Origin of the sequence: Exiguobacterium sp. s141 (assembly GCF_018618085.1) — a bacterium.
GTDB lineage: Bacteria > Bacillota > Bacilli > Exiguobacteriales > Exiguobacteriaceae > Exiguobacterium > Exiguobacterium mexicanum_A.
Map to the genome: position 1 here is coordinate 1 of NZ_JACSLJ010000009.1, position 53,655 is coordinate 53,655.

At 49.0% G+C, this 53,655-nt stretch carries 68 protein-coding genes, 1 rRNA gene and 2 other annotated features; all 69 genes read left to right on the forward strand.

The genetic code is table 11. The features are described 5' to 3' along the window. Positions 1 to 89 (forward strand): 5S ribosomal RNA (gene rrf / locus KNP74_RS13680); the annotation flags it as partial. 149 nt (positions 90 to 238) lie between these two features. Further along, complete coding sequence (locus tag KNP74_RS13685) at positions 239 to 706, forward strand: CtsR family transcriptional regulator (RefSeq protein WP_114166644.1); 468 nt, start codon at positions 239 to 241, stop codon at positions 704 to 706. Between the two features lie 19 nt (positions 707 to 725). Continuing rightward, on the forward strand, positions 726 to 1,160 hold the full coding sequence (locus KNP74_RS13690) for a UvrB/UvrC motif-containing protein (protein WP_034781746.1): 435 nt from the start codon (positions 726 to 728) through the stop codon (positions 1,158 to 1,160). Beyond that, entirely contained in the window at positions 1,160 to 2,203 is a 1,044-nt protein-coding gene (locus tag KNP74_RS13695; protein ID WP_205729346.1) for a protein arginine kinase, read from the forward strand. The genes KNP74_RS13690 and KNP74_RS13695 overlap by 1 nt, the downstream gene beginning before the upstream one ends. A 24-nt stretch (positions 2,204 to 2,227) precedes the next feature. Continuing rightward, on the forward strand, positions 2,228 to 4,663 hold the full coding sequence (gene clpC / locus KNP74_RS13700) for an ATP-dependent Clp protease ATP-binding subunit (RefSeq protein WP_214764617.1): 2,436 nt from the start codon (positions 2,228 to 2,230) through the stop codon (positions 4,661 to 4,663). A gap of 54 nt (positions 4,664 to 4,717) precedes the next feature. Next, positions 4,718 to 6,094: a DNA repair protein RadA gene (gene radA / locus KNP74_RS13705; protein ID WP_034781742.1), complete on the forward strand. Its 1,377-nt coding sequence runs from the start codon at positions 4,718 to 4,720 to the stop codon at positions 6,092 to 6,094. Positions 6,095 to 6,209: 115 nt separating this feature from the next. Then, a complete protein-coding gene (locus KNP74_RS13710; protein ID WP_034781740.1) occupies positions 6,210 to 7,274 on the forward strand; it encodes a PIN/TRAM domain-containing protein in 1,065 nt (354 codons plus the stop codon). Between the two features lie 59 nt (positions 7,275 to 7,333). Then, entirely contained in the window at positions 7,334 to 8,011 is a 678-nt protein-coding gene (gene ispD / locus KNP74_RS13715) for a 2-C-methyl-D-erythritol 4-phosphate cytidylyltransferase (protein WP_138858554.1), read from the forward strand. Beyond that, complete coding sequence (ispF, locus tag KNP74_RS13720; RefSeq protein ID WP_021066582.1) at positions 8,008 to 8,481, forward strand: 2-C-methyl-D-erythritol 2,4-cyclodiphosphate synthase; 474 nt, start codon at positions 8,008 to 8,010, stop codon at positions 8,479 to 8,481. Before ispD ends, ispF begins: the two co-directional genes overlap by 4 nt. A gap of 45 nt (positions 8,482 to 8,526) precedes the next feature. Then, positions 8,527 to 9,984 carry a glutamate--tRNA ligase gene (gltX, locus tag KNP74_RS13725; protein WP_214712664.1) on the forward strand — a complete coding sequence of 486 codons (1,458 nt, stop codon included), beginning with the start codon at positions 8,527 to 8,529 and terminating at the stop codon, positions 9,982 to 9,984. Further along, positions 9,981 to 10,184 (forward strand) — a binding site (T-box leader). (Overlaps the previous gene by 4 nt.) A 49-nt stretch (positions 10,185 to 10,233) precedes the next feature. Continuing rightward, a complete protein-coding gene (cysE, locus tag KNP74_RS13730; RefSeq protein WP_138858556.1) occupies positions 10,234 to 10,923 on the forward strand; it encodes a serine O-acetyltransferase in 690 nt (229 codons plus the stop codon). Then, positions 10,892 to 12,289, forward strand: a complete 1,398-nt coding sequence (gene cysS / locus KNP74_RS13735) for a cysteine--tRNA ligase (RefSeq protein WP_138858557.1) — start codon at positions 10,892 to 10,894, stop codon at positions 12,287 to 12,289. Before cysE ends, cysS begins: the two co-directional genes overlap by 32 nt. Then, entirely contained in the window at positions 12,286 to 12,693 is a 408-nt protein-coding gene (locus KNP74_RS13740; protein ID WP_138858558.1) for a Mini-ribonuclease 3, read from the forward strand. Before cysS ends, KNP74_RS13740 begins: the two co-directional genes overlap by 4 nt. A 106-nt stretch (positions 12,694 to 12,799) precedes the next feature. Then, positions 12,800 to 13,552 (forward strand): 23S rRNA (guanosine(2251)-2'-O)-methyltransferase RlmB, encoded by a 753-nt coding sequence (gene rlmB / locus KNP74_RS13745; protein ID WP_034781752.1) that lies wholly within the window; start codon positions 12,800 to 12,802, stop codon positions 13,550 to 13,552. Continuing rightward, complete coding sequence (locus KNP74_RS13750; RefSeq protein ID WP_034781731.1) at positions 13,549 to 14,076, forward strand: YacP-like NYN domain-containing protein; 528 nt, start codon at positions 13,549 to 13,551, stop codon at positions 14,074 to 14,076. The genes rlmB and KNP74_RS13750 overlap by 4 nt, the downstream gene beginning before the upstream one ends. Positions 14,077 to 14,297: 221 nt before the next feature. Then, entirely contained in the window at positions 14,298 to 14,939 is a 642-nt protein-coding gene (gene sigH / locus KNP74_RS13755; RefSeq protein WP_034781729.1) for an RNA polymerase sporulation sigma factor SigH, read from the forward strand. Positions 14,940 to 15,066: 127 nt separating this feature from the next. Beyond that, positions 15,067 to 15,213 (forward strand): 50S ribosomal protein L33, encoded by a 147-nt coding sequence (gene rpmG, locus KNP74_RS13760; RefSeq protein WP_034781727.1) that lies wholly within the window; start codon positions 15,067 to 15,069, stop codon positions 15,211 to 15,213. Between the two features lie 34 nt (positions 15,214 to 15,247). Then, the gene (secE, locus tag KNP74_RS13765) at positions 15,248 to 15,418 is read left to right on the forward strand and encodes a preprotein translocase subunit SecE (protein WP_012727692.1); all 171 of its coding nucleotides are present in this window, start codon (positions 15,248 to 15,250) and stop codon (positions 15,416 to 15,418) included. Between the two features lie 17 nt (positions 15,419 to 15,435). Continuing rightward, positions 15,436 to 15,987, forward strand: a complete 552-nt coding sequence (nusG, locus tag KNP74_RS13770) for a transcription termination/antitermination protein NusG (RefSeq protein ID WP_034781725.1) — start codon at positions 15,436 to 15,438, stop codon at positions 15,985 to 15,987. Positions 15,988 to 16,135: 148 nt separating this feature from the next. Continuing rightward, positions 16,136 to 16,561, forward strand: coding sequence for a 50S ribosomal protein L11 (rplK, locus tag KNP74_RS13775; RefSeq protein ID WP_021066593.1), 426 nt, complete (start codon positions 16,136 to 16,138; stop codon positions 16,559 to 16,561). Between the two features lie 98 nt (positions 16,562 to 16,659). Then, on the forward strand, positions 16,660 to 17,346 hold the full coding sequence (gene rplA / locus KNP74_RS13780) for a 50S ribosomal protein L1 (protein ID WP_034781720.1): 687 nt from the start codon (positions 16,660 to 16,662) through the stop codon (positions 17,344 to 17,346). 59 nt (positions 17,347 to 17,405) lie between these two features. Beyond that, positions 17,406 to 17,559, forward strand: a sequence feature (ribosomal protein L10 leader region). A 45-nt stretch (positions 17,560 to 17,604) separates the two neighbouring features. Continuing rightward, positions 17,605 to 18,111, forward strand: a complete 507-nt coding sequence (gene rplJ, locus KNP74_RS13785; RefSeq protein ID WP_138858561.1) for a 50S ribosomal protein L10 — start codon at positions 17,605 to 17,607, stop codon at positions 18,109 to 18,111. A gap of 59 nt (positions 18,112 to 18,170) precedes the next feature. Continuing rightward, the gene (gene rplL, locus KNP74_RS13790) at positions 18,171 to 18,536 is read left to right on the forward strand and encodes a 50S ribosomal protein L7/L12 (protein ID WP_024372175.1); all 366 of its coding nucleotides are present in this window, start codon (positions 18,171 to 18,173) and stop codon (positions 18,534 to 18,536) included. A gap of 85 nt (positions 18,537 to 18,621) precedes the next feature. Next, the gene (locus KNP74_RS13795; protein WP_034781715.1) at positions 18,622 to 19,218 is read left to right on the forward strand and encodes a class I SAM-dependent methyltransferase; all 597 of its coding nucleotides are present in this window, start codon (positions 18,622 to 18,624) and stop codon (positions 19,216 to 19,218) included. Between the two features lie 193 nt (positions 19,219 to 19,411). Beyond that, a complete protein-coding gene (rpoB, locus tag KNP74_RS13800; RefSeq protein ID WP_034781750.1) occupies positions 19,412 to 22,960 on the forward strand; it encodes a DNA-directed RNA polymerase subunit beta in 3,549 nt (1,182 codons plus the stop codon). Positions 22,961 to 22,982: 22 nt separating this feature from the next. Next, positions 22,983 to 26,582: a DNA-directed RNA polymerase subunit beta' gene (rpoC, locus tag KNP74_RS13805; RefSeq protein WP_138858562.1), complete on the forward strand. Its 3,600-nt coding sequence runs from the start codon at positions 22,983 to 22,985 to the stop codon at positions 26,580 to 26,582. Between the two features lie 288 nt (positions 26,583 to 26,870). Further along, positions 26,871 to 27,293: a 30S ribosomal protein S12 gene (gene rpsL / locus KNP74_RS13810; protein ID WP_012727683.1), complete on the forward strand. Its 423-nt coding sequence runs from the start codon at positions 26,871 to 26,873 to the stop codon at positions 27,291 to 27,293. A 47-nt stretch (positions 27,294 to 27,340) separates the two neighbouring features. Beyond that, positions 27,341 to 27,808 carry a 30S ribosomal protein S7 gene (gene rpsG, locus KNP74_RS13815; protein ID WP_021066600.1) on the forward strand — a complete coding sequence of 156 codons (468 nt, stop codon included), beginning with the start codon at positions 27,341 to 27,343 and terminating at the stop codon, positions 27,806 to 27,808. A 116-nt stretch (positions 27,809 to 27,924) separates the two neighbouring features. Then, a complete protein-coding gene (fusA, locus tag KNP74_RS13820) occupies positions 27,925 to 30,003 on the forward strand; it encodes an elongation factor G (RefSeq protein WP_214709845.1) in 2,079 nt (692 codons plus the stop codon). 115 nt (positions 30,004 to 30,118) lie between these two features. Then, positions 30,119 to 31,306 (forward strand): elongation factor Tu, encoded by a 1,188-nt coding sequence (gene tuf, locus KNP74_RS13825; RefSeq protein WP_131437953.1) that lies wholly within the window; start codon positions 30,119 to 30,121, stop codon positions 31,304 to 31,306. A 110-nt stretch (positions 31,307 to 31,416) separates the two neighbouring features. Then, complete coding sequence (locus tag KNP74_RS13830) at positions 31,417 to 31,926, forward strand: nucleotidyltransferase family protein (RefSeq protein ID WP_214712652.1); 510 nt, start codon at positions 31,417 to 31,419, stop codon at positions 31,924 to 31,926. Positions 31,927 to 32,304: 378 nt separating this feature from the next. Continuing rightward, positions 32,305 to 32,613 (forward strand): 30S ribosomal protein S10, encoded by a 309-nt coding sequence (gene rpsJ, locus KNP74_RS13835; protein WP_012727678.1) that lies wholly within the window; start codon positions 32,305 to 32,307, stop codon positions 32,611 to 32,613. Positions 32,614 to 32,674: 61 nt separating this feature from the next. After that, positions 32,675 to 33,301 carry a 50S ribosomal protein L3 gene (gene rplC / locus KNP74_RS13840; RefSeq protein WP_034781707.1) on the forward strand — a complete coding sequence of 209 codons (627 nt, stop codon included), beginning with the start codon at positions 32,675 to 32,677 and terminating at the stop codon, positions 33,299 to 33,301. A 28-nt stretch (positions 33,302 to 33,329) separates the two neighbouring features. Then, a complete protein-coding gene (gene rplD / locus KNP74_RS13845; protein WP_034781706.1) occupies positions 33,330 to 33,953 on the forward strand; it encodes a 50S ribosomal protein L4 in 624 nt (207 codons plus the stop codon). After that, complete coding sequence (gene rplW, locus KNP74_RS13850; protein ID WP_034781704.1) at positions 33,953 to 34,234, forward strand: 50S ribosomal protein L23; 282 nt, start codon at positions 33,953 to 33,955, stop codon at positions 34,232 to 34,234. The genes rplD and rplW overlap by 1 nt, the downstream gene beginning before the upstream one ends. A 34-nt stretch (positions 34,235 to 34,268) precedes the next feature. Beyond that, the gene (gene rplB, locus KNP74_RS13855; protein WP_034781701.1) at positions 34,269 to 35,099 is read left to right on the forward strand and encodes a 50S ribosomal protein L2; all 831 of its coding nucleotides are present in this window, start codon (positions 34,269 to 34,271) and stop codon (positions 35,097 to 35,099) included. A 66-nt stretch (positions 35,100 to 35,165) separates the two neighbouring features. Next, positions 35,166 to 35,441, forward strand: a complete 276-nt coding sequence (rpsS, locus tag KNP74_RS13860; RefSeq protein WP_012727673.1) for a 30S ribosomal protein S19 — start codon at positions 35,166 to 35,168, stop codon at positions 35,439 to 35,441. 20 nt (positions 35,442 to 35,461) lie between these two features. Next, complete coding sequence (gene rplV / locus KNP74_RS13865) at positions 35,462 to 35,794, forward strand: 50S ribosomal protein L22 (RefSeq protein ID WP_034781699.1); 333 nt, start codon at positions 35,462 to 35,464, stop codon at positions 35,792 to 35,794. Between the two features lie 13 nt (positions 35,795 to 35,807). After that, on the forward strand, positions 35,808 to 36,467 hold the full coding sequence (gene rpsC, locus KNP74_RS13870; RefSeq protein ID WP_128124031.1) for a 30S ribosomal protein S3: 660 nt from the start codon (positions 35,808 to 35,810) through the stop codon (positions 36,465 to 36,467). 32 nt (positions 36,468 to 36,499) lie between these two features. Further along, on the forward strand, positions 36,500 to 36,937 hold the full coding sequence (gene rplP, locus KNP74_RS13875; RefSeq protein WP_016508922.1) for a 50S ribosomal protein L16: 438 nt from the start codon (positions 36,500 to 36,502) through the stop codon (positions 36,935 to 36,937). Further along, positions 36,924 to 37,127 carry a 50S ribosomal protein L29 gene (rpmC, locus tag KNP74_RS13880; RefSeq protein ID WP_012727669.1) on the forward strand — a complete coding sequence of 68 codons (204 nt, stop codon included), beginning with the start codon at positions 36,924 to 36,926 and terminating at the stop codon, positions 37,125 to 37,127. Before rplP ends, rpmC begins: the two co-directional genes overlap by 14 nt. Positions 37,128 to 37,160: 33 nt before the next feature. Next, entirely contained in the window at positions 37,161 to 37,421 is a 261-nt protein-coding gene (gene rpsQ, locus KNP74_RS13885) for a 30S ribosomal protein S17 (protein ID WP_021066611.1), read from the forward strand. A 43-nt stretch (positions 37,422 to 37,464) separates the two neighbouring features. Next, a complete protein-coding gene (rplN, locus tag KNP74_RS13890) occupies positions 37,465 to 37,833 on the forward strand; it encodes a 50S ribosomal protein L14 (protein WP_012727667.1) in 369 nt (122 codons plus the stop codon). Between the two features lie 37 nt (positions 37,834 to 37,870). Next, positions 37,871 to 38,179 carry a 50S ribosomal protein L24 gene (rplX, locus tag KNP74_RS13895; RefSeq protein ID WP_021066612.1) on the forward strand — a complete coding sequence of 103 codons (309 nt, stop codon included), beginning with the start codon at positions 37,871 to 37,873 and terminating at the stop codon, positions 38,177 to 38,179. A 32-nt stretch (positions 38,180 to 38,211) separates the two neighbouring features. Then, positions 38,212 to 38,751: a 50S ribosomal protein L5 gene (gene rplE, locus KNP74_RS13900; protein WP_016508927.1), complete on the forward strand. Its 540-nt coding sequence runs from the start codon at positions 38,212 to 38,214 to the stop codon at positions 38,749 to 38,751. Positions 38,752 to 38,771: 20 nt separating this feature from the next. Further along, complete coding sequence (gene rpsN, locus KNP74_RS13905; protein WP_021066613.1) at positions 38,772 to 39,041, forward strand: 30S ribosomal protein S14; 270 nt, start codon at positions 38,772 to 38,774, stop codon at positions 39,039 to 39,041. Positions 39,042 to 39,072: 31 nt separating this feature from the next. After that, positions 39,073 to 39,471, forward strand: a complete 399-nt coding sequence (gene rpsH, locus KNP74_RS13910) for a 30S ribosomal protein S8 (protein ID WP_021066614.1) — start codon at positions 39,073 to 39,075, stop codon at positions 39,469 to 39,471. A 33-nt stretch (positions 39,472 to 39,504) separates the two neighbouring features. After that, positions 39,505 to 40,044, forward strand: a complete 540-nt coding sequence (gene rplF / locus KNP74_RS13915; protein WP_034781691.1) for a 50S ribosomal protein L6 — start codon at positions 39,505 to 39,507, stop codon at positions 40,042 to 40,044. A gap of 34 nt (positions 40,045 to 40,078) precedes the next feature. Then, on the forward strand, positions 40,079 to 40,441 hold the full coding sequence (gene rplR / locus KNP74_RS13920) for a 50S ribosomal protein L18 (RefSeq protein WP_138858564.1): 363 nt from the start codon (positions 40,079 to 40,081) through the stop codon (positions 40,439 to 40,441). A 20-nt stretch (positions 40,442 to 40,461) separates the two neighbouring features. Then, complete coding sequence (gene rpsE, locus KNP74_RS13925) at positions 40,462 to 40,962, forward strand: 30S ribosomal protein S5 (protein ID WP_034817136.1); 501 nt, start codon at positions 40,462 to 40,464, stop codon at positions 40,960 to 40,962. A gap of 15 nt (positions 40,963 to 40,977) precedes the next feature. Beyond that, positions 40,978 to 41,163, forward strand: a complete 186-nt coding sequence (rpmD, locus tag KNP74_RS13930) for a 50S ribosomal protein L30 (RefSeq protein ID WP_214709841.1) — start codon at positions 40,978 to 40,980, stop codon at positions 41,161 to 41,163. Between the two features lie 31 nt (positions 41,164 to 41,194). After that, complete coding sequence (rplO, locus tag KNP74_RS13935; RefSeq protein ID WP_021066618.1) at positions 41,195 to 41,635, forward strand: 50S ribosomal protein L15; 441 nt, start codon at positions 41,195 to 41,197, stop codon at positions 41,633 to 41,635. Beyond that, positions 41,635 to 42,924: a preprotein translocase subunit SecY gene (gene secY, locus KNP74_RS13940; RefSeq protein ID WP_138858565.1), complete on the forward strand. Its 1,290-nt coding sequence runs from the start codon at positions 41,635 to 41,637 to the stop codon at positions 42,922 to 42,924. The genes rplO and secY overlap by 1 nt, the downstream gene beginning before the upstream one ends. A 78-nt stretch (positions 42,925 to 43,002) precedes the next feature. Next, a complete protein-coding gene (locus KNP74_RS13945) occupies positions 43,003 to 43,653 on the forward strand; it encodes an adenylate kinase (protein WP_029594431.1) in 651 nt (216 codons plus the stop codon). Then, a complete protein-coding gene (gene map / locus KNP74_RS13950; protein ID WP_034781687.1) occupies positions 43,650 to 44,408 on the forward strand; it encodes a type I methionyl aminopeptidase in 759 nt (252 codons plus the stop codon). Before KNP74_RS13945 ends, map begins: the two co-directional genes overlap by 4 nt. A 105-nt stretch (positions 44,409 to 44,513) precedes the next feature. After that, complete coding sequence (gene infA, locus KNP74_RS13955) at positions 44,514 to 44,732, forward strand: translation initiation factor IF-1 (RefSeq protein ID WP_021066622.1); 219 nt, start codon at positions 44,514 to 44,516, stop codon at positions 44,730 to 44,732. A gap of 30 nt (positions 44,733 to 44,762) precedes the next feature. Continuing rightward, a complete protein-coding gene (gene rpmJ, locus KNP74_RS13960; RefSeq protein WP_003156543.1) occupies positions 44,763 to 44,876 on the forward strand; it encodes a 50S ribosomal protein L36 in 114 nt (37 codons plus the stop codon). Between the two features lie 19 nt (positions 44,877 to 44,895). Beyond that, positions 44,896 to 45,261 carry a 30S ribosomal protein S13 gene (rpsM, locus tag KNP74_RS13965; RefSeq protein ID WP_024372197.1) on the forward strand — a complete coding sequence of 122 codons (366 nt, stop codon included), beginning with the start codon at positions 44,896 to 44,898 and terminating at the stop codon, positions 45,259 to 45,261. A 16-nt stretch (positions 45,262 to 45,277) separates the two neighbouring features. Beyond that, positions 45,278 to 45,673 carry a 30S ribosomal protein S11 gene (rpsK, locus tag KNP74_RS13970; protein WP_114166700.1) on the forward strand — a complete coding sequence of 132 codons (396 nt, stop codon included), beginning with the start codon at positions 45,278 to 45,280 and terminating at the stop codon, positions 45,671 to 45,673. 92 nt (positions 45,674 to 45,765) lie between these two features. Next, complete coding sequence (locus KNP74_RS13975) at positions 45,766 to 46,710, forward strand: DNA-directed RNA polymerase subunit alpha (RefSeq protein ID WP_021066625.1); 945 nt, start codon at positions 45,766 to 45,768, stop codon at positions 46,708 to 46,710. Positions 46,711 to 46,734: 24 nt separating this feature from the next. After that, the gene (gene rplQ, locus KNP74_RS13980; RefSeq protein ID WP_012727650.1) at positions 46,735 to 47,088 is read left to right on the forward strand and encodes a 50S ribosomal protein L17; all 354 of its coding nucleotides are present in this window, start codon (positions 46,735 to 46,737) and stop codon (positions 47,086 to 47,088) included. A 69-nt stretch (positions 47,089 to 47,157) separates the two neighbouring features. Further along, positions 47,158 to 47,994, forward strand: a complete 837-nt coding sequence (locus tag KNP74_RS13985) for an energy-coupling factor transporter ATPase (protein ID WP_021066626.1) — start codon at positions 47,158 to 47,160, stop codon at positions 47,992 to 47,994. Then, the gene (locus tag KNP74_RS13990) at positions 47,970 to 48,848 is read left to right on the forward strand and encodes an energy-coupling factor transporter ATPase (RefSeq protein ID WP_214764618.1); all 879 of its coding nucleotides are present in this window, start codon (positions 47,970 to 47,972) and stop codon (positions 48,846 to 48,848) included. Before KNP74_RS13985 ends, KNP74_RS13990 begins: the two co-directional genes overlap by 25 nt. Then, positions 48,845 to 49,636 (forward strand): energy-coupling factor transporter transmembrane component T family protein, encoded by a 792-nt coding sequence (locus tag KNP74_RS13995; RefSeq protein WP_034781681.1) that lies wholly within the window; start codon positions 48,845 to 48,847, stop codon positions 49,634 to 49,636. Before KNP74_RS13990 ends, KNP74_RS13995 begins: the two co-directional genes overlap by 4 nt. Continuing rightward, positions 49,633 to 50,373: a tRNA pseudouridine(38-40) synthase TruA gene (gene truA, locus KNP74_RS14000; RefSeq protein WP_214764619.1), complete on the forward strand. Its 741-nt coding sequence runs from the start codon at positions 49,633 to 49,635 to the stop codon at positions 50,371 to 50,373. Before KNP74_RS13995 ends, truA begins: the two co-directional genes overlap by 4 nt. A 154-nt stretch (positions 50,374 to 50,527) precedes the next feature. Next, entirely contained in the window at positions 50,528 to 50,965 is a 438-nt protein-coding gene (rplM, locus tag KNP74_RS14005; RefSeq protein ID WP_034781675.1) for a 50S ribosomal protein L13, read from the forward strand. 25 nt (positions 50,966 to 50,990) lie between these two features. Then, the gene (rpsI, locus tag KNP74_RS14010) at positions 50,991 to 51,383 is read left to right on the forward strand and encodes a 30S ribosomal protein S9 (protein ID WP_021066631.1); all 393 of its coding nucleotides are present in this window, start codon (positions 50,991 to 50,993) and stop codon (positions 51,381 to 51,383) included. Between the two features lie 142 nt (positions 51,384 to 51,525). Beyond that, complete coding sequence (locus KNP74_RS14015) at positions 51,526 to 52,557, forward strand: Mrp/NBP35 family ATP-binding protein (RefSeq protein WP_021066632.1); 1,032 nt, start codon at positions 51,526 to 51,528, stop codon at positions 52,555 to 52,557. 10 nt (positions 52,558 to 52,567) lie between these two features. Next, positions 52,568 to 53,218: a KinB-signaling pathway activation protein gene (locus tag KNP74_RS14020; protein ID WP_138858568.1), complete on the forward strand. Its 651-nt coding sequence runs from the start codon at positions 52,568 to 52,570 to the stop codon at positions 53,216 to 53,218. Positions 53,219 to 53,655: the final 437 nt, after the last annotated feature.

Genomic DNA, 53,655 nt, shown 5'->3' on the forward strand with positions numbered 1-53,655 from the left:
CCCGTTCCCATGCCGAACACGGAAGTTAAGCGCTTCAGCGCCGAAAGTAGTTGGGGGTCTCCCCCTGTGAGGATAGGACGTTGCCAGGCCAACGCGAAGGACGATCAAGCATCCGCTTGGTCGTTCTTTTTTTGTATATCTAGCGATGTCGCAACTGCGACATCGCTTTTCGTTTGCCTTTTTTTGAATCAATGATAGAATATAGTCAAAAGTCAAAGATGGTCAGAGGGTGGTGGAGATGAGAAACATATCGGATGTAATCGAACAGTATTTAAAACAAGTGCTGAAGGAGAGCCAGGCCGAAGCGATTGAAATTAAACGGCAAGATATCGCTAAGCGTTTCGAGTGTGTTCCGTCTCAAATCAACTACGTCATCAACACGCGTTTTACGGTCGAAAAGGGATATTTGGTCGAAAGTAAGCGTGGAGGCGGAGGATATATTCGCATTCGTCGTGTGATTTTGCATGAAAAACAAGACGTGTTGGCTAGTTTGATGGATATTTTACACGATCATCCTCGTCTTTCTGAACAACTTGTCGAGAATATATTGATTCGCTTGTTTGAAGAAGGAATGTTAAGTGAACGAGAAGTTCGTTTGCTGTACCACTTGTTGTCAGATGAAGCGCTCGGCTTGAACGCTGAAGATCGACACTTGATTCGAAGACAACAGTTACTCGCATTAATGAAATTACTTAGTTACCATTGACTGACGGAGGCATACATCTATGCTATGTGAACGATGCAAACGGCGACCTGCCGTCAATGAAATTCAAGTAGTGGAGAATGGAATTCCTGTAACGCGTAAACTATGTCGTAATTGTACAGTAGAAATCATGTCAGGTTATGTACCGGTCGTGAAACGCTGTCCCACGTGTCAACTAACACAAAACGAGCTGGCTCATTTACGAAAAGCTGGATGCGCTACTTGTTATACGGTATTTCGTGATGAACTGATTAAAATCACTCGGCAGTACCAGCAAGGCCATGATGTTCACGTCGGTTCGATGCCTGATGCCTTGCGCACACCCGACGAGCGAATCGAAGAGCGACTCCAAAAGTTAGCAGGGGAGTTACAACGAGCCGTCGAACAAGAAGATTATGAACGTGCAGCGCGAATTAAAAAAGAAATAATTCAGCTGAAAGGACAAGGTGAGGCATGATGGAACCATTTCTCAAGCATCCACTCGGTCCGAAGATGAAAGAGCGAGCGAAACTTGATGACTTAGTCATCTCTACTCGTATCCGTCTAGCGCGTAACTTAAAAGATACAGTCTTTTCTCCGGTTTTATCTAAAGAAAGTCAACATCAGCTTTGTCAACGTGTTGAAACGTCACTTGGCGGATTGCAAGGCTTCGAATATTTGCACATGGGCACTTACGATGTAGTGACACGACAAGCACTCGTTGAAAAACATTTGATTAGCCCAACGATTGCTGGAAAAGAAGAAAGTGCCGTCTTGTTAAGTGAAGATGAAACGATCAGTGTGCTTATTAATGAGGAAGATCACTTACGAATTCAAACGTTACTCCCGGGTTATCAAGTGGAAGAAGCGTTTGAACTCGCGAAACGAGTCGATGTTCTCTGTGGCGAATCTCTCCCATACGCATATGACGAACAGCTCGGATATTTAACGACTTGTCCAAGTAATATCGGTACAGGACTTCGAGCGTCAGTGATGCTCCATCTTCCAGGGCTAACGTTGACAGGGCGAATTACTCCTATATTGAAAGAGCTTCGCAAGCTCGGATATACGATTCGGGGACGGTATGGAGAAGGTAGCGACGCGGCGGGACGATTGTTTCAATTATCGAATCAACGCACACTCGGCAGTCATGAATCACAGTTGTTGACAGATTTTATGGAAGTTACGGAGCAAGTCATTCAGGCGGAACGACAAGCACGGGAAGAGCTACTGGCCCGTAACCAAGACGAGTTAGAGGACCAGTTTTATCGCTCATACGGAATTTTACGTTATGCGAAACTGTTATCATCGACAGAAGCGATTGAACGTCTGTCGGATTTGCATTTGGCGAGTGACCTTGGTATTTTGTCCGACTGGAGTCCACCTCAGTTTCACGAATTAATTGTAAAGCTTCAATCAGGTTTCCTACAAAAACATTTCGGGAAAACATTATCTACGAAAGAACGAAATCGCGAACGAGCGACTCTCGTTCGTCGAACGTTAGATCATGGCTTAGTTTGATCCAACTTTAAGGAGGTTTTGTCAATGATGTTTGGTCGATTTACAGAACGAGCTCAGCGCGTATTAGCTTTAGCACAAGAGGAAGCGGTACGACTTGGCCATCATAATATTGGTACAGAACATATTTTACTCGGACTCGTCCGTGAAGGGGAAGGGATTGCTGCTAAAGCACTGTTCGCCCTCGGACTCACGTCTGAAAAAATTCAACAAGAAGTAGAGGCACTCATTGGCCGTGGATCAGAAAACGGCTCAACGATTCACTATACACCGCGTGCAAAAAAAGTAATCGAACTCTCGATGGACGAGGCTCGAAAACTTGGACATTCTTACGTTGGCACCGAGCACATTTTACTCGGCGTGATTCGTGAAGGTGAAGGTGTGGCGGCTCGTGTCTTGAATAACCTTGGTGTCAGTTTGACGAAGGCACGTCAGCAAGTACTTCAACTCTTAGGAAACACGGAGTCATCTTCTAATGCGTCACAACCTGGAACGAGTGCCGCGACACCAACGCTAGACGGCTTGGCCCGTGACTTGACCCAACAGGCGCGTGAGTCGCGTCTTGACCCAGTCATCGGCCGCGCTGGCGAGATTCAACGCGTCATCGAAGTGTTGTCTCGCCGGACAAAAAATAACCCGGTCCTCATTGGGGAACCAGGGGTCGGGAAAACGGCAGTCGTCGAAGGTCTCGCTCAACAGATCATTAATAACGAAGTTCCAGAAACTCTTCGTAATAAACGTGTCATGGTACTTGATATGGGAACACTCGTCGCTGGAACGAAATACCGCGGTGAATTTGAGGACCGATTGAAAAAGGTAATGGATGAGATTCGCCAAGCTGGGAACGTCATTCTTTTCATCGACGAATTGCACACATTGATTGGAGCTGGCGGCGCTGAAGGCGCAATCGACGCGTCGAACATTTTGAAACCGTCACTCGCACGTGGTGAACTCCAATGTATCGGAGCGACGACACTTGATGAGTACCGGAAGTATATCGAGAAAGATGCGGCACTCGAACGCCGGTTCCAACCGATCCAAGTCAATGAACCGACAACGGATGAGGCAGAACAAATCCTCTTCGGGTTACGTGACCGTTACGAGGCGCACCATCGCGTCACGATCACAGATGAAGCGATTCATGAAGCCGTCGTTCTCTCGGACCGCTACATCTCGGACCGTTTCCTTCCGGATAAAGCGATCGACCTCGTCGATGAGGCTGCTTCGAAAGTAAGACTTCGTTCGTTCACGGCACCGCCGAATTTGAAAGAACTCGAGGCTCGTCTTGAGTCGATTCGCAAAGAGAAAGATTCGGCTGTACAGAGTCAAGAGTTCGAGAAGGCTGCCTCGTTACGTGATACCGAGCAGAAACTTCGGGATGAGCTCGAACAGCTCAAGTCGGAATGGCAGAATAAGCAAGGGAATGAAAAACTCGAAGTAACGAAAGAAGATATCGCGCAAGTCGTCGCCAACTGGACAGGTGTCCCGGTGACGAAGATTGCCGAAGAAGAGACAGATCGTCTCCTCAAACTCGAATCGATTCTCCACGGGCGGGTCATCGGTCAAGATGAGGCCGTCAAATCGATTTCGCGGGCGATTCGCCGGGCTCGTGCCGGATTGAAAGATCCGAAACGTCCGATCGGTTCGTTCGTATTCCTCGGACCAACTGGTGTCGGGAAAACCGAGTTGGCTCGTGCCGTGGCTGAAGCGTTGTTCGGTGACGAAGACGCCATCATCCGAATCGACATGTCTGAGTATATGGAGAAACACGCGACGAGCCGTCTCGTCGGATCGCCTCCAGGTTACGTCGGCTATGAAGAAGGTGGTCAATTGACTGAGAAGGTTCGTCGCAAGCCATATTCGGTCATCTTGCTTGATGAGATTGAGAAGGCCCACCCTGAAGTGTTCAACATCTTGCTTCAAGTGCTCGATGACGGTCGCTTGACTGACTCGAAAGGGCGTACGGTCGACTTCCGGAACACGGTCATCATCATGACGTCAAACGTCGGTGCGGCAGCCCTCAAACGCAACAAATATGTCGGGTTCACGGTTGAAGATGATGTGAAACGTGAATATACCGAAATGAAAGACAAAGTCACGGAAGAGTTGAAAAAAGCGTTCCGTCCCGAGTTCTTGAACCGGATTGACGAGATCACCGTCTTCCACTCGCTCCAAAAAGAGCACATCCAAGAAATTGTCAAACTTATGGCCGAGACACTTACGAAACGTCTCGGAGAACAAGGCATTGATTTCAGTCTCACCGAATCAGCGCTCGAGAAAATCGCTGAAGTCGGGTACGACCCGGAATACGGGGCTCGTCCACTCCGCCGTGCGCTCCAGCGTGAGGTTGAGGACCGACTCTCAGAGGCGATGCTCAGCGGCAGCATCACAAAAGGCAGCAAAGTGGCGCTCGATGTACAAGACGGCGAATTCGTCGTCCGTAATGAAGGTGTCGTTCAGTAACTACAAGGCTCCCTCTCTCATGTGAGGGAGCTTTTTTAGACGGAAAGGAACATCATGGCAAAAATTAAAACGAAATACGTATGTCAGTCATGCGGGTACGAATCCGCAAAATGGATGGGGCGTTGCCCAGGATGTAATGAATGGAACACACTCGTTGAAGAGTTTGTCGAAGAGAAAAAGGCAAAGCGGGGGGCCGCCTTCGTTCATAGCTCCTCGAGACAGCTGAAGCCGGAGCGTCTGTCGGACGTTGTGTCACAAGAAGAGACGCGGGTCCATACGAACAGTCAAGAGTTTGACCGTGTGCTCGGGGGCGGAATCGTTCCAGGCTCACTCGTCCTCGTCGGTGGCGATCCGGGAATCGGAAAGTCGACGATTTTGCTTCAAGTGAGCGCCCATTTGGCGCACAGTGGACGGAAAGTGCTCTATATTTCCGGGGAAGAATCGCTCAAACAGACGAAACTTCGCGCCGAGCGGCTTGGCCTCCCGACCGAGGACTTATATGTCCTCGCGGAGACGGATATGTTGATGATTGAACGGGTCATCGATGAAGAGGAACCAGGGTTCGTCATTATCGACTCGATTCAAACCGTCTATATGGATGAGATCCAGTCGGCGCCAGGTAGTGTCGCCCAAGTTCGGGAATGTACGGCAGCGCTCATGAAAATCGCCAAGACCCGTGGAATTGCCGTCTTTATCGTCGGTCACGTGACGAAACAAGGTTCGATTGCGGGACCTCGTCTGCTCGAGCATATGGTCGATGCCGTCCTTTACTTTGAAGGCGAACGTCACCACACGTTCCGTATTTTACGGGCCGTCAAAAATCGGTTCGGATCGACGAACGAGATCGGTATCTTTGAAATGAAGGAAGGCGGTCTCGAAGAAGTGCTCAATCCGTCTGAAATTTTCCTAGAAGAACGGACTGCCGGTGTCTCGGGCTCAACTGTCGTCGCGTCGATGGAAGGGACGCGGACGGTGCTCGTCGAGCTGCAGGCATTAATTTCCCCGACCTCATTCGGAAATCCACGTCGGATGGCAACAGGGATCGACCAGAACCGGGTCGCGCTCCTCATGGCCGTCCTTGAGAAACGATCAGGGCTTTTACTCCAAACGCAAGATGCTTATTTAAAAGCGGCGGGCGGTGTCAAGTTGGATGAGCCTGCGATCGATTTGGCGATTTGTATCTCGATCGCGTCAAGTTTCCGCGATCGTCCGACCCGTCCGACGGATGTGTGCATCGGCGAAGTTGGATTGACCGGGGAAGTGCGTCGGGTGTCACGGATTGAACAGCGTGTCGCCGAAGCGGCCAAGCTCGGATTTACGCGGGCGATTATCCCGAAAAATAACCTCGGGGGCTGGACGGCCCCACCTGGTATCGATGTCGTCGGTGTCAGTACTGTCGATGAAGCGCTCCAACTTGCCATCCCGTTCTGACGGGGCGCTTCCGGCAGTTTTTAACGCTTTGTAACGAACGCTTTCAAAAAAACCATGTTACAATGAAAGTGTTAATTTCTTGAAATTTTAATTCATAATAAAGGAGGTGGAATGAGTGAAGATTGCTGTACGAATCGGATTTATTTTAATCGGACTCGTCGTCGGTTGGTTCGGTATTATCGAAGCGATGTTGCTGTTAGGTGACCTCGGAGTGAATGTACCGGCTTGGTTGACGATTCCTTATGTGGCTAGTTTGATTGGTGGACTTATCTTCTTCATTCTTAGTTTATTCTTGACCGATGGGGTCGTTAAATTTATCCGTTTTGTTGAAGAACGGCTCGTCCGTTTACCGGTCGGTGATATTTTGTTCGGGTCGATCGGATTGATTATTGGTTTGTTGATTGCCTTTTTGATCAGTGTCTCATTAGAAGTAACAAATATCTTCTTACTCAGCAAAATCGTACCGATTTTCGTGACCGCCTTGTTCGGGTACTTCGGTTTCGCTGTCGGCTATCGGAAGCGGAACGAATGGATTAAACTGTTCGTCAAGAGTGAACGCGAGAAGCCGGAAGCAGAACCGTTGCGCCGCTCGAACGATAAAATTTTGGATACGAGCGTCATTATCGACGGTCGGATTGCCGACATTTCGAAGACCGGTTTCATCGAAGGCACGCTCATCGTGCCACAATTCGTCATCGGCGAGCTTCAATATATCGCCGATTCGTCGGATACGTTGAAGCGGAACCGTGGTCGTCGCGGTCTTGATATTTTGAAGGAGTTACAAGACAACGACCGCATCGAAGTAGAAATCTATGATGGGGACTTTGAAGACGTCGCCGAAGTGGACATTAAATTGATCAAGTTGGCCGAATTGAAAAAAGGGATTGTCGTCACGAACGACTACAACTTGAATAAAGTGTGCGAAGTTCGAAATGTCCCTGTGCTGAACATTAATGATTTGGCAAATTCAGTCAAACAGATTGTCATCCCGGGGGAAGAGATGGTCGTGACGGTCATTAAAGAAGGTAAAGAACAAAATCAAGGCGTCGCGTACCTCGAAGACGGCACGATGGTCGTCGTTGAAGGTGGGCGCAAGTTGATTTCGAAGACATTGCCTGTTGTCGTGACGAGCGTTCTTCAAACATCGGCTGGCCGTATGATTTTTGCGCGTCCTGAATAAGCATGGAAAAAGAGACGCATTAGCGCTCTCTTTTTTCACGAACAGAGGTGAATGGAATGGTGCGTTATACAGTGGTCATCCCAGCCGCAGGGAAAGGGAAGCGGATGGGAGCCGATGAGAATAAATTGATGCTGACGTTACAAGGGAAGCCGATTATCGTATGGACGGTCGAAGCGTTCTCGAAAGATGCATGGTGTGAGCGCATCGTGCTCGCAGTGCGCCCTGAGGAACAAGGGTGGTTCGAGCGACAGTTGCATCATTTAGAGACCCCGATTACATACGTGACGGGTGGGGAAGAACGGCAACAGAGCGTTCGAGCCGGATTGCAAGTCGTCAATCCCGAAGATGTCGTCTTGATTCATGACGGGGCACGGCCATTTGTGCGCCTTGACCAACTTCATGCCATCGCCGAAGCGGCCAAGACGGCAGGGGCGATTCTCGCTGTTCCGGTCAAAGATACGGTGAAACAAGTGATGGACGGACACATCACGCAGACGGTGCCGCGTGAGGCACTATGGTTGGCGCAGACGCCCCAAGCGTTTCCGGCAGGCGCCATTCAAGCCGCCCATGAGCGGGCAGAAGCTGCTCGTTTTATCGGCACGGATGATGCCAGTCTATTCGAATGGACCGGGCAACGGGTGACGATTATCCCGGGGGATTACCACAACATTAAAATGACAACCCCAGAAGATTTATTGTTTGGAGAAGCGATTTTAACGAAGGAGGATTATCGATGAGAATCGGACAAGGATTTGATGTACACGCGTTCGCGGAAGGGCGTCCGCTTATTTTAGGAGGAATCGAGATTCCGCATGACCGCGGTCTACTTGGCCACTCAGATGCGGACGTCTTGTTGCATACGATTGCCGACGCGGCGCTCGGGGCGATTGCAGCGGGCGATATTGGCAAGCATTTCCCGGACACGGACCCTGAGTTTAAGGATGCAGACTCGAAAGTATTGTTACAACACGTGTGGCAACTCGTCAAAGCAGAAGGCTATGTGCTCGGCAACGTCGATGCGACAGTGATGGCGGAGCGGCCGAAGCTTCGCACGTACATCGACGATATGCGAGCGGTCATCGCCGAGTTGCTCGAAGCGGACATCAGCCAAGTGAACGTCAAAGCGACGACGACTGAAAAGCTAGGCTTCACCGGACGTGAAGAAGGAATTGCCGCTCAGGCGGTCATCCTGCTCAACCGCGCTTGACAAAAGTGGTATACTATTTGGGCAGAAGAGAAGAAAGGTGGAAATATTATGAGTGAAGTGCGCGTACGCTATGCGCCGAGTCCGACGGGTCACCTTCATATCGGGAACGCCCGGACCGCGCTATTTAACTATTTATATGCTCGCCATGCTGGCGGGAAGATGATTCTCCGAATCGAGGATACGGACCAGAAACGGAACGTCGAGAACGGTGTCGAGAGCCAAATGAAATACTTGGAATGGCTCGGCATCGATTGGGATGAAGGCCCAGGCCGCGGCGGCGACTTCGGCCCGTACTTCCAAATGGAACGCCTCGACCTTTACAATCAATACGTGAACGAGTTGATGGACAAGGGGCTCGCATACAAGTGCTATATGACGTCTGAAGAACTCGAGGCGGAGCGTGAGGCTCAAATCGCACGCGGCGAGGCACCGCGGTATTCGGGTGCACATCGTAACTTGAGCGACGAAGAGCAAGCTGCGTTCGAAGCCGAAGGACGTAAACCGTCGATTCGGATTCGTGTACCAGAGTCGGTCACATATAAGTGGACCGATGTCGTCAAAGGCGACGTCTCGTTCGAGTCGAAAGACTTCGGAGACTGGGTCATCGTCAAACAGGACGGCATCCCGACGTATAACTTCGCTGTCGTCGTCGACGATCACTTGATGAAAATCAGCCACGTGTTGCGCGGGGATGATCATATCGCCAACACACCGAAACAGATGATGGTCTATGACGCGCTCGGTTGGGACTATCCGGCGTTTGGTCATATGACATTGATTTATAACGAGAACCATAAGAAGTTATCGAAGCGTGATGAGTCGATCATTCAGTTTATCGAACAATACGCTGATCTCGGATACCTTCCAGGGGCACTCTTTAACTTCATCTCGCTCCTCGGTTGGTCGCCGGTCGGAGAAGAGGAGATCTTCACGAAAGAAGAGTTCATCGAGATGTTTGATGCGAGTCGTTTGTCGAAGAGCCCGGCCGTCTTTGACCAACAGAAGCTTGCTTGGATCAACAGCGTCTATATGAAACAGGCTTCGCTTGACGAAGTGGTGGCACTCAGTTTACCATTCTTACAAGAAGCAGGACGTTTACCGAACGCCTTGTCGATAGAACAAGCCGATTGGGCGACAGCGTTGATCGCCCTCTATAAAGAACAAATGACACACGGTGCTGAAATCGTGACGTTGACGGACCTGTTCTTTAAAGACGAGGTCGAATACGACGAAGAGGCCAATGCGGTCCTCGCTGGAGAAACGGTACCGGCTGTCCTCGCCGAATTCAAGGCTCAACTTGAAACAATCGAAGACTTCACACCGGAAGCCGTCAAAGCAGCGACGAAAGCGACACAAAAGGCGACTGGCCAAAAAGGAAAGAACTTGTTCATGCCGATCCGGGTCGCGACGACCGGGCAGACGCACGGACCAGAGCTTCCGAACGCCATTTCACTAATTGGCAAAGAGCGTGTCTTGGCACGTCTCACAACATTATTAGCTTAAAGGCAACGATGAGGAAAGTAAGCGGTATGACACTTAACAGAGACTAGAACCTAGGCTGGAAGTTCTAGAAGCGTCCCCCGTCGAAGTGCACCTCGGAGCCGTTCCGGCGATACGTAGTCGGGACCGCGACTCGGCGTTAACGAGACATGAGAGGGGAACTTTCCCAAACAGAGTGGAACCGCGCTTACGGCGTCTCTGTGCCTTGGCACAGGGGCGTCTTTGTTTTTGATATGGAAAAGGAGAACAATTATGGGATTTTGGAAAAGTGTGAGCGACGATATACGAAACGTGCTCGAACTCGACCCGGCCGCAAGATCAAAAATAGAGGTCGTCTTGACCTATCCAGGGTTACACGCCCTGTGGGCACATCGAATCGCGCACGGTCTATGGACGCGCAAAGTCAAGTTAATGGCGAAGTTAATCGCGCAGACGAGCCGTTGGTTGACGGGAATTGAGATTCATCCCGGTGCGGTCATCGGTGAACGTCTCTTTATCGATCACGGGTTTGGCATCGTCATTGGTGAGACGGCGATTATCGGTAACAATGTAACGATTTATCAGGGCGTGACGCTCGGCGGAACGGGAAAAGAGAAAGGGAAACGTCACCCGACGATCGGGAATGATGTCCTCATCTCTGCCGGGGCGAAAGTGCTCGGCAATATCACGATTGGCGATTGCGTCAAAATCGGGGCGAGTTCTGTCGTTTTAAAAGACGTCCCATCCGACTCGACGGTCGTTGGGATTCCAGGCCGGGTCGTCATCCGGAACGGCGAACGGGTTAAGCAGCATGATCTCGATCACCGCTTCCCCGACCCGGACCGCGAGTGCCAAGAGCGGCTGGAACGTGCCGTCGCTCAGCTAGAAGACAAACTTGCTTCATTAGAGAAACGGATGGAGGAGAATACACATGATTCAGTTTTACAACAGCCTCACGAATAAAAAAGAGCCGTTTGTACCAATCGTACCTGGGAAAGTGTCGATGTATGTATGTGGACCGACCGTCTACAATTACATTCACGTCGGTAACGCCCGGCCGGCCATCGCCTTCGATACAGTTCGTCGTTATTTAGCGTATCGAGGCTATGACGTCAAATACGTCCTCAACTTTACAGATGTCGACGATAAAATCATTCGGACCGCCAATGAGCTCGGAGAAGACGTCGGTACGTTGACGAATCGGTATATCGACGCGTATTTGGCAGACACGGGTGCCTTGAACGTATTGCCGGCGGACGTCCATCCACGTGTCACGGACACGATGGAAGAGATTATCACATTCATCCGCGAACTCGAGACGCAGGACTTTGCGTATGAAGCAGGCGGGGACGTCTATTTCCGGACGCGTAAGTTTGAGACGTATGGCAAATTGAGCCAGCAGTCGATTGAAGACTTACGCGCGGGATCACGTGTCGACGTCGGGGAAAAGAAAGAAGACCCGCTCGATTTCGTCTTGTGGAAAGCCGCGAAACCAGGTGAGCCGGCATGGGAGAGTCCATGGGGACAAGGTCGTCCAGGCTGGCACATCGAGTGTTCAGCGATGGCGAAAAAACACCTTGGCACGACGATCGACATTCACGCCGGGGGCCATGACTTGAAGTTCCCGCACCACGAGAACGAGATTGCCCAATCGGAGGCGTGCAACCATACGAAGTTCGCCAACTATTGGCTGCATAACGGATTCATCAATATCGAGAATGAAAAGATGTCAAAATCGCTCGGGAACTTCCTGCTCGTCCATGAGGCGTTGAAGGAAGTGGATGCGATGGTGCTCCGCTTCTTCATGTTATCGGTCCACTATCGTCATCCGATCAACTATAGCCGTGAGTTGATCGAGCAAGCGGCGAACGGATGGGATCGCATCAAGGAGTCGTATCAAAACGTTGAATACCGCTTATCGGTCACGGCCGGCCTTGAAGAGCCGAGCGAGGCGATGGAACGCAAGCTTGCGACGATTAAAACAACGTTTATCGAAGCGATGGATGATGATATCAATACGGCGAATGCAGTGACCGTCCTATTTGACTTGGCACGTGAAGCGAACATCTACGCAAAAGCGGACCACGTCTCAAAAGTCACGCTCGAACACGTGATCGCTCTCTTCGAAGAATTGACAGGTGTGCTTGGTTTGACAATCAAGAAAGAGCTAGAGCTTCTTGACGCGGAAATTGATCAATTGATTCAAGAGCGGAACACGGCTCGGGCGGAGCGGAATTTCGCGCGTGCCGATGAGATTCGAGATCTCTTGAAAGAACAGAAGATTCAACTCGAAGATACAGCCCAAGGGGTGCGGTGGAAGCGGTTATGAAACAACTCGCCCCTCAACTGAACGCCCTCGCCCTCGCCTATATGGGGGACGCCGTCTATGAGATGGCGGTACGCAAACGACTGCTCGGACAAGGGATGACGAAGCCGAACGACCTACACCGTGGCGCCATCCGCTACGTGAATGCGGCAGCGCAGGCTGGGATCGTGACCCACTGGCTCGAGACAGGTGTCTTGAGTGATGATGAAGCGGCTGTCGTCCGCCGTGGGAAGAACGCGAAATCCGGTTCAATCCCGAAGCGGACAGATGTTCATACGTATCGCTATTCGACAGCGTTCGAAGCATTGATTGGTTACACATATCTAATGGAAAGAAGGGATCGTCTTGAAGAACTCATCGAACAAGCGTTCACATGGCTCGAAACCGAGTCATTCGAAACGACATGACGGAGGAAGGGCGCATGAGCAACGCTCATTTGATCGTCCACGCGGCGAACGAAATGATCGACCGAAGCGCCAAAAACTAGAACGACCAGACTATCAAGAAGTCGACGTGCTCGAGGAAGGAATCGACTTCCTTTACGGGCGCAACCCGGTGATGGAAGCGCTCCGGAGCGGTCGCGATATGAACAAGGTCTTTATTATGGAAGGGCAACAGAAGGGGCCGCTCGCTCAAATCATCGGCATGGCCAACGAGGCATCGGTTCAAGTCTCGTTCGTCCCGAAAACGAAACTCGAGAAAATGGCCGGTAGCGAACATCACCAAGGTGTTGTCGCCGCGGTCGCCGCCTACGAATATAAGTCGATCGAAGATATGTTCGCCCTTGCCGAGTCAAAAGGAGAAACGCCGTTGTTCATTCTGCTCGATGAACTCGAAGACCCGCATAACCTAGGTTCGATTTTACGGACAGCGGATGCGGTCGGGGCGCACGGGATTATCATTCCGAAGCGCCGCTCGGTCGGTTTGACGCAGACGGTGGCGAAAGCTTCGACAGGCGCAATCGAGTACATTCCGGTCGCACGCGTCACAAACTTGACGCGGACGCTTGAAGAACTGAAAGAGAAAGGACTATGGGTTGTCGGGACAGACGCGAGCGAGAGCCAAGATTATCGTCGCCTCGATGGGAACATGCCGCTCGTCGTTGTCATCGGTAGTGAAGGTAAAGGGATGAGCCGCCTCGTACGCGAATCGTGTGACTTCCTCGTCCACATGCCGATGGTCGGTCACGTCACATCGCTGAACGCCTCGGTCGCGGCCGCGCTTCTCTTGTATGAAGTGCATCGCTCACGTAACCCATTGTCATGAGCATCAAGAAACGGGAATTGCTCCTCGTGGATGGATATAACATTATTGGCGCATGGCCGCACCTTCGAAAGCTGCGAGACATCGATTTTGAGAAAGCACGAAACGATTTGATTGAAGCGATGGCCGAGTACCAAGCGGTCACGGGTCGCGAAGTGACAATCGTCTTCGATGCCCATATGCGATACGGGCGGGAATCGAAAGCGAATCAGAGTCGTGTCGCGGTCGTCTATACGAAAGAAAACGAGACGGCGGATGAATGGATTGAACGCCGTGCGCACGCCCTTGTCGATGATCGGCTCGTGACGTTGTTTGTCGCGACGAACGACTTCACCGAACAGTGGGTTATCTTCGGACAAGGAGCGCTCCGGGTTCCTGCCAATGAGTTACTGAAGGATTGGAAGCACGCCCAGGTGTTGATCGAAAAAGAACGGTCGGCACTCGAGCAGGATCGGTCGAATCGAAAAACGATTGACCTTTCACCAGACATAAGAGCCCGATTGGAAGAAATACGCCGTCGTAAATGAGGCGGTGAAGGATATTACAGACGAGTTCATCAAATGGACTCGTCTTTTGTTTTTAATTTGACATTTATTTGGAAAGAAATGTTGTATACTAATAGATGTATGAGTTACACGATATGTAATTGACGGAATTTTTAGAATTTTATTTGACGGTTGTTTTAACCGACGCCTATAATGAGAGCACAAACTTACATAAGTTCATCAATCGCCGGGGGGTATGAAACATGAACGGATGGCCATACGAGCAATTCGAAAGCATGTCCGACGAAGAGCTGGTCTTTCTTGCGCGTAATGAGGGGGATAGCGACGCTCTTGAGTTTTTGATTGAACGTTACCGATATTTCGTCCGGGCGAAGGCAAGGTCTTACTTTTTGATCGGTGCCGATCACGAGGACATCGTGCAAGAAGGCATGATCGGTCTGTATAAAGGTGTCCGGGATTACCGCGATGAGCGGCTCGCCTCGTTTAAAAGTTTTGCCGAGATGTGCATCACCCGTCAAATGATCACTGCCATCAAAACGGCGACCCGTCAAAAGCATATCCCGCTCAATTCTTACGTCTCGCTCGACAAGCCAATCTTTGACGACGAGTCGGATCGGACACTGCTCGATGTGATCTTGCCGCCGCATCCGACGGACCCGCAGGATTTGCTCGTGACGCGAGAAGAACAACTATTCATGGAAGAAAAGATGGAAGAGCTCCTGAGTGACTTGGAACGAAAAGTGTTGCGTCTTTATTTGGATGGCCGTTCGTACCAAGAAATCTCGGACGACCTCGACCGTCATGTGAAATCGATTGACAACGCGTTACAGCGCGTGAAGAAAAAGTTTGAGCGGCATGTCGACGTCAAAACGATGACGAGCTAACCGATATTGACCGCACGCCTCCTATGTGATACTTTTAAGGCAGCGCCTTGTCCGTAGACGCCATTTACAGGAGGCGTTTTTTTTTCGCTCTTTTTTATAGGAGAGCTGTCGAAAGGGGCGCTCATGAATGGCAAAGAAAGTAAGTCTCGCGTGTTCGGATTGCGGGTCGAGCGGTTATTCGACCATGAAACAAGATGACGTGACGACACGGCTCGAGCTGAAAAAGTTCTGTCGGCGTTGCAATGCGCATACGACACACCGAGAATCGAAGTAATGTAGATTGGCATTCAACGTAGGAGGAAGCTACCATGAACTTTTTGCGCGATGTATGGAAAGAGTTAAAGAAAACGAGTTGGCCGACTCGTAAAGAGCTCACAAAATATACCATCACGGTCATCGCGACGGTCGTCGTGATCGGCCTGTTCGTGTTCGGCGTAGATACTGGTGTCAGCTATCTCGTCAACCTATTAATCAACTAAGGAAAGAGGTGAAAGCCGTGGAGAAACAATGGTTTGTTGTCCAGACGTATTCTGGATTTGAAAACAACGTCAAAGAAAACCTAGAACGTCGGATCGGTTCGATGAACATGGAAGATAAAATTTTCCGCGTCCTCGTTCCGACTGAAACAACGCAAGAAGAAGTCACGCTCAAGAGTGGCGAGAAGAAGATTAAAGAAAAAGAAGTGAAGAGCTTCCCAGGTTACGTCTTCGTCGAGATGGTCATGACTGACGACTCGTGGTATGTCGTGCGGAACACGCCGAACGTCACCGGCTTCCTCGGTTCAACGGGCGGCGGCGCCAAGCCGATCCCGCTTCAACCTGACGAAGTGACGAACGTCTTGTCACAGATGGGTCTCATCGAGAAGAAAGATCGTTACAACTACGAACTCGGCGACCTTGTTCGTGTCAAAGAAGGCGCATTTGAGAACTTTGAAGGAACGATTGATGAAATCGAAGCCGATAAAGAGAAGCTCAAAGTTGTCGTTGACATGTTCGGCCGTGAAACAAAAATTGAGCTTGATTTCGAACAAGTTCAGAAAATTAACTAATACCCACTTGCCATTCTCGGAAGCGGATGGTACAATCGGAAATGTTTGATGTTGTGCTATATTTCGGTACAAACTCGACCTAATAGATTGAGTGGGAGGGCGCACAACGTCCAAGAAACCACATTTTAGACTTAAGGAGGTGTGTCTCGTGGCGAAAAAAGTTACTAAACTCGTTAAACTTCAAATCCCAGCTGGTAAAGCTAACCCAGCACCACCAGTAGGTCCAGCACTTGGTCAAGCAGGTGTTAACATCATGGGGTTCTGTAAAGAGTTCAACGCTCGTACACAAGACCAAGCCGGATTGATTATTCCTGTAGTCATTACGGTATACGAAGATCGTTCGTTTACATTCATTACGAAAACTCCACCAGCTGCAGTTCTTTTGAAGAAAGCTGCTGGTATCGAGAGCGGTTCTGGTGAACCAAACCGTAAGAAGGTAGCAACGGTTAAGCGTGATAAAGTTCGCGAAATCGCTGAACTTAAAATGCCTGACCTTAACGCGTCGTCTGTTGAAACAGCGATGCTTATGGTTGAAGGTACTGCGCGTAGTATGGGTATTGTAATCGAAGACTAATTTATTAGTCTCTGGGATTGTCGGTGAATATTATGCTCACCTTCAATCCCTTCATTATGTGGGAGGAAATTCCGCTAACCACAAGGAGGAAAAGAATCATGGGTAAAAAACACCAAGAAGCAGCTAAGCTTGTTGACCGCATGAAGTCATACGAACTCGCTGAGGCCGTTGAACTCGTTCAGAAAACAGCTACTGCTAAATTCGATGAAACAATCGAAGTTGCTGTCCGTCTCGGCGTAGATCCAAAGAAAGCGGACCAACAAATCCGCGGTGCCGTCGTACTTCCACACGGTACTGGTAAAACACAAAAAGTTCTCGTCTTCGCAAAAGGCGAAAAAGTTAAAGAAGCTGAAGCGGCTGGCGCTGACTACGTCGGTGACTCTGAGTTCATCACTAAAATCCAACAAGGATGGTTCGACTTCGATGTAATCGTTGCGACACCTGACATGATGGGTGAAGTTGGTAAACTTGGTCGCGTTCTCGGACCAAAAGGCCTCATGCCTAACCCGAAAACAGGCACAGTCACGTTCGACGTTGCGAAAGCAATCGCGGACATCAAAGCTGGTAAAGTAGAATACCGCGTTGATAAAGCCGGTAACATCCACGTACCAGTTGGTAAGAAGTCATTTGAAGCAACAAAACTCTCTGAGAACATCGAGACAATCATCGAGACACTCATGAAAGTGAAGCCTGCTACTGCAAAAGGAACTTACCTTAAAAACATCGCGCTTTCTTCGACAATGGGTCCTGGAATCCGTGTCGCGACTGCCGACTTCATCAAGTAATCTACTTGAAATAAACTGTTGACAACGTGTGATACCGCTGTTAAAGTAATACACGTTCAACCGAATATGTTGGATTACCGTAGACAGAAGGTGGACATCGGTCCGTAAACCCTTCCGAGGTGTCTTTGCTCGAACTTGAGCCTGTTGTCACAGGTTTACTTTCAAACAATTACGCCCTCGTATGTCTTCATACGAGGGATTTCTTTTTGGAGAGCAGCCTCTCGTCCGGTATAAGAATTGACTAGGAGGTGCAAACACATGGCAAGCGAAAAAATCGTATCTCAAAAATCGGCACTCGTCGATGAGATCGCTGAAAAAATGCAAGCGAGCGTCGGAACAATCGTTGTTGACTACCGTGGACTTACAGTTGAAGAAGTGACTACACTCCGTAAATCACTCCGTGACGCTGGAATCGAGTTCAAAGTATACAAAAACGGTCTTCTTCGCCGCGCGGCAGTTCAGTCGAACTTCGAAGGTCTTGACGAAGTCTTCACAGGTCCTACAGCAATCGCCTTCTCTAACGAAGACGTTGTTGCCCCTGCGAAGATCTTGAATGACTTCTCGAAAGAGCACAAAGCGCTCGAATTGAAAGGCGGAATCATCGAAGGCAAAGTAAGTTCACTCGAAGAAGTTAAAGCCCTTGCAGAACTTCCATCACGCGATGGTCTTCTCTCGATGCTTCTCAGCGTCCTTCAAGCTCCAATCCGTGGGCTCGCAGTCGCAACAAACGCAATCGCAGAACAAAAAGAAGAGCAAACTGCTTAATTTTTGTCTCGTAGCGTAACCAAAACCAATCTTTACAACATCAAAGGAGGAAAACCATAATGGCTTTCAACAAAGAGCAATTCATCGAAGACCTCAAATCAATGACGGTTCTCGAACTTAACGAACTCGTAAAAACAATCGAAGAAGAATTCGGCGTATCAGCAGCAGCTCCAGTAGCAGTTGCAGGTGCAGGCGCAGCAGCAGCTGAAGAGCAAACTGAATTCGACGTAATCCTCACAAACGCTGGCGCTGGTAAAATCAACGTCATCAAAGCAGTTCGTGAACTTACAGGCCTCGGTCTTAAAGAAGCGAAAGCACTCGTTGACGGAACTCCGGCTCCAGTCAAAGAAGGCGTTTCTAAAGAAGACGCAGACGCAGTCAAAGCTAAGCTTGAAGAAGCTGGCGCAACTGTCGAAGTTAAGTAATCCAACTTTTACTTCACAACCTATAGAAGCTCGCTATGGCGAGCTTCTTTTATTTCCTTGAAGAGTGGGTTAGGAGGTTCAATGCATGGGAGATCATTACTATACGAACGACCCTAGTTCGAAAAGTGCCCCTGAGACATGGACGTACGAGTTGCGAGGGAAGACATATCGCTTCACCTCGGACCGCGGCGTGTTCTCGAAAGGATCGGTCGATTTTGGGTCACGTCTCTTAATCGAATCATTTGAAGTGCCTGACGTCGAAGGGCGCATTTTAGATGTGGGCTGTGGCTACGGTCCGATGGGGATCTCGCTTGCCGACGCCTCTGGGCGTGAAGCACTCCTCGTCGACGTGAACGAGCGAGCGCTTGCCTTGTCAGAGCAAAACGCCGCCCAGAACGGAGTGACGATCGAGACGCGGCTCAGCCACGCTTACGACGCGGTCGGTGACGAACAGTTCGCCGCAATCGTGACCAATCCGCCAATTCGGGCCGGAAAGCAAGTGGTCCACACGATTCTGCGAGGCGCGCATGCGCATCTCGTCGTAGGTGGAGCGCTCTATGTCGTCATCCAAAAGAAACAAGGAGCGCCTTCTGCCAAGAAGTTGCTTGAAGATGTGTTTGGTCAAGTCGAGACGGTTGTGAAAGAAAAAGGCTATTTCATTTTCCGAGCAATTCGCTCTTGACAAACGGTGAAGTCTTGTTGACTCGCTATAACGTATATGCTAACATTATAAAATGCCATTGGAATGGAATTCGCCTTGAACTGCCGCGTTTGCCGCTTTTTAGACGCGGAAAAGAGACGACATTCAATGACAATGTTCGATTATTACGCCCGAAAAATTCGATAGAGAATTGGGGGTCTGAGAGGTGAATCAGTTGACTGGTCAACTTGTTCAGTACGGTCGTCACCGTCAGAGAAGAAGCTTTGCCCGTATCAGTGAGGTATTAGAGCTTCCGAATTTGATTGAAATTCAAACTGCTTCTTACGAGTGGTTCTTACGTGAAGGATTGAAAGAGATGTTTACGGACATTTCGCCAATCTCCGACTTCACTGGAAACCTTGTGCTCGAGTTCATCGATTATTCGCTCAGTGAGCCGAAGTATTCGATTGATGAATCGAAGGAGCGAGACGTTACTTACTCTGCGCCATTGCGCGTAAAAGTACGTCTACAAAACAAAGAAACAGGTGAGCTCAAAGAACAAGAAGTGTTCATGGGAGATTTCCCACTCATGACAGAATCGGGAACATTTATCATTAACGGTGCAGAACGCGTTATCGTTTCCCAGCTTGTTCGTTCGCCGAGCGTTTATTACAACGCCAAACTCGATAAAAACGGTAAGCGTGGTTTCGGTGCGACAGTCATTCCGAACCGCGGTGCATGGCTCGAACTTGAGACAGATGCCAAAGATATCGTTTACGTTCGTATCGACCGTACCCGTAAGATCCCGGTAACAGTGTTGTTGCGTGCCCTCGGATTCGGTACGGACCAAGAGATTATCGACCTTCTCGGGGATGATGAATATCTTCGCAATACCCTTGAAAAAGATAATACAGAATCAACAGAAAAAGCGTTGATCGAAATTTACGAACGTCTCCGCCCTGGTGAACCACCAACGGTTGAGAACGCGAAGTCACTTCTCGTATCTCGTTTCTTCGACCCAAAACGTTATGACCTTGCAAACGTCGGTCGCTACAAGATGAACAAAAAACTTCATCTTAAAAACCGTCTCTTCGGTCAAAAATTGGCCGAGACGCTCGTTGACCCAGAAACAGGCGAAGTCATCGCTGAAGCTGGAACAATCCTCGATCGTCGCAACCTTGACCGCGTTCTTCCACATTTGGAAAACGGCCTCGGTTATATGGATGCTGAGCCGACAGGCGGCGTCGCTGAAGGTGAACCGTTCGGTCTTCAATCGATCAAAGTTATCTCACCAGATGACCCAGATGGAGAGCGTATCTTGAACATTATCGGTAACGGCAATATCGACCGCAGCGTGAAACACATCACGCCGGCTGATATCATCGCATCGATCAACTACTTCTTTAACTTGCTACACGAAGTCGGAACAACAGATGACATCGACCACCTAGGAAACCGTCGTCTTCGTTCAGTCGGAGAACTTCTCCAAAACCAATTCCGGATCGGGCTTTCTCGTATGGAACGTGTTGTTAAAGAGCGGATGTCGATTCAAGATCAAAATGCGATCACACCACAGGCACTCATCAACATTCGCCCGGTAATCGCGTCGCTAAAAGAGTTCTTTGGTAGCTCGCAGTTGTCACAGTTCATGGACCAAACAAACCCGCTCGCAGAGCTCACGCACAAGCGTCGTCTCTCTGCACTTGGACCGGGTGGTTTGACACGTGAGCGTGCCGGTTTCGAAGTTCGAGATGTTCACTATTCGCACTACGGTCGGATGTGTCCAATCGAAACACCAGAAGGACCGAACATCGGTCTCATCAACTCGCTTTCGTCTTATGCGAAAGTAAACGAGTACGGCTTCATCGAAGCACCGTACCGTCGAGTCGACCCAGAAACAGGTCTCGTCACGAGCGAGATTCAATATATGACGGCGGATGAAGAAGATCTCTACGTCGTCGCCCAGGCGAACATGCCACTCACAGAAGAAGGCGGTTTCGCCAACGAACAAGTCCTTTGCCGTTTCCGCGGACAAAACTTGTCAGTTGAGCCAAACCGAGTCGATTACATGGACGTTTCGCCGAAACAGGTTGTTTCTGCCGCGACGGCATGTATCCCGTTCCTCGAGAACGATGACTCGAACCGTGCCCTCATGGGAGCGAACATGCAACGTCAAGCTGTACCGCTTCTCCAACCTGATTCACCGATTATCGGTACTGGGATGGAGTACGTGTCAGCGAAAGACTCTGGAGCCGCGATTATCGCGAAATTCCCAGGTGTCGTCGAGCGTGTCACAGCGCGCGAAATCTTGGTCCGCCGCACGTCTGACGTGAATGGTTCTGAGGTGTCGGGTGATCTTGACCGCTACAAACTTCAAAAGTATGTCCGTTCGAACCAAGGGACATGCTACAACCAGAAGCCGATCATCGCTGCTGGCGACCGTGTCGAAAAAGGAGAAATCCTTGCTGACGGTCCATCGATGGATATGGGTGAGCTCGCGCTCGGCCGTAACGTCGTTGTCGCCTTCATGACATGGGACGGTTACAACTATGAGGATGCGATCATCATGAGTGAGCGTCTCGTGAAAGATGACGTGTACACATCGATTCATATCGAAGAGTACGAGTCAGAATCACGCGACACGAAACTCGGACCTGAGGAAATCACACGTGATATTCCAAACGTCGGCGATGACGCGCTTCGCAACTTGGACGATCGTGGAATCATCCGCATCGGTGCAGAAGTCAAGGATGGCGATATCCTCGTCGGTAAAGTAACGCCTAAAGGCGTGACTGAATTGACGGCGGAAGAGCGTCTCTTGCACGCGATCTTCGGTGAGAAAGCACGTGAAGTCCGTGATACGTCACTCCGTGTACCAAACGGCGGCGACGGCATCATCTTGGACGTCAAAGTGTTCGATCGTGAAAACGGTGACGAACTCTCACCAGGCGTGAACCAAATGGTTCGTGTCTACATCGTTCAAAAACGTAAGATTCACGAAGGGGATAAGATGGCGGGACGTCACGGTAACAAAGGTGTTATCTCGCGGATCCTCCCTGAAGAAGACATGCCATACATGCCGGACGGCACACCGATTGACATCATGCTTAACCCACTAGGTGTACCATCACGGATGAACATCGGTCAGGTACTCGAACTCCACCTCGGAATGGCGGCTAAAAAGCTCGGCATCAAAGTGGCGACACCTGTATTCGATGGTGCGCGTGAGGAAGACGTATGGGCAACGATTGAAGAAGCTGGAATGGACAAAGATGCCAAGACTCGTCTCTATGACGGTCGTACTGGTGAAGCGTTCGATAACCGCGTCTCGGTCGGTGTCATGTATATGATCAAACTCGCGCACATGGTTGATGATAAACTTCACGCTCGTTCGACAGGACCATACTCGCTCGTCACACAACAACCGCTCGGTGGTAAAGCACAGTTCGGTGGACAGCGTTTCGGTGAGATGGAAGTATGGGCACTTGAAGCGTACGGCGCAGCCTACACGCTCCAAGAGATCCTTACAATCAAGTCGGATGACACGGTTGGCCGTGTGAAAGCATACGAGGCCATCGTGAAAGGTGAGAGCGTTCCGAAAGCGGGCGTTCCTGAGTCGTTCCGCGTCTTGATCAAAGAGCTCCAAGCGCTCGGTATGGAAGTCAAGATGATGTCTGCGGACGATGAAGAAGTTGAAATGAAAGATGAAGATGACGACAACATCCCGAACGCAACATCGGCGTTAGAACAAGTCGTTCAACCGACTGTTACGGAAGAGGAATAAGGCGAAAAGGGAGGTCGGCCCCTTGGTAGATGTTAATCGATTTGAATATATGAAAATCGGCTTGGCTTCACCTGAGAAGATCCGTTCGTGGTCTTACGGGGAAGTCAAAAAGCCGGAAACGATCAACTATCGTACACTCAAACCAGAGAAGGACGGATTGTTCTGTGAACGAATCTTCGGTCCTACGAAAGACTGGGAATGTTACTGCGGAAAGTACAAACGGATCCGTTATAAAGGAGTCATTTGTGACCGCTGTGGCGTTGAAGTGACGAAAGCGAAAGTGCGTCGCGAGCGTATGGGCCATATCGAGCTCGCGGCACCAGTTTCGCACATCTGGTACTTCAAAGGGATTCCAAGCCGAATGGGGCTTGTTCTCGACATGTCACCACGTGCACTCGAAGAAGTGATCTACTTCGCGTCGTACGTCGTGACGGAGCCAGGTGACACTCCGCTCGAGAAGAAACAACTTCTCTCGGAAAAAGAATATCGTCTCTACCGTGAAAAATACGGTAGTGACTTCAAAGCAGACATGGGTGCGGAAGCGATCCGGACACTCCTTCAAGACGTACAACTCGAGAAGGAAGTCGGAGAACTCCGCGAAGAATTGAAGACAGTTCAAGGTCAGCGTCGTACACGTGCGATTAAACGCCTTGAAGTGCTCGATGCATTCTTCACATCAGGCAATGATCCAGATTGGATGATCCTCGAAGTACTTCCTGTCATTCCGCCTGAGCTTCGCCCGATGGTGCAGCTCGACGGTGGACGCTTTGCGACATCTGACTTGAACGATTTGTATCGTCGAGTCATCAACCGGAACAACCGTCTTAAACGTTTGCTCGATCTCGGCGCGCCGAACATCATCGTGCAAAACGAGAAGCGTATGCTTCAAGAAGCGGTTGACGCCCTCATCGACAACGGTCGTCGTGGTCGTCCGGTAACAGGTCCAGGTAACCGTCCATTGAAATCACTTTCACACATGTTGAAAGGGAAACAAGGTCGTTTCCGTCAAAACCTTCTTGGTAAACGGGTCGACTATTCAGGACGTTCGGTTATCGTCGTTGGTCCAAACTTGAAGATGTACCAATGTGGTCTCCCGAAAGAGATGGCCCTTGAACTCTTCAAACCGTTCGTGATGAAAGAACTTGTCGGTCGCGGCATCGCGTCGAACATCAAGAACGCCAAACGTAAGATTGAGAAGATGCAACCAGAAATCTGGGGCGTTCTCGAAGAAGTCATTCGTGAGCATCCGGTTCTCTTGAACCGTGCCCCAACGCTTCACCGCCTAGGGATTCAAGCTTTCGAACCGATTCTCGTCGAAGGTCGCGCGATTCGCCTTCACCCGCTCGTATGTACGGCTTATAACGCCGACTTCGATGGTGACCAAATGGCGGTTCACGTCCCACTTTCTGCTGAAGCACAAGCGGAAGCTCGTCTTCTCATGCTCGCAGCGCAAAACATCTTGAACCCGAAAGACGGAAAACCAGTTGTTACACCATCGCAGGATATGGTCCTCGGTAACTACTACATCTCGCTTGAACGCGACGATGCCGTCGGACAAGGGAAAATTTTGTCGAACGTGAACGAAGCGCTCATCGCGTATCAAAATGGCTATGTCCACTTGCATACACGTGTCGCTCTTCCAGCACGCACGCTCAACAACCCGACGTTCACAGATGAGCAAAACGAGAAATTGTTGATCACAACGGTCGGTAAGATGATCTTTAACGAGATCTTGCCGAACACGTTCCCATACTTGAACGAGCCGACGATGGAAAACTTGCAGGAAGCAACGCCTGACAAGTACTTCATCGACAAAGGTGCCAACGTGGCGGAAGAAATCGCCTCACGTCCTTTGGTTGAGCCGTTCAAAAAAGGATTCCTTGGAAAAGTCATCGCGGAAGTGTTCCAGAAGTTCGAAACGACTGAAACAAGCCGCATGCTTGACCGGATGAAAGATCTCGGCTTTAAACACTCGACGAAAGCCGGTGTGACGGTCGGAATCGCTGATATCATCGTTCTTCCGGACAAACAAGAGATCCTTGATGAAGCGCAAACTCAAGTCGATCAAATCATGAAGTCATTCCGTCGCGGTCTCATCACTGAAGATGAGCGTTACGAGCGCGTTGTACGCTCTTGGAACGAAGCGAAGGATGAGATTCAATCACGATTGATGAAATCCCTCAATCGCTTGAACCCAATTTTCATGATGTCTGACTCAGGTGCCCGTGGTAACGCGTCCAACTTCACGCAGCTCGCAGGGATGCGTGGTTTGATGGCCGCTCCATCTGGCCGCATCATCGAACTTCCGATCAAATCTTCATTCCGTGAAGGTCTGACGGTACAAGAGTACTTCATCTCGACGCACGGTGCGCGTAAAGGTCTTGCCGATACAGCCCTTAAGACGGCTGACTCAGGTTACTTGACGCGTCGTCTTGTAGACGTAGCTCAAGATGTCATCATCCGTGAAGAAGATTGTGGAACGGACCGCGGAATCCGCGTCGCCGCTCTCCGCGAAGGCACGGAAGAAATCGAAAACTTGTATGACCGCCTCGTCGGCCGTACAGCGTTCGAGACAGTGGCACATCCGGAAACGGGTGAAGTCATGGTCGAGAAGAACCAATTGATTACCGAAGATCTCGCTCGCGACATCGTCGACGCTGGAATCGAACGAGTTGAAATCCGTACAGCCTTTACATGTAACACGTCACATGGCGTATGTAAGAAATGTTACGGCCGCAACTTGGCGACTGGCTCAAATGTTGAAGTCGGCGAAGCTGTCGGAATCATCGCCGCGCAATCAATCGGTGAGCCAGGAACACAGCTTACAATGCGTACCTTCCACACAGGTGGGGTAGCCGGGGATGATATCACACAAGGTCTTCCGCGTATCCAAGAGGTATTCGAGGCTCGTAACCCGAAAGGGCAAGCAGTCATCTCGGAAATCCCTGGTACGGTTATCGACTTTACAGAATCGCGTGACAAGCGTGAACTTACGGTCGAAGGACTCAGTGAAACACGCACGTACACGATTCCGTTCGGAGCACGTCTCCGTGTCCAAATCGGAGATACGGTAGAGGCCGGAGAAGTCTTCACAGAAGGGTCGATCGATCCGAAAGAATTGCTCGCCGTCCGTGGGGTCTCTGGTGTTCAAAACTATCTTCTCCAAGAAGTACAAAAAGTTTACCGCATGCAAGGGGTAGAAATCGGAGATAAGCACGTCGAAGTTATGGTTCGCCAAATGCTTCGCCGCGTTAAAGTCATCGAATCTGGTGACACACCGCTTCTCCCTGGTTCGCTCGTCGACATCAGCGTCTTCAAAGAAGCATGTAAAGATGCTCTCCGCGATGGCAAGAGCCCGGCAACAGCGAAACCGGTCCTTCTCGGAATCACGAAAGCATCGCTTGAGACAGATTCGTTCCTCTCAGCCGCTTCGTTCCAAGAAACGACTCGTGTATTGACGGATGCTGCCATTAAAGGTAAGCGCGACTATCTCCTCGGACTCAAAGAGAACGTCATCATCGGGAAACTCGTTCCAGCTGGTACTGGGATGCCGGTTTACCGCGATGTCGAACTCAAAGAAGAAGAGACGAAAGCCGTTCTCGAAGACACGACGGTAGAATAAAAACGTCTTGACAGCATGGGTTGGCGGTGCTACTATGATTTAGTGCCGCCAATCGGTTGTTGTCGATGACAACGATGTCCAGCAGTCGGCAAGCTACTTGGACGTCACCCAATCTTTCTCCGGAAAGGTTTGGCTGCTATTATTGCCACTTTCAAGGTATAACTCACGTTTTTGCGAGGTCATGGAATGCCTACGCCTCGTAAAAGCGTTTCGTTATGACCTTAAATGAACCACCCGGGTCGGTGGGTCTAGAAAATAGCATAATTCAGGAAGGGAGGATCTTCAAAGATGCCTACTATCAACCAGTTAGTCCGTAAAGGACGTAAATCGAAAGTCGTTAAATCTGACTCTCCAGCACTTAACAAAGGTTACAACAGTTTCATCAAGTCACAAACAAACGTGAGCTCGCCACAGAAACGTGGTGTTTGTACACGTGTTGGTACAATGACTCCGAAGAAACCGAACTCGGCATTACGTAAGTATGCTCGTGTTCGTTTGACTAACCAAATCGAAGTGACTGCGTACATTCCAGGTATTGGCCACAACCTTCAAGAGCACAGCGTTGTTCTTATCCGTGGAGGACGTGTAAAAGACTTACCAGGGGTACGTTACCACATCGTTCGTGGTGCGCTTGACACTGCAGGTGTTGACGGACGTATGCAAGGCCGTTCTAAATACGGTACGAAACGTCCGAAAGCTGCGAAGAAGTAATTCTCGCTAACTAAAAACTACTGAAATTTTGAAAGGAGGGTACTCGGATGCGTAAAAACCGTGCAGAACGTCGTGACGTTATCGCAGATCCGATCTACAACTCGAAATTGGTAACTCGCCTCATTAACCGTGTCATGTTAGACGGTAAAAAAGGTACAGCTCAAACTATCATTTACAACGCATTTGGCCTCATCGCTGAACGCTCAGGCAAAGAGCCTATGGAAGTGTTCGAAGAAGCAATGAACAACATCATGCCTGTACTTGAAGTTAAAGCTCGCCGTGTCGGTGGAGCAAACTACCAAGTTCCTGTTGAAGTTCGTCCAGAGCGCCGTACGACACTTGGTCTTCGTTACCTCGTGAACTACGCTCGTCTCCGCAACGAGAAAACGATGGAGCAACGTATCGCGAACGAAATCATGGATGCAGCCAATAACACTGGTGCTTCAGTTAAGAAACGCGAAGACATGCATAAGATGGCAGAAGCAAACAAAGCGTTTGCTCACTATCGTTGGTAATTTAAACGTAAAGTCCACTCCACGTCACCAAGCGGTGGCTTAATGGAGTGGCTTTCGGGTATAATCATATCGTGTGCCAGCACACGAAAAACACATGCGGAAGGAGAATACCCAGTATGGCAAGAGAATTCTCCCTAAAGAATACTCGTAACATCGGGATCATGGCTCACATTGATGCCGGTAAAACGACAACAACTGAACGTATTCTTTATTACACAGGTCGTATCCACAAAATTGGTGAAACTCATGAAGGAGCTTCACAAATGGACTGGATGGAGCAGGAGCAAGAGCGTGGAATCACGATCACTTCTGCTGCGACAACTGCACAGTGGAATGGCCACCGTGTAAACATCATCGATACACCTGGACACGTAGACTTCACAGTTGAAGTTGAACGTTCACTCCGTGTACTTGATGGCGCAGTTGCAGTACTTGACGCACAGTCAGGTGTTGAACCACAAACAGAAACTGTATGGCGTCAAGCGACGACTTATGGTGTTCCACGTGTCGTATTCGTCAACAAGATGGATAAGATCGGTGCGGACTTCTTGTACTCGGTGAAAACACTTCACGAGCGTCTCCAAGCAAATGCACACCCAATCCAACTTCCAATTGGCGCGGAAGACGAATTCAAAGGAATCGTTGACCTCGTTGAGATGAAGACGTACATGTACTCAAACGACCTCGGTACTGACATCGAAGTAATCGATGGCTTCCCAGCTGACATGGCTGACCAAGCTGAAGAACTTCGTGGTCAATTGATCGAAGCGGTTGCGGACTACAACGAAGAGTTGATGATGAAATACCTCGAAGGCGAAGAGATCTCAATTGAAGAACTCAAAGCTGGTATTCGTAAAGCAACGCTTAGCGTAGAATTCTACCCTGTACTCGTTGGTTCGGCCTTCAAAAACAAAGGTGTTCAATTGATGTTGGACGCTGTTGTTGATTACCTCCCGTCACCAGTTGACGTTGAGTCAATCAAAGGGGTTAACCTCGATACAGAAGAAGAAATCACGCGTGAACCTTCGGACGAAGCGCCATTCTCGGCACTTGCGTTCAAAGTCATGACTGACCCTTACGTCGGTAAATTGACATTCTTCCGTGTGTACTCTGGTACAGCACAAGCTGGTTCGTATGTGAAGAACTCGACTAAAGGTAAGCGCGAGCGCCTCGGTCGTATCCTTCAGATGCACGCGAACAGCCGTGAAGAAATTCCAATGGTATATGCCGGTGACATCGCCGCAGCTGTTGGTCTTAAAGATACTACGACTGGTGATACGCTTTGCTCAGAGAAAGACAACGTCGTTCTCGAGTCAATGACATTCCCAGAACCAGTTATCTCGGTCGCAATCGAGCCTAAATCGAAAGCTGACCAAGACAAGATGGGTCAAGCTCTCGCGAAACTCGCAGAAGAGGATCCAACTTTCCGCACTGAAACAAACCAAGAGACTGGTCAAACAATCATCTCTGGTATGGGTGAGCTTCACCTTGATATCCTCGTTGACCGTATGCGTCGCGAATTCAAAGTAGAAGCTAACGTAGGTGCACCACAAGTTGCTTACCGTGAGACAATCCGTGGCGCTGCGAAGATCGATTCGAAATTCGTACGTCAATCAGGTGGTCGCGGTCAGTACGGTCACGTTGTCGTAGAATTCGAGCCGAACGAAGAAGGCGCTGGATTCGCATTCGAGAACAAAATCGTCGGTGGTGTTGTACCACGTGAATACGTCCCAGCTGTTCAAAGCGGGATTGAAGAAGCTCTCGAAAACGGTATCCTCGCGGGTTACCCAGTAGTTGACGTTAAAGCTGCTCTCGTCTTCGGATCGTACCACGATGTCGACTCGAACGAGATGGCGTTTAAAGTTGCTGCTTCGATGGCGGTAAAACAACTTAAGGATCAAGCGAAAGCTGTCATCCTTGAGCCAATGATGCGTGTTGAAGTTGTCATCCCAGAAGAATACTTGGGAGACATCATGGGTGACGTCACGTCACGCCGTGGACGCGTAGAAGGTATGGAAGCACGCGGTAACGCTCAAGTCGTTAAAGCAATGGTTCCACTTTCAGAAATGTTTGGATATGCGACATCGCTTCGTTCACGTACGCAAGGACGCGGAACGTACTCGATGCACTTCGATCACTATGAAGAAGTACCGAAGTCAATCGCAGAAGAAATCATCAAAAAAGCGAACGGCTAATAACGGTTGTAACGCTTAATTGATTGTTGTAAGCTAAGGAGGACGTATGTTAAAAGTAGCCTACGTCTTCCTAGTTAAATAAAAAACTAATTGTCTAATAGAGGAGGAATCTAGAATGGGTAAAGAAAAATTCGACCGTTCTAAACCGCACGTTAACGTTGGTACAATCGGCCACGTCGACCACGGTAAAACAACTTTGACTGCAGCGATCTCAGCTGTACTTTCAAAAGCACAAGGGAAAACAGCTACAAAGTTTGACGCAATCGATGGTGCTCCTGAAGAGCGTGAGCGCGGTATCACAATCGCAACAGCTCACATCGAGTACGAAACAGAAAAACGCCACTATGCACACGTTGACTGCCCAGGTCACGCTGACTATGTTAAAAACATGATCACTGGTGCTGCACAAATGGACGGCGCGATCCTCGTTGTTTCGGCAACTGATGGCCCAATGCCACAAACACGTGAGCACATCCTTCTTTCACGTCAAGTAGGTGTTCCTTTCATCGTCGTATTCATGAACAAAGTTGACATGGTTGACGACGAAGAACTCCTCGAGCTCGTTGAAATGGAAATCCGTGAACTTCTTTCTGAGTACGACTTCCCAGGCGACGACCTTCCTGTAATCAAAGGTTCTGCACTTGGCGCGCTTAACGGCGAAGCTCAGTGGGAAGAAAAAATCATGGAACTCATGAACGCAGTTGATGAGTACATCCCTGAGCCAGTTCGTGACACGGACAAAGAATTCATGATGCCAGTTGAGGACGTATTCTCAATCACTGGTCGCGGTACTGTAGCGACTGGTCGTGTTGAGCGTGGTGTTCTCCGCGTCAACGACGAAGTTGAAATCGTTGGTCTTACAGAAGAAACTAAGAAAACTGTATGTACTGGTGTAGAGATGTTCCGTAAGCTTCTCGACTACGCTGAAGCTGGCGATAACATCGGTGCTCTTCTCCGTGGTGTATCACGTGAAGACATCGAGCGTGGACAAGTACTTGCTAAGCCAGGTTCAATCACGCCGCACTCAAAATTCAAAGCTTCAATCTACGTTCTTTCTAAAGAAGAGGGTGGCCGTCACACGCCATTCTTCGCGAACTACCGTCCGCAGTTCTACTTCCGTACAACTGACGTAACAGGTATCGTTCACCTTCCAGAAGGTACTGAAATGGTAATGCCAGGAGACAACATCGAGTTGACGATCGAATTGATTTCTACAATCGCGATCGAAGACGGAACACGTTTCTCAATCCGTGAGGGTGGCCGTACAGTAGGCGCTGGTTCAGTAACTGAAATCATCGAGTAATCGATTGATTCACTGACCTTTCAAGCAGTCCGCATTTTGCGGGCTGCTTTTTTGTTTTGTGGCAAGACGTGGTAAGATGGGACATATGTCGAACGAAAGGGGAGACGAAGATGGAGAAGCAAGTCGAAACGTTATGTCGGCTGAACGGGATCGCGTGTCGGTTCGGTGGGTCGACGTTACTGAAGCATCATGGGATAATTGAAACGGCGAACGACTTGGATGTGTTTGTCGAACCGGATCAATTCGAGCGAGTCGATCAAGTACTGAGCCGTGCTGGAAAAAAAGTCGAGTCGACGCCTCATCCAGATTACGTAACGACCTATTTTGGCGAATATGAGTTCGAGGGCGGAGACATTGATGTGATGGCTAGTTTTCGGATGAAGTGCACCGATGGAATCTATACACATCCATATATTGAACCGGTCGGCAGTTGGATGCATCTCGAAGAGTGGGTCGTACTGTATACGGTAATGAACCGTATCGATAAGCTTGAACGGTTAAGGCAATACTTCGAGACTCATCCAATGAATGAAACGATCGTCCAAACCTGCTTGAAACGAGCCCCCGCCTCGGTCATCGAATCCGTCACGGAACGCTTCGGAGCACGTATGAAACGCTAGGTAGAGTTGGCATGGCGGTTCTTGTAACAAATAGTTCAACAAAAGAAGGAAAATAGCTTGCAAATGGGTTCAAATCTTGTTACATTAGTGAACGTTGAACAACTCATCAGACATCCGGCGCAATTTAAAAATCAAATCTTGCATTTCATATGTAGATTCGATATAATGATTAAGTGTTTGTGCGAGTGGTGAGAGACTTTACAGCAGAAATCGGGTCCAATCGTTGATTTGCAATGATCGGATACCTCTGCTGACACAAGCACGCTGCGATGAAGCGGGAGGTTATGACACGCCAGGCAGCTTTGCCATGGCCGGTGTGGAAATTTCCGCGGAGAACTGTCTATTTTTAAAAATAGGCGACAAAGGAGGGAAACTTACATGGCAAATGAAAAAATCCGTATTCGTTTAAAAGCATACGACCATCGCGTACTCGATCAATCAGCTGAGAAAATCGTTGATACTGCGAAGCGTTCAGGTGCAAAGGTTTCGGGACCAATCCCGCTTCCAACTGAAAAATCGATCTACACGATCCTTCGTGCGGTTCACAAGTACAAAGATGCTCGTGAGCAGTTCGAGATGCGTACACACAAACGCTTGATCGACATCGTTAACCCAACACCAAAAACGGTTGATGCGCTTATGCGCCTCGAATTACCATCAGGTGTTGACATCGAAATCAAACTTTAATTCTTCATATAGTAGATACTAGCCAGAAGAGACAATAATTATTAAACAGGAGGTGTATCTCATGGCTAAAGGAATCTTAGGAACAAAACTTGGTATGACTCAAATCTTCAACGAAGCAGGCGAAGTCGTACCGGTAACAGTAGTTGCTGTCGAAGGGAACGTTGTGCTTCAACTTAAAACAGTTGAAACAGACGGTTACGAAGCAGTTCAACTCGGTTTCGGCGACATCAAAGAATCACGTCAAAACAAACCGGCAAAAGGTCACGCTGCGAAAGCAAACGCGACACCTAAGCGCTTCATGAAAGAGATTCGTACTTCAGTAGAAGGATACGAAATCGGTCAAGAGATCAAGGCGGACATTTTCGCTGCAGGTGAATTAGTAGACGTAACAGGTACATCGAAAGGTAAAGGATTCCAAGGTGCGATCAAGCGTCACGGACAATCACGTGGACCAATGGCTCACGGTTCGCGCTACCACCGTCGTCCTGGTTCGATGGGTCCTGTAGCTCCTAACCGCGTATTTAAAGGGAAGCTTCTTCCTGGTCAAATGGGTGGCGAGCGTAAAACGATTCAAAACCTTGAAGTTGTCAAAGTTGACGCGGAACGCGGCCTTGTACTCGTTAAAGGCGCAATCCCAGGCGCTCGCAAGTCGAACGTCATCATCAAAACAGCGGTAAAAGGTAACTAATTAACTGCACGGAAAGGAGGAATTACGAATGCCTAAAGTAGCTTTGCTTAACCAAACAGGTTCACAAGTTGGCGAGATCGAATTGGCAGAAGCCATTTTCGGTATCGAGCCTAACGACTCAGTACTTTACGACGCGATCGTCATGCAACAAGCATCACGCCGTCAAGGTACTCACGATACGAAAGGTCGCTCGGAAGTACGCGGTGGCGGCCGTAAACCATGGAAACAAAAGGGAACTGGTCGTGCGCGCCAAGGTTCTATCCGCTCACCACAATGGGTTGGTGGTGGTACAGTCTTCGGTCCAACACCACGTTCATACTCTTACAAGCTTCCTAAAAAAGTTCGTCGTTTAGCACTTCTCTCGGCACTTTCGTCGAAAGTGAAAAACAACGAAATGATCGTCCTCGAAGGCCTTGCTTTCGATGCACCAAAAACAAAAGACATGGCTGCTGTATTGAACAGCTTGTCAGTAGAACGTAAGGCTCTTGTAGTCACAGCGGACTACAATGAGACTATCGCTCTCGCAGCTCGTAACATCCCAGGAGTGACTGTGATCGAGGCAGCAGGCGTTAACGTTCTTGACCTCGTTGCTAACGACAAAGTCATCTTCACTAAAGATGCGGTTGCGAAGGTAGAGGAGGTGCTTGCATAATGGCTCAAGCATACGATATCATCAAACGTCCTATCATCACTGAGCGTTCTGTTAGCCTCATGGAAGCTAACAAATACGTTTTCGAAATCGACGTTAAAGCGACTAAATCGCAAGTGAAGTACGCTATCGAAACAATCTTCAATGTGAAAGTTGCTTCGGTAAACACAATGAACATGAAACCGAAAGCGAAACGTGTCGGTCGTCACTCTGGTTACACAGCTCGTCGTAAAAAAGCGATCGTAACCCTTGCTGAAGGCAACACAATCGACTTCCTCGGTTAATTTACTACCTTAGAAGAAAAGGAGGGAATCCTCGATGGCAATTAAAAAGTTTAAGCCGACCACTAACGGTCGCCGTAACATGACATCTCTCGACTTTGCAGAGATCACAACGAACCGTCCTGAAAAATCGTTAACTGAAAAGCTTTCGAAAAAAGGCGGTCGTAACAACCAAGGTCGTTTGACTGTACGTCACCAAGGTGGCGGGCACAAACGCAAATACCGTATCATCGATTTCAAACGTAACAAAGATGGCATCGTCGGACGCGTTGCTACGATCGAATACGATCCAAACCGTTCAGCGAACATCGCCCTCATCAACTATGCAGATGGTGAGAAACGTTACATCCTCGCTCCTAAGGGCATCAAAGTAGGCATGGAAATCATGTCTGGTCCTGAGGCGGATATCAAAGTGGGGAACGCTCTTCCACTCGTGAACATCCCTGTCGGTACTACTATCCACAACATCGAGCTTAAGCCTGGTAAGGGCGGTCAGCTTGTTCGTGCGGCTGGTGCATCGGCACAAATCCAAGGACGTGACGGCAAGTACGTCATCGTTCGTCTTCAATCAGGTGAATCACGCTTGTTCCTCGGCACTTGCCGCGCGACAGTCGGTTCAGTTGGTAACGAAGAACACGAACTCGTAAACATCGGTAAAGCAGGACGTTCACGTTGGTTAGGCAAACGCCCAACAGTACGTGGTTCTGTAATGAACCCGGTTGATCACCCACACGGTGGTGGTGAAGGTCGTGCGCCTATCGGTCGTTCGGGCCCACTTACTCCTTGGGGTAAACCAGCTCTTGGTCTTAAAACTCGTAAGAAAAACAAATCGAGCGACATGTACATTCTTCGTCGTCGCAAGAAATAATTACTACATGATTCTCGGGCGGTTCGAAAGAGCCGTTCCCGAATCATTCCAAAGGGAGGTTCTATCATGGGTCGCAGCTTGAAAAAAGGTCCATTCGCAGATCACCATTTGCTCGCTAAAGTTGACAAACTCAACGAATCTGGTGAGAAGCAAGTCATCAAAACTTGGTCACGTCGCTCGACAATCTTCCCAGAATTCATGGGTCACACGTTCGGTGTACACGATGGTCGTAAACACGTACCAGTATTCGTGACAGAAGACATGGTCGGTCACAAACTTGGTGAATTCGCTCCAACACGCACGTACAAAGGTCACGGATCAGACAAGAAAACGAAACGGTAATTTGAGGGGAGGTCAAATCCATGCAAGCTAAAGCATCAGCTAATATGGTCCGTCTTGCTCCTCGCAAAGCACGTCTCGTTGTAGACTTAATTCGCGGGAAACAAGTCGGCGAAGCGCTCTCTGTCCTTGCTCACACGAACAAGGCAGCGTCGCCAATCGTTGAAAAAGTATTGAAGTCAGCGATTGCAAACGCAGAGCACAACTACGATATGAATATTGAGAACCTTGTGGTGTCGGAAATCTACGTCAACGAAGGTCCAACACTCAAACGCTTCCGCCCACGTGCGATGGGTCGCGCAAGCCGTATTAACAAACGCACAAGCCACATCCACATCGTGGTAACTGAGAAATAAGGAGGGATATGTAGTGGGTCAAAAGGTAAATCCGCACGGTCTTCGCGTTGGTATTATCAAAGACTGGGATTCGCGTTGGTACGCTGAGAAAGACTACGCAGATCTCCTTCATGAAGACTTCGTTATTCGTGAATACATCGAAAACAAAATGAAGGATGCTAGTATTTCTAAAGTAGAAATCGAACGCGCTGCAAATCGCGTGAACATTTCGCTTCACACTGCGAAACCAGGTATGGTTATCGGTAAGGGTGGTTCGGAAATCGAGTCACTCCGCAAAAACATCATCAAGCTTGCTGAAGGCAAACGTGTTCACATCAACGTTGTTGAAGTGAAAAACGCGGACGCTGTCGCTAAACTTGTTGCTGAAAACATCGCTCGTCAATTGGAAGGCCGTGTGTCATTCCGTCGTGCAATGAAGCAATCAATCCAACGTTCGATGCGCACTGGCATCAAAGGGATCAAAACAGAAGTTTCTGGTCGTCTTGGTGGCGCTGATATCGCTCGTTCAGAGAAGTACTCAGAAGGAACAGTTCCACTTCACACACTCCGTGCCGATATCGATTACGGAACAGCTGAAGCTGACACAACTTATGGTAAAATCGGAGTTAAAGTCTGGTTGTACCATGGTGAAGTTCTTCCAACAAAAAACAACACAGCTAAAAACGCTGAATAATAAACACTCTTTCAGGAAGGAGGCAACACACTATGTTGTTACCTAAACGCGTGAAATATCGTCGTGTACACCGTGGTAAAATGCGCGGAAATGCAAAACGCGGCACAACAGTACATTTCGGTGAATTCGGTCTCCAATCGCTCGAAGCGAGCTGGATCACAAACCGTCAAATCGAATCAGCACGTATCGCAATGACACGTTATATGAAACGTGGTGGTAAAGTGTGGATCAAGATTTTCCCACACAAGCCATACACGAAAAAGCCTCTCGAAGTCCGAATGGGTTCGGGTAAAGGTGCTCCAGAAGGCTGGGTGGCTGTAGTTAAGCCTGGCAAAGTAATGTTCGAAATCGCGGGTGTATCTGAGGAAGTTGCACGTGAGGCACTTCGTCTTGCAGCGCACAAACTTCCAGTGAAATGTAAGTTCGTGAAACGTGAAGAAAATGGTGGTGATACGAATGAAAGCAACTGATCTCCGTCAATCAACAACTGAAGAGCTCAACGGTAAAGTAGGCGAATGGAAAGAAGAACTCTTTAACCTTCGTTTCCAATTAGCTACAGGTCAGCTTGAGAATCCTGCTCGTATCCGTGAAGTACGCAAGTCGATTGCGCGTGCTAAAACGATTCTTCGTGAACGCGAACTCGGCATCAACAACGGCTAATCTAATCGGATTCTTTAAGAGGAGGTAACACTCATGGAACGCAATAAGCGTAAAGTACTCACTGGACGCGTCGTGTCTGACAAAATGGACAAAACGATCGTCGTTGCAGTTGAAACAAAAGTACGTCATAAGCTTTATGGCAAACGTGTAAACTACACGAAGAAATTTAAAGCGCACGATGAGAACAATGTCGCTAAAATCGGCGATGTCGTCCGCATCGCGGAAACACGTCCGCTTTCTAAAGACAAACGTTTCCGTCTCGTAACAGTAGTAGAAGAATCAGTAATCATCTAATAACAGTTCGGATCTATAAACATCCGGAGGGAGGTACACTCGCATGATTCAACAAGAATCTCGCTTGAAAGTAGCAGACAACTCTGGCGCGCGTGAACTGTTGACAATTAAAGTCCTCGGTGGTTCAGGTCGTAAGACTGCCAACATCGGTGACATCATCGTCGCGACGGTAAAACAAGCAACACCAGGTGGCGTTGTTAAAAAAGGTGACGTTGTCAGAGCAGTTGTCGTTCGTACAAAACGCGGCGCTCGTCGTAAAGATGGTTCGTACATCCGTTTCGATGAGAACGCAGCAGTCATCATCAAAGATGACAAGAGCCCACGCGGCACTCGGATCTTCGGGCCAGTTGCACGTGAACTTCGTGAAAAAGAATTCATGAAGATCGTTTCGTTGGCACCGGAAGTACTTTAATTTCCAATTTCAATCCTATAAGGAGGTGCGCAAAACGATGCATGTTAAAAAAGGCGATACAGTCCAGGTAATGTCTGGTAAAGATAAAGGCAAGCAAGGGGTTATCCTCAAAGCTATGCCAAGCAAGAACCGCGTAGTCGTAGAAGGTATCAACGTGATTAAAAAACACTCGAAACCATCACAAGCGAATCCACAAGGCGGTATCCTTGAAATCGAAGCACCAATTCACGTCTCGAACGTCATGCCACTCGACCCTAAAACGGGCAAACCGACTCGCGTTGGTTTCAAAGTAGTCGATGGTAAAAAAGTTCGTGTCGCGAAATCGGGCGAAGTACTCGATAAATAAGAAGAACGTGACGAAAGGAGGTCCATTCGACTATGAACCGTTTGCAAGAGAAGTATAAAAGCGACATCGTGAAAGCGATGATGGATAAATTCAACTATGACTCAGTCATGCAAGTCCCACAGGTCGACAAGATCGTCATCAACATGGGTGTAGGTGACGCTGTTTCGAACTCGAAGGCTCTTGACATGGCAGTGGAAGAATTATCAATTCTTTCTGGTCAAAAACCACTCGTAACGAAGGCTAAGAAATCAATCGCTGGTTTCAAACTTCGTGAAGGCATGCCAATCGGTGCGAAGGTTACTCTTCGTGGCGAGCGTATGTACGATTTCCTCGACAAATTGGTAACTGTTTCACTTCCACGTGTACGTGACTTCCGCGGTGTATCGAAGAAAGCATTCGACGGACGCGGTAACTACACGCTTGGTGTGAAAGAGCAACTTATTTTCCCTGAGATCGATTACGATAAAGTAACAAAAGTACGCGGTATGGATATCGTTGTTGTTACAACAGCGAACACAGACGAAGAAGCTCGTGAATTGCTCACACTTCTCGGAATGCCATTCCAAAAATAATCTAAAGGGAGGTCGACAACATGGCTAAAAAGTCAATGGTGAATCGCGAACAAAAACGCGAGAAACTCGTTGCCCAGTACGCTGAGAAACGTGCACAATTGAAAGCTGAAGGCGACTACATCGGACTCAGCAAATTGCCACGTAACTCTTCACCTGTGCGTCTTCATAACCGTTGCCGCATCACAGGTCGTCCACATGGTTACATGGGTAAATTCGGGATCAGCCGTATCAAGTTCCGTGATCTTGCATACAAAGGTCAAATCCCTGGTGTTAAAAAAGCAAGTTGGTAATCCACTAACAGTGTGAAAGGAGGTACATCGCATGGTAATGACAGACCCAATTGCAGATATGCTTACACGTATCCGTAACGCTAACATGGTTCGCCATGAAAAATTAGAGCTTCCAGCTTCTAATATCAAACGTGAGGTTGCAGAGATCCTCAAGCGTGAAGGTTTCATTCGCGATGTTGAATATATCGAGGACGCTAAGCAAGGTACACTTCGTCTGTTCCTTAAATACGGAGCAAGCAACGAACGTGTTATCACTGGTCTCAAACGCATTTCGAAACCAGGTCTTCGTGTATACGCAAAAGCTGATGAAGTACCAAAAGTACTCGGAGGACTCGGTATCGCAGTTCTTTCGACATCAAAAGGTCTTATGACTGATAAAGAAGCTCGCCAACAACAAGTCGGCGGCGAAGTGCTCGCCTACATCTGGTAAGTCACTTTTCTAACAAGAACGGAGGTGTAATCAATGTCACGTATTGGTAAAAAACCAGTTACGATTCCAGCTGGCGTTACTGTCACGGTTGCAGAAGACAACACGGTCACAGTAAAAGGTGCTAAAGGTGAACTTTCGCTTTCAGCTAACCCAGCCTTGGAAATCAAAGTTGAAGAGAACGAATTGAACGTCGTTCGTCCGGATGACTCGAAAGAGAACCGTACGATCCACGGGACGACACGTGCCCTTATCGCCAACATGGTGGAAGGTGTGTCTAACGGATTCCAGAAAACACTTGAGATCTCAGGGGTTGGTTACCGTGCAGCTAAGCAAGGTAACAAACTCGTCCTCAGCCTCGGTTACTCGCACCCAATCGAGTACGTTGCTGAAGAAGGTATCGAGATCGAAGTTCCTTCAAACACGCAAATCGTCGTTAAAGGGATTAACAAAGAGCGCGTCGGTCACGTTGCAGCTCAAATCCGCTCGTACCGTGCTCCAGAACCTTACAAAGGTAAAGGTGTTCGTTACTCTGATGAACGTATTCGCCGTAAAGAAGGTAAGACTGGTAAGTAATTCGTCACGAAATGAACGGAAAGGAGTGGCATAAATGATCACAAAAGCAGACAAAAATGCAGTTCGTAAGAAACGTCATGCTCGTGTACGTCGTACGATCGCGGGGACAGCAGCTCGTCCACGTTTGAACGTATTCCGCTCGAGCAAGCACATCTACGTTCAACTCATCGATGATGCAGCACAAACAACGCTTGTGTCAGCATCTTCGAAAGATAAAGCTCTCGATCTTACAAACGGCGGCAACGTTGAAGCAGCGAAAGCTGTTGGTAAACTTGCAGCTGAACGTGCACTCGAGAAAGGTATCGACACTGTTGTGTTCGACCGTGGTGGATACCTCTATCATGGCCGCGTCAAAGCTGTTGCTGAAGCAGCTCGTGAAGCAGGTCTTAAATTCTAACAAAAAGGAGGGGACACTCGATGCGCCAGTTAGACGTTAACATGGAACAACTCGAAGAACGCGTTGTTACCGTAAACCGCGTCGCGAAAGTCGTGAAAGGTGGCCGTCGCTTCCGTTTCGCCGCTCTCGTCGTCGTAGGTGACAAGAATGGTCACGTCGGTTTCGGTACAGGTAAGGCACAAGAGGTGCCAGAAGCGATCCGCAAGGCTATTGAAGCCGCTAAGAAAAACATGGTTCAAGTACCGATGGTCGGTACAACAATTCCACACGAAATCACAGGAGTATTCGGAGCAGGTCGTGTATTCATGAAACCAGCTTCTGAAGGTACTGGGGTTATCGCAGGTGGACCAGTTCGTGCAGTGCTCGAACTTGCAGGTGTAGGTGACATCCTTTCGAAATCGCTTGGATCTAACACACCAATCAACATCGTCCGTGCGACGGTACAAGGCTTGACAGAGCTTAAAAAAGCAGAGGAAGTTGCTAAACTACGCGGTAAAAGCGTAGAAGAACTTCTTAAATAAGGGAGGGAATTAGACATGGCGAAACTCGCAATCACCCTCACACGCAGCATCATTGGTCGTCCTGAGGATCAGCGTGTAACAGTACGTACACTCGGTCTTCGTAAAATGCATCAGACTGTCGTTGTCCCTGACAACGTAGCGATGCGCGGTATGATCAAAAAGGTGTCGCACCTTGTGACTGTAAACGAAATCAACGAATAATCCAGATTTTATTAAATAAGGAGGTGCCACTATGAAACTCCATGAATTGAAGCCAACTCCAGGTTCGCGTCACGAACGCAACCGTGTCGGTCGCGGTATGGCGACTGGTAACGGTAAAACTTCTGGCCGTGGACATAAAGGTCAAAAAGCTCGTTCGGGCGGTGGCGTTCGTCCAGGATTTGAAGGTGGGCAAAACCCACTTTACCGTCGTCTTCCAAAACGCGGTTTCAACAACCCTACTCGTAAAGAGTATGCAGTTGTTTCCCTAGACACGCTTAACCGTTTCGAAGCAGGTACTGAAGTTACTCCAGAACTCTTAATCGAGACTGGTGTTGTCAGCTCTGCTAAAGACGGAATCAAAGTACTTGCTAACGGCAAGCTTGAAACAAAATTGACTGTTAAAGCCAACAAATTCTCGGGTGCAGCGAAAGAAGCGATCGAAGCAGCTGGCGGTTCAGTTGAGGTGATCTGATGTTTCAGACGATCTCCAATATGTGGCGCGTGAAAGATATTCGACAGCGTATTCTCTTCACACTCGCAATCATCATCATTTTCCGCATCGGGGCCCATATCCCGGTGCCGATGGTGAATACGGATGTGTTGCGTTTTGACTCAGGAGGTCTTCTCGACTTCTTGAACTTGTTTGGAGGAAATGCTTTACAGAACTTCTCCCTGTTCGCAATGGGGATCATGCCGTACATCACGGCATCGATCGTTGTGCAGCTCTTACAAATGGACGTCGTTCCGAAGTTTGCCGAATGGGCAAAACAAGGCGAGTCTGGCCGTAAAAAGCTAGCGACGGTCACGCGCTATGGGACGATCATGTTAGGGTTTATTCAAGCGACATCATTGTCGTTTGGATTTAACCGCCTCTATCCAGGTCTCGTCAATGAGACGTGGGGCACGGCAACCTATTTCGTGATCGCGATCGTACTGACTGCCGGTACGGCGTTCTTGATGTTCCTCGGTGAGATGACGACGGAGAAAGGTGTTGGGAATGGTATTTCCATCATTATCTTCGCCGGTATCGTCGCTGGGTTCCCAAGAATCTTCACGCAGATTTATGAAACGAAGCTCCAAAATGCTGGAGATGCGTTATTCATTAACATCGTTTACTTGGTTGTGCTATTGCTCGTTATCCTTGCGGTGACCATGGGAATCATTTATGTTCAACAGGCTGCTCGCAAAATTCCGATTCAATACGCAAAACGCACGGCGAACCGTACCCCTGTGGGCGGTCAGTCGACGCACTTGCCAATCAAACTAAACGCTGCCGGTGTCATCCCGGTTATCTTCGCGATTTCCTTCATGGTGACACCACCAACTGTTGCAAGCTTCATTGCTTCTCCGGAAACGACGCAGAAGTTGCAGACTTACTTCGATACGACAGCTCCAATCGGAATGTCGATCTACGTAGCGCTCATCATCGCGTTCGCTTACTTCTATACATTCATTCAGGTCAATCCTGAACAGATGGCAGAAAACCTGCAGAAGCAAGGTGGCTATATTCCTGGGATTCGTCCTGGGGCGCAAACAGAACAGTACATCACGAAGTTGCTCTATCGTTTGACATTCTTCGGAGCGATTTTCTTATCGCTCGTAGCGATCATGCCGACAATCTTCATTAAGCTTGCCGGTCTCCCAACTTCGGTGCAAATCGGAGGAACGAGCTTGTTGATCGTCATCGGGGTAGCCCTCGAAACGATGAAACAAATCGAGAGTCAACTCGTAAAACGACACTACAAAGGCTTTATCCGTTAAAGCGGAAGGAAGGGTACACCCTTCCTTCCTGTCGTGTTTACGACGTGTTGTGAAAATCAAAACTGGAGGCTAACTGAGATGAATCTAGTACTCATGGGCTTACCGGGTGCAGGGAAAGGGACTCAAGCGGCTAAAATCGTTGAAGAGTACCAAATCCCACACATTTCGACAGGCGACATGTTTCGTGCGGCAATCAAAGGCGGAACGCCACTCGGCAAAGAAGCAAAATCGTTCATGGATAAAGGCGAACTCGTACCGGATGAGGTAACAATCGGAATCGTACGCGAACGCTTGAGTCAAGATGATACGAAAAACGGCTTCCTGCTCGATGGATTCCCGCGTACTGTTGCTCAAGCAGAGGCACTCGAAAGTTTGCTTAAAGATTTGGGAAAACAGATTGACCATGTCGTGAATATCGATGTGGATGCGGAAATTCTCGTCCCGCGTTTGACAGGTCGTTGGATCTGCCCGACGTGTGGTGCGACATATCACGTGATCTTCAACCCACCTAAAGTGGAAGGCATCTGTGATGTGGATGGGTCGGCTCTCATGCAACGTGAAGACGATAAAGAGGAAACGGTCCGCCGTCGCCTTGACGTCAACATCGAGCAATCGAAACCACTCATTGACTTTTACGCTGAAAAAGGGTATCTTCGTACATTGGATGGAGATCGTCCAATCGATGTCGTATACGCCGATGTCAAAGCGTTACTCGGTGGTACTGAATGATCATCACGAAGACGCCTCGTGAAATAGCGATTATGCGTGAGGCTGGGCAAATTGTTGCTCGAACACACCAGGTGCTCAAAGAGCACATCAAACCAGGTATTACGACGCTTGAGCTCGACCGGATCGCGGAAGAATACATTCGCAGCCAAGGTGCGACACCGTCGTTCAAAGGCTATAACGGGTTTACCGGTAGCGTTTGTGCTTCAGTGAACGAAGAGCTTGTTCATGGGATTCCCGGAAAACGGGTATTGAACGATGGGGATATCATCTCGATCGACATCGGTGCCTACTATAACGGATACCATGGAGATTCCGCTTGGACGTATCCAGTGGGAACAATCTCGGAAGAGACACAGCAGTTACTTGACGTGACTGAAGAAAGTCTGTATAAAGGATTGGAGCACGCTAAGGCTGGACAGCGTTTGACAGACATTTCGCATGCGATTCAAGCGTATGTGGAATCTCATGATTTCTCTGTCGTCCGCGAATACGTCGGTCATGGTGTCGGACAAAATTTGCATGAAGAACCGCAAATTCCGCACTATGGTCCACCGGGGAAAGGGCCGCGCCTGAAGACTGGAATGACGTTAGCCATTGAACCAATGGTCAACGCTGGTCAACGCTATGTTCGGACACTGGCTGACAACTGGACAGTTGTGACAGTGGACGGTAGCATGTGCGCCCACTTTGAGCACACCATCGCCATCACAGACGATGGATACGAGATTTTAACGAAACTCGATTCCGGTGAATGAGGCTCTATTGCTTCGTGCTGATCCGTTACGGATCCTTCTCTCACAGTACAATGCGATAGATCGTCTGTGCTCCTAAATATCTTCATATAGAAAGGGGAATAAATGATGGCGAAACAAGATGTCATTGAAGTGGAAGGCACTGTTGTCGAACCACTTCCAAACGCAATGTTTAAAGTGGAGTTAGAAAACGGCCACACGGTGCTCGCGCACGTCTCAGGGAAAATTCGGATGCACTACATTCGAATCCTTCCAGGTGACCGCGTAACTGTCGAGTTGTCTCCGTACGACTTGACTCGCGGGCGGATTACGTACCGTTACAAGTAACTCCGATTTTTCCAGGAGGAGGGTATAATCATGAAAGTAAGACCGTCGGTAAAACCGATCTGCGAAAAATGTAAAGTTATTCGTCGTAAGGGTAAAGTAATGGTAATTTGCGAAAACCCGAAACACAAACAAAAACAAGGTTAATCTAAGAGGAGGTGCACACATGGCACGTATTGCTGGTGTAGATATTCCACGCGAAAAACGTATCGTTATTTCGCTCACATACATCTTTGGTATTGGTAAAACAAGAGCACAAGAAATTTTGAAGGCTGCAAACGTATCTGAAGATTCACGCACACGTGATCTTACAGAAGACGAAATCAACCGTATCCGTGAAGCAATTGACGGAATTAAAGTTGAAGGTGATCTTCGCCGTGAAGTTTCACTCAACATTAAACGTTTGATCGAGATCGGCGCATATCGCGGTGTTCGTCACCGTCGTAGTCTCCCTGTTCGCGGACAAAACACGAAGAACAACTCGCGTACTCGTAAAGGCCCACGCCGTACAGTAGCGAACAAGAAGAAGTAAAGGAGGGAATTGAACAATGGCGAAACGTAAGCAAAATGTACGTTCAAAACGTAAAGTCAAAAAACATGTTGAAGCCGGTGTGGTACACATCCGCTCTACATTCAACAACACAATCATTACAATCACTGACACGCAAGGTAACGCGATCTCATGGGCTACTTCTGGTAACCTTGGATTTAAAGGATCACGTAAATCGACTCCGTTCGCAGCACAATTGGCTGCTGAAACTGCAGCGAAAGTTGCAATGGACAACGGTATGCGTACAGTAGAAGTTAACGTTAAAGGTCCTGGTGCTGGACGTGAAGCGGCTATCCGTGCCCTCCAAGCTACTGGTCTTGAAGTAACTGCAATCCGTGACGTAACACCAGTTCCGCACAACGGTTGCCGCCCTCCGAAACGTCGCCGCGTATAATCGCTTGTGCGTGTGAAGGGCTTACCTAGCACAAACAGCATATACAATGCAGCTCGCGCTGCATGGCAGGATACACTCAAGGAGGGGTTCAGATGATCGAGATTGAAAAACCAAAGATCGAAACGGTCGAAATCAGCGAGGATGCTACGTTTGGTAAATTCGTGGTGGAACCGCTTGAACGTGGATATGGCACTACTCTCGGCAACTCACTACGTCGAATTCTTTTGTCATCGCTCCCTGGTGCAGCGGTAACAGCGGTTCAAATCGATGGCGTTCTTCATGAGTTCTCTACGATTGACGGAGTCGTCGAAGACGTCACGCAAATCGTATTAAACCTCAAGAAGTTGGCTCTCAAAGTGTACTCGGACGAAGAGAAAACGCTTGAGATTAACGTTTCAAGTGCCGGTGCTGTCACTGCGGCAGACATTACCCATGATAGCGACGTTGAAATCTTGAATCCTGAGCTCCACATCGCGACTCTCGCTGATAACGCGACGCTTCGCATGCGTTTGACTGCTCGCCGTGGTCGTGGTTACGTCCAGGCAGAAGATAACAAACGTGATGATATGCCGATTGGCGTTATTCCAATCGATTCGATCTACACACCGATTCAACGCGTGAACTACGAAGTAGATAAAACACGTGTCGGTCAAGATGCTAGCTTCGATAAGCTTCTATTAGACGTGTGGACAGATGGTTCAATCCGTCCGGAAGAAGCGGTATCGCTCGGGGCGAAAATTTTGACAGAACACTTGAACATCTTTGTTGGCTTGACTGACGAGGCTCTCAATGCAGAAATTATGGTCGAGAAAGAAGAAGACCAAAAAGAAAAAGTACTCGAAATGACGATCGAAGAACTCGATCTCTCAGTTCGTTCGTACAACTGCTTGAAGCGCGCAGGTATCAACACTGTTCAAGAACTCGCAAACAAATCAGAGGAAGAGATGATGAAAGTTCGTAACCTCGGACGTAAATCACTCGAAGAAGTTCAACTCAAGTTGGACGAGCTCGGTTTGGGCTTGCGTAAAGAAGACTAAGTTCAACCGAAGGAGGGAAATGTAATGGCTTATTCGAAACTCGGCCGTACAAGCTCACAACGTAAGGCACTTTTACGTGATCTTGCAACTGACCTTATTATCAACGAGCGCATTCAAACAACTGAACAAAAAGCGAAGGAACTTCGCCCAGTCGTTGAAAAATTGATCACTCTTGGGAAACGTGGCGATCTTCATGCCCGTCGTCAAGTAGCTTCATTCGTTCGTAAAGAGAACGCTGGAGAAAAAGACGCAATCCAAAAATTGTTCGAAGACGTGGCACCACGCTACGCTGAACGTCAAGGTGGATACACACGCATCATGAAAGTCGGCCCACGCCGCGGTGACGGTGCAGAAGTCGTAATCATCGAACTCGTCTAATTCATTAGGCAGTCAACAGGGCATGCGGTGACGTATTGCCCTGTTTCCACATCGGAAAGGAGTCGGCAGATGGAATCTCAAATTATGGTACGCGATATCGTGTTTCGTTACCCGGGACAAACCGAGCCAGCCTTAAACGGGCTGTCACTCGACGTATACAAAGGGGAATGGCTCGCTATCGTTGGCCATAACGGTTCTGGCAAGTCGACTTTGACGAAGTTGTGGAATGGGCTTTTGCTTCCTCAAGAAGGAGAAGTCCGGGTTGAGACACTCGATCCAACGGACGCCACAGACGTGTGGGACGTTCGGAAACGGATCGGTGTCGTCTTCCAAAATCCTGACAACCAGTTTGTCGGGGCGACCGTGCGCGATGATGTGGCATTTTCTCTCGAAAACATGGGACTTCCACGTCAAGAAATGGTTCGTCGAATTGATGACAGTCTAGCGCGCGTTGGATTATCGGAACTAGCGGACCGTGAACCGCATCAGTTATCCGGTGGACAAAAGCAGCGCGTTGCGATTGCTTCGGCACTCGCAATGCGCCCGCATGTCCTCGTGCTCGATGAAGCTACCTCAATGCTCGACCCGATTGGGCGCAAAGAGGTGATTGAAACGGTACAACAGCTCGTCTCAGAAGGGATGACCGTTGTCGCCATTACCCACGAGCTCGACGAAGTGTTGTTTGCCGACCGTATCATTGCATTGTCAAAAGGCAAGATTGCGATGACCGGCACACCCGAAGACGTGTTTCAAAATCCGGAGGCGTTACGAGCTATCCAGCTCGACGTACCGTTTATTGTCCGGATGCAACTCGAACTGAAGGAACGGGGCATACCACTCGATCGTCTGATGCTACAACATTCGGAGTTGGTGAACCATCTATGCCGATTAGCATTGAAGAAGTGACTTACCAATATCAATTGAATACTCCGTTTGAACGAACCGCGCTGCGCGATGTGAATGTAATGATTCCGTCGGGGGCGCTTGTTGCGTTTCTTGGCCATACTGGGTCAGGCAAGTCAACGCTCGTTCAACATATGAACGGACTGCTGCGACCGACAAAAGGGCGTGTCGTCGTCGATGACATCGAAGTCCGTGCGATTACGAAGCGTCGCGACAAAAAGCAAAACCTGCTACCGCTTCGGCGCCGCGTTGGGCTCGTCTTTCAATATCCGGAGCATCAACTATTTGAAGAGACGGTCGAACGCGACGTCATGTTTGGTCCACGAAACTTTGGGGCGTCTGAAGACGAAGCGAAAGAGCGGGCTCATGCTGCGTTGCGCCTCGTCGGCCTGGATGAAACGTTATGGGGCCGTTCCCCGTTCGATCTCTCGGGCGGACAGATGCGTCGCGTCGCCATTGCCGGCGTGCTCGCTAGTCGACCTGACGTTCTCGTCGTAGATGAGCCGACGGCCGGACTCGACCCGCTCGGCCGTCGTGAGATGCTGGCGTTATTCAAACGGCTAAAACAAGAACTCGATTTGACGCTCATTCTCGTTTCGCACGATATGGACGACGTGTTAGCGTACGCAGAACGAGTCGTCGTCATGGAACGGGGCGAGGTCGCCTTTGATGGGAATCCATTTGACTTGTTCAAAGATGAGGCGCTTGTCAAAGGGCTCCAGCTTGAAATCCCGCATGTGCTTCGCTTCGCGAGTGAGCTTGCCCCTGCGTTCGGTGTCACGACACCGGACTTACGGACCGAAGGCGAATTGGCGGACTGGATCGCGCTCGAATTGAGAAAGGGGAGAGCGACATGATCATCGGACAGTACATTCCCGGACATTCATGGCTCCATACACTTGATGCGCGAGCCAAGACGTTGTTCATCCTCGGCTTCATTCCAATCGTCTTTTTGGCTGATAACTTATGGACGAACGTGTTCTTGCTCGGCTTTACCTTGTTCGCCGTGAGACTGTCTCAATTGTCATGGCGGTATTTATGGAATGGATTGAAGATGATTTTATTCCTCATCATTTTTACACTGTTGTTGCAACTGTTCTTTAACCGGGACGGGACGGAGTTGATTGCATTCGGTCCGTTCGCGATTTATTCGGAAGGCGTCCGGATGGGCTTGATCGTCTCGCTCCGTTTCTTCTATCTAGTCATGTTGACGACACTCGTCACGCTGACGACCACACCGATGGAACTGACCGATTCGATTGAAGCAGGGCTCCGCCCCCTCGAACGATTCCGAGTGCCTGCCCATGAGATCGCCCTCATGCTGTCGATCTCGCTCCGGTTCCTTCCGACCTTGGCCGACGAGACCGATCGCATCATGAAGGCTCAGCAGGCGCGAGGCGTCGATTTGAAGAGCGGTCCGCTCAAGGATCGCTTGAAGGCAGTCGTCCCGCTCATGATCCCATTGTTTGTGTCGGCGTTTAAACGTGCTGAGGACCTCGCTACGGCAATGGAGGCCCGCGGGTACCGTGGGGGTGAAGGACGGACGCGCTTGCGTGAGATGACGTGGCACCGTCGTGACACGGTGTTACTCATCATCTTCGTGGTCATCACACTCATCTTGATTGGATTGCGAGGGATAGGATGAAGCGAATTAAATTGACGATTGCGTATGATGGAACGAACTATGCCGGTTATCAGGTCCAACCGAACGGAAATACGGTTCAAGCCGAAGTAGAGGGTGTGCTGGCGCGGATGCATAGTCAGACCGTCAAAGTAGTGGCCTCGGGTCGTACGGACGCCCGTGTGCATGCTCGGGGGCAAGTGCTACACTTCGATACGCACCTCGCTATGCCAACCGACCGGTTCGTCAAAGCGCTGAATGCGATGTTGCCCGATGATATTCTTGTCCGATCCGCCGAAGAGGTCGATACGTCGTTTCACGCGCGTTACGGGGCAAAACGGAAAGAGTATCGCTATTTCTTCCGAAGCGACGCGGACCCGTTCCGGCGCCACCATGCTGTAACGGTCACGTACACGCTCGACCATGAGCGGATCCGACAGGCGCTACGCATGCTCGTCGGGACTCACGACTTCACCTCCTTTTCAGTGACGAAGGCTGAGGTAGAGGATCGTGTCCGCACAATCTATGAAGCGGAGCTCGTCGAAGCGGGCGATGAGATGTATATTCGTTTCGTCGGCTCGGGCTTTCTTTATAACCAAGTCCGTATTATGGTAGGGACGTTGTTAGAGGTCGGGCGTGGGAAATATGAGCCGGCAGACGTGAGCCGGATGCTCGCCTCAAAAGACCGGCGTAGCGCTGGGATTACAGCCCCACCGCACGGTCTATACTTGTGGAATGTGAATTATGAAAAAGTAGATTGACATTCCCTCTATAAAATCGTATTATATTCATTGGCATTTCATTTTCACATTGAGAGATGAACCACAATCTTAGCCCCGTAAACTAGGATTATGATAAAGCATCAAACAAGCACTAAAAAAATTAAGCAAACAGACATTTTAGGAGGTATTCCACATGCGCACGACATTCATGGCAAAAGCATCTGAAGTAGAACGCAAATGGCTCCTTATCGACGCAGAAGGCAAAACACTTGGTCGTTTGACTAGTGAAGTAGCATCACTTCTTCGCGGTAAGCACAAGCCGACTTTCACACCAAACGTTGATTGCGGAGACCACGTCATCATCATCAACGCTGAGAAAATCCACTTGACTGGTAACAAAATGAACGACAAGATTTACTACCGTCATTCAGGTCATCCAGGCGGTTTGAAATCACAAACTGCAAAAGAGCTTCTCGCAAAACGCCCAGAGCGTATGCTTGAACTCGCAATCAAAGGGATGCTTCCAAAAGGATCACTTGGTCGTCAATCATTCACTAAACTCCACGTTTACGCTGGAGCTGAGCACAACCACGCAGCACAAAAACCAGAAGTTTACGAACTTCGCGGTTAATCGGGACACAGGGAGGAACTAAACGATGGCAGATGTACGTTACTACGGAACAGGCCGCCGCAAACACTCGGTGGCTCGCGTTCACCTCGTTGCAGGTGACGGCAAAGTTGTTGTAAATGGCCGTGATATTTCAGAATACTTCGGACATGAGACTTTGATCATGATGGCAAAATCACCACTCGTATTGACTGAAACAGAAGGTAAATACGATGTAATCGTTAACGTTAACGGTGGTGGATTCACTGGACAAGCTGGAGCAATTCGCCACGGCGTATCACGTGCGCTTCTTCAAGCGGACCCAGAATTCCGTCCAAGCCTCAAAGAAAAAGGCTTCTTGACTCGTGACGCTCGCATGAAAGAACGTAAAAAATACGGTCTTAAAGCTGCACGTCGCGCACCACAATTCTCGAAGCGTTAATCTTCGAACAATTTGGTTCAAACTCTCTGCCCATCGGGGTAGAGAGTTTTTTTGTTACTCATGAAATTGTTGATTTCCATTCCCTCAAGAAAACGCTTTTTTTGATATACTGTTAGCGAGACAGAAATTAGGGGGAAACCACATGCTTACAGTAGAACAAGTTCGTGAAGAATTGGCGGGGTTGATCGATCCAACAATCAACCGTACGCTTGGAGATACAGCTGGCGTGAAGGATATTCGCATTAAAGAAGATTATGTCAGTGTAAAAGTGGCACTCGGTCAAACCGGGAGCGGCGAGCAACTCCAACTTCAACAAGAGATTGTCACGTTGCTCAAAGGAAAAGGATTCAAGACGGTCGGTCTTCGCTTCGAGGCGCTCAATGACGAAAGTTTGAAAGAAGCGACGAAGCCAGCTATTCTCCGTGAAAATGCTGGCACGACATTTATTGCGATTGCTTCGGGCAAAGGTGGCGTCGGGAAATCGACAGTCTCGGTCAACTTGGCAGTCGCGCTAGCGCGGGCAGGGAAGAAGGTCGGATTGATTGATGCGGATATTTACGGCTTCAGTGTACCTGACATGCTCGGGATTGAAGAGCGGCCGGTCGTCCGTGGCGAGAAAATCATTCCTGTCGAGCGTTTCGGCGTGAAAGTGATTTCGATGGGCTTCTTTGTAGAAGATAACGCTCCAGTCATCTGGCGTGGACCAATGCTCGGGAAGATGCTTAATAACTTCTTCAACGATGTTGAGTGGGGCGACCTAGACTACTTGCTCCTCGATTTGCCGCCAGGGACGGGTGATGTCGCCCTCGATATTCATTCGATGCTCCCGGCATGTCAAGAGTTGATCGTCACGACGCCACACGCAACAGCTGCTTTTGTCGCTGCGCGTGCTGGGGCAATGGCCATCAAGACAAACCACAAAGTGCTTGGTATCATCGAAAACATGGCGTATTTTGAAAGTAAAGTGACAGGGGAGAAAGAGTACGTCTTCGGCTATGGCGGCGGCGAAAAATTGTCTGAAGCGTTGAAGAGCAAATTGCTCGCGCAAATTCCGCTCGGTCAGCCGTATGAGAATGAAGAAGACTTTGCACCATCGGTTTACCGAGATGGGCATCCGTTTGAGAAGACATACGACGGACTAGCGCAAGCGGTCATTCAACAGATAGAAGGGTAATGGTTTAGAGATGAAGGTACAAGGATTTTTAAGGTTATTTTGGACGACGCTCGTCTTCGGGACGTTGTTTGGGTTCGTCATGAACTTGCTGGCCAATCCTGGCTATTTAGTGAGTCAATCGTGGGAAGCGATTGTGACGGCACTCAGTTACTCGAGCACATGGACCGGGATTAGCATGATGGGCTTCTTCGCCTACTTGATTGTCCACCGGGTCGGTTTGGATTTGTTCCGTGGTCCAAAACTATGGAATCGTGTACAAGTGCTGTTAATCGCCTTCGCACTATTTGATGCGGTTTACCTTCGTATGCTCGCTTTTGGTAACGATCATATGTGGCGGTATATCGGGGAGATGGTCGTGTTAGTGATCGTTTCATGGATTATCGCAACGAGTAAGGCGAAACAGACGAACGCGAGTGCGTTCATCCCGACGCTCTTCTTGATGATCGTTATAACATTGATCGAATGGATTCCAGCCCTCCAGGCGACGGATGAGATTGCGCTCTTGTGGCCAGCGTTAGCGACGCTCGTATTTGCTAACGCGTATCAAGTATTGATGCTACATCGATTCCAAGCGCCTGCTCAAGCAGAGGATGCCAAACCATCGACGAAGAATCAGGCTAAAGCTAAATCTAAGAAGCGGGTGTCTTCTAAATCGTCCTAACATCAATAGGAACGGAAGCACTCGATAGTTACACTCTTCAACAACGTAGCGTCGCCCTAGGTGGGAGGACTCTACGTTGTTTTTATGTGAGGAAAGTCGGTTTTCAACGTTGGAAAAAAGATTCCCGAAGAAAATAAAGTTTTTTTAGAAAAACAGTTGACGAAAATGCGGGGCGCTGATATATTAATAAACGTCGCTGCTGTTCAAATCTGAACAACAGAAAGCGGATGAAAAAAATAATAAAAAACGGTTGACTTTCAAAAGTCAAATCGCTATTATTAAAAAGTCGCTAACACGACAGACACTTGGTCTTTGAAAACTGAACGATGAGGCAAAAAAGTTTTACATTTTTTGAATGAAGCGCAAGCTTCGTCATTTTTAAAGAGCTATATCAAATTCTTTGGAGAGTTTGATCCTGGCTCAGGACGAACGCTGGC

Coding starts and splice junctions, on each gene's coding strand:
- KNP74_RS13685 (WP_114166644.1), top strand. CDS start 239: ATGAGAAACATATCGGATGTAATCGAACAGTATTTAAAACAAGTGCTG.
- KNP74_RS13690 (WP_034781746.1), top strand. CDS start 726: ATGCTATGTGAACGATGCAAACGGCGACCTGCCGTCAATGAAATTCAA.
- KNP74_RS13695 (WP_205729346.1), top strand. CDS start 1,160: ATGGAACCATTTCTCAAGCATCCACTCGGTCCGAAGATGAAAGAGCGA.
- clpC (WP_214764617.1), top strand. CDS start 2,228: ATGATGTTTGGTCGATTTACAGAACGAGCTCAGCGCGTATTAGCTTTA.
- radA (WP_034781742.1), top strand. CDS start 4,718: ATGGCAAAAATTAAAACGAAATACGTATGTCAGTCATGCGGGTACGAA.
- ispF (WP_021066582.1), top strand. CDS start 8,008: ATGAGAATCGGACAAGGATTTGATGTACACGCGTTCGCGGAAGGGCGT.
- cysE (WP_138858556.1), top strand. CDS start 10,234: ATGGGATTTTGGAAAAGTGTGAGCGACGATATACGAAACGTGCTCGAA.
- cysS (WP_138858557.1), top strand. CDS start 10,892: ATGATTCAGTTTTACAACAGCCTCACGAATAAAAAAGAGCCGTTTGTA.
- KNP74_RS13740 (WP_138858558.1), top strand. CDS start 12,286: ATGAAACAACTCGCCCCTCAACTGAACGCCCTCGCCCTCGCCTATATG.
- KNP74_RS13750 (WP_034781731.1), top strand. CDS start 13,549: ATGAGCATCAAGAAACGGGAATTGCTCCTCGTGGATGGATATAACATT.
- sigH (WP_034781729.1), top strand. CDS start 14,298: ATGAACGGATGGCCATACGAGCAATTCGAAAGCATGTCCGACGAAGAG.
- rpmG (WP_034781727.1), top strand. CDS start 15,067: ATGGCAAAGAAAGTAAGTCTCGCGTGTTCGGATTGCGGGTCGAGCGGT.
- secE (WP_012727692.1), top strand. CDS start 15,248: ATGAACTTTTTGCGCGATGTATGGAAAGAGTTAAAGAAAACGAGTTGG.
- rplA (WP_034781720.1), top strand. CDS start 16,660: ATGGGTAAAAAACACCAAGAAGCAGCTAAGCTTGTTGACCGCATGAAG.
- rplJ (WP_138858561.1), top strand. CDS start 17,605: ATGGCAAGCGAAAAAATCGTATCTCAAAAATCGGCACTCGTCGATGAG.
- rplL (WP_024372175.1), top strand. CDS start 18,171: ATGGCTTTCAACAAAGAGCAATTCATCGAAGACCTCAAATCAATGACG.
- KNP74_RS13795 (WP_034781715.1), top strand. CDS start 18,622: ATGGGAGATCATTACTATACGAACGACCCTAGTTCGAAAAGTGCCCCT.
- rpsL (WP_012727683.1), top strand. CDS start 26,871: ATGCCTACTATCAACCAGTTAGTCCGTAAAGGACGTAAATCGAAAGTC.
- rpsG (WP_021066600.1), top strand. CDS start 27,341: ATGCGTAAAAACCGTGCAGAACGTCGTGACGTTATCGCAGATCCGATC.
- fusA (WP_214709845.1), top strand. CDS start 27,925: ATGGCAAGAGAATTCTCCCTAAAGAATACTCGTAACATCGGGATCATG.
- tuf (WP_131437953.1), top strand. CDS start 30,119: ATGGGTAAAGAAAAATTCGACCGTTCTAAACCGCACGTTAACGTTGGT.
- KNP74_RS13830 (WP_214712652.1), top strand. CDS start 31,417: ATGGAGAAGCAAGTCGAAACGTTATGTCGGCTGAACGGGATCGCGTGT.
- rpsJ (WP_012727678.1), top strand. CDS start 32,305: ATGGCAAATGAAAAAATCCGTATTCGTTTAAAAGCATACGACCATCGC.
- rplC (WP_034781707.1), top strand. CDS start 32,675: ATGGCTAAAGGAATCTTAGGAACAAAACTTGGTATGACTCAAATCTTC.
- rplD (WP_034781706.1), top strand. CDS start 33,330: ATGCCTAAAGTAGCTTTGCTTAACCAAACAGGTTCACAAGTTGGCGAG.
- rplW (WP_034781704.1), top strand. CDS start 33,953: ATGGCTCAAGCATACGATATCATCAAACGTCCTATCATCACTGAGCGT.
- rplB (WP_034781701.1), top strand. CDS start 34,269: ATGGCAATTAAAAAGTTTAAGCCGACCACTAACGGTCGCCGTAACATG.
- rpsS (WP_012727673.1), top strand. CDS start 35,166: ATGGGTCGCAGCTTGAAAAAAGGTCCATTCGCAGATCACCATTTGCTC.
- rplV (WP_034781699.1), top strand. CDS start 35,462: ATGCAAGCTAAAGCATCAGCTAATATGGTCCGTCTTGCTCCTCGCAAA.
- rplP (WP_016508922.1), top strand. CDS start 36,500: ATGTTGTTACCTAAACGCGTGAAATATCGTCGTGTACACCGTGGTAAA.
- rpmC (WP_012727669.1), top strand. CDS start 36,924: ATGAAAGCAACTGATCTCCGTCAATCAACAACTGAAGAGCTCAACGGT.
- rpsQ (WP_021066611.1), top strand. CDS start 37,161: ATGGAACGCAATAAGCGTAAAGTACTCACTGGACGCGTCGTGTCTGAC.
- rplN (WP_012727667.1), top strand. CDS start 37,465: ATGATTCAACAAGAATCTCGCTTGAAAGTAGCAGACAACTCTGGCGCG.
- rplX (WP_021066612.1), top strand. CDS start 37,871: ATGCATGTTAAAAAAGGCGATACAGTCCAGGTAATGTCTGGTAAAGAT.
- rplE (WP_016508927.1), top strand. CDS start 38,212: ATGAACCGTTTGCAAGAGAAGTATAAAAGCGACATCGTGAAAGCGATG.
- rpsN (WP_021066613.1), top strand. CDS start 38,772: ATGGCTAAAAAGTCAATGGTGAATCGCGAACAAAAACGCGAGAAACTC.
- rpsH (WP_021066614.1), top strand. CDS start 39,073: ATGGTAATGACAGACCCAATTGCAGATATGCTTACACGTATCCGTAAC.
- rplF (WP_034781691.1), top strand. CDS start 39,505: ATGTCACGTATTGGTAAAAAACCAGTTACGATTCCAGCTGGCGTTACT.
- rplR (WP_138858564.1), top strand. CDS start 40,079: ATGATCACAAAAGCAGACAAAAATGCAGTTCGTAAGAAACGTCATGCT.
- rpsE (WP_034817136.1), top strand. CDS start 40,462: ATGCGCCAGTTAGACGTTAACATGGAACAACTCGAAGAACGCGTTGTT.
- rpmD (WP_214709841.1), top strand. CDS start 40,978: ATGGCGAAACTCGCAATCACCCTCACACGCAGCATCATTGGTCGTCCT.
- rplO (WP_021066618.1), top strand. CDS start 41,195: ATGAAACTCCATGAATTGAAGCCAACTCCAGGTTCGCGTCACGAACGC.
- secY (WP_138858565.1), top strand. CDS start 41,635: ATGTTTCAGACGATCTCCAATATGTGGCGCGTGAAAGATATTCGACAG.
- KNP74_RS13945 (WP_029594431.1), top strand. CDS start 43,003: ATGAATCTAGTACTCATGGGCTTACCGGGTGCAGGGAAAGGGACTCAA.
- map (WP_034781687.1), top strand. CDS start 43,650: ATGATCATCACGAAGACGCCTCGTGAAATAGCGATTATGCGTGAGGCT.
- infA (WP_021066622.1), top strand. CDS start 44,514: ATGGCGAAACAAGATGTCATTGAAGTGGAAGGCACTGTTGTCGAACCA.
- rpmJ (WP_003156543.1), top strand. CDS start 44,763: ATGAAAGTAAGACCGTCGGTAAAACCGATCTGCGAAAAATGTAAAGTT.
- rpsM (WP_024372197.1), top strand. CDS start 44,896: ATGGCACGTATTGCTGGTGTAGATATTCCACGCGAAAAACGTATCGTT.
- rpsK (WP_114166700.1), top strand. CDS start 45,278: ATGGCGAAACGTAAGCAAAATGTACGTTCAAAACGTAAAGTCAAAAAA.
- KNP74_RS13975 (WP_021066625.1), top strand. CDS start 45,766: ATGATCGAGATTGAAAAACCAAAGATCGAAACGGTCGAAATCAGCGAG.
- rplQ (WP_012727650.1), top strand. CDS start 46,735: ATGGCTTATTCGAAACTCGGCCGTACAAGCTCACAACGTAAGGCACTT.
- KNP74_RS13985 (WP_021066626.1), top strand. CDS start 47,158: ATGGAATCTCAAATTATGGTACGCGATATCGTGTTTCGTTACCCGGGA.
- KNP74_RS13990 (WP_214764618.1), top strand. CDS start 47,970: ATGCCGATTAGCATTGAAGAAGTGACTTACCAATATCAATTGAATACT.
- KNP74_RS13995 (WP_034781681.1), top strand. CDS start 48,845: ATGATCATCGGACAGTACATTCCCGGACATTCATGGCTCCATACACTT.
- truA (WP_214764619.1), top strand. CDS start 49,633: ATGAAGCGAATTAAATTGACGATTGCGTATGATGGAACGAACTATGCC.
- rplM (WP_034781675.1), top strand. CDS start 50,528: ATGCGCACGACATTCATGGCAAAAGCATCTGAAGTAGAACGCAAATGG.
- rpsI (WP_021066631.1), top strand. CDS start 50,991: ATGGCAGATGTACGTTACTACGGAACAGGCCGCCGCAAACACTCGGTG.
- KNP74_RS14015 (WP_021066632.1), top strand. CDS start 51,526: ATGCTTACAGTAGAACAAGTTCGTGAAGAATTGGCGGGGTTGATCGAT.
- KNP74_RS14020 (WP_138858568.1), top strand. CDS start 52,568: ATGAAGGTACAAGGATTTTTAAGGTTATTTTGGACGACGCTCGTCTTC.